The organism is Salmonella sp. SG203 (genome assembly GCF_013350575.1).
GTDB classification, from domain to species: domain Bacteria; phylum Pseudomonadota; class Gammaproteobacteria; order Enterobacterales; family Enterobacteriaceae; genus Salmonella; species Salmonella enterica.
This window is the reverse complement of record NZ_SNMT01000018.1, coordinates 1-56,946: the sequence shown is the minus strand read 5'-3', so window position 1 is coordinate 56,946 and position 56,946 is coordinate 1. Positions and strand designations below refer to the sequence as shown.

Below are 56,946 nucleotides of genomic sequence, written 5' to 3'. Positions count from 1 at the left end.
TATTACCAGGTAAGGACGGTAATACCGTTAAGCTAGATGTTACCTCACTCAAAAATGATTTAAACAGTTTAGTCAATAAATATAATCAAATAAACAGTAATACCGTTTTATTTCCAGCGCAGTCAGGCAGCGGCGTTAAAGTAGCCACTGAAGCGGAAGCGAGACAGTGGCTCAGTGAATTGAATTTACCGAATAGCTGCCTGAAATCTTATGGATCCGGTTATGTCGTCACCGTTGATCTGACGCCATTACAAAAAATGGTTCAGGATATTGATGGTTTAGGCGCGCCGGGAAAAGACTCAAAACTCGAAATGGATAACGCCAAATATCAAGCCTGGCAGTCGGGTTTTAAAGCGCAGGAAGAAAATATGAAAACCACATTACAGACGCTGACACAAAAATATAGCAATGCCAATTCATTGTACGACAACCTGGTAAAAGTGCTGAGCAGTACGATAAGTAGCAGCCTGGAAACCGCCAAAAGCTTCCTGCAAGGATAACAGAAGAGGATATTAATAATGGTTACAAGTGTAAGGACTCAGCCCCCCGTCATAATGCCAGGTATGCAGACCGAGATCAAAACGCAGGCCACGAATCTTGCGGCGAATCTTTCCGCAGTCAGAGAAAGTGCCACAACGACGCTGTCAGGGGAAATTAAAGGCCCGCAACTGGAAGATTTTCCCGCGCTGATCAAACAGGCGAGTCTGGATGCATTGTTTAAATGCGGGAAAGATGCTGAGGCGTTAAAAGAAGTTTTTACCAATTCAAATAATGTCGCCGGTAAGAAAGCGATAATGGAGTTTGCCGGGCTCTTTCGTTCAGCGCTCAACGCCACCAGTGATTCTCCTGCGGCGAAGACGCTACTGATGAAGGTGGGGGCAGAGTATACCGCGCAAATCATAAAAGATGGCCTGAAAGAAAAGTCAGCTTTTGGACCATGGATGCCAGAAACAAAGAAAGCGGAAGCGAAGCTGGAAAACCTGGAAAAGCAGCTGTTAGATATCATCAAAAATAATACTGGTGGTGAATTAAGTAAATTATCGACGAATCTTGTTATGCAGGAGGTGATGCCCTATATTGCCAGCTGCATTGAACATAACTTTGGCTGTACGTTGGATCCGTTAACCCGCAGCAGTCTTACGCAGCTTGTTGACAAAGCGGCGGCGAAGGCGGTTGAGGCGCTTGATATGTGCCACCAAAAATTAACGCAAGAGCAGGGTACCAGCGTAGGACGGGAAGCCCGGCACCTTGAAACGCAAACGTTGATACCCCTGCTGCTACGTAATGTTTTTGCACAAATTCCTGCAGATAAACTGCCTGACCCTAAAATTCCGGAGCCTGCGGCTGGACCAGTACCTGATGGTGGGAAAAAAGCAGAACCTACGGGTATTAATATCAATATTAATATTGATAGCAGTAACCATAGCGTGGATAACAGTAAGCATATTAACAATAGCCGAAGCCATGTCGATAATAGCCAGCGCCATATCGATAATAGCAACCATGATAATAGCCGGAAGACGATTGATAATAGCCGAACATTTATTGATAACAGCCAACGCAATGGCGAGTCACACCATTCGACTAACAGCAGCAACGTAAGTCATAGTCATTCGCGTGTGGATTCGACTACGCATCAAACGGAGACGGCACACAGCGCCAGCACAGGGGCAATTGACCATGGCATCGCGGGTAAAATTGACGTCACGGCTCATGCGACGGCAGAGGCTGTGACCAACGCTTCATCCGAAAGTAAAAATGGAAAGGTGGTCACGTCAGAAAAAGGCACTACGGGTGAAACACCCTCTTTTGATGAAGTCGATGGCGTAACCAGCAAGAGCATTATCGGCAAGCCGGTACAGGCCACGGTGCACGGCGTTGATGATAATAAACAGCAAAGCCAGACGGCAGAGATTGTGAATGTGAAGCCGCTTGCCAGTCAACTGGCTGGCGTCGAGAATGTTAAAATCGATACCTTACAATCAGACTCGACGGTAATTACAGGTAATAAAGCCGGTACGACCGATAATGATAATAGCCAGACAGATAAGACTGGCCCATTTTCTGGTTTGAAGTTTAAGCAAAATAGTTTCCTCTCAACAGTACCGAGCGTTACGAATATGCATTCAATGCATTTCGACGCCCGTGAGACGTTTTTGGGTGTGATACGTAAAGCCCTGGAGCCAGATACCTCCACACCGTTCCCTGTACGCAGAGCGTTTGACGGCTTGCGTGCGGAAATATTACCCAATGACACGATAAAGAGTGCAGCGTTGAAAGCGCAATGTAGCGATATTGACAAGCACCCAGAATTGAAAGCGAAAATGGAGACTCTCAAAGAGGTCATTACTCATCATCCACAAAAAGAAAAACTGGCTGAGATTGCACTGCAGTTTGCCAGAGAGGCGGGGTTGACCAGGCAAAAAGGGGAAACTGACTATGTGTTAAGTAATGTGCTGGACGGCCTTATCGGAGACGGTAGCTGGCGAGCTGGCCCGGCTTACGAGTCATACCTGAATAAACCTGGTGTGGATCGGGTTATTACTACCGTTGATGGCTTGCACATGCAGCGTTAATTAACCGGGAAAGATGCGATGAATATGGATATTGAAGCAAGAGTCAAAAAAGTGATCACCTCCTGTATTGCCGTTGATGTTGATAGTATCAATGGTCAGACCCATCTGGTTGAGGATCTTTACGCTGACTCATTGGATTTAATTGATATTGTATTTGGTCTTAGTGAGGAGTTTGACATTAGTTGTAATGAAAACGATCTTCCTGATATGACGACCTTTGCGGATATATGCCGTGTTGTTAAAAAAAGTCTTGAGTCCAGGGTGTAGTATTTTTCTCTCGCTCGACAACAATTGAACAAGATTAATTGTTATGAAAATCATCACACATGTAGTACCCGGTTCAGGTATGGCTGCAATATATGATGATATTGCTGACAGTCCGCGTTTTGTTATTAAAGGCAAGTTACGTCATGTTGAAAATGATCCGAAGGAACTGCTGATATGTGTTCCGATGCGTAGTGAATGGTTATTCTACTGGATTAAAGGAGAGAAATATTGCGCCCGGCGATGGGCGCGAAAATGCATCAAAACATCATGTAACCAGATTAAATTTGAAGAAGCAATCTTATAAAAGATATAATTAAAGAGGAAAGTAAATTGCAAGCACACCAGGATATTATCGCTAATATTGGTGAGAAATTGGGTTTACCGCTCACTTTTGACGACAACAATCAGTGCTTATTACTACTCGATAGCGATATTTTTACGTCTATTGAAGCTAAAGATGATATCTGGTTATTGAACGGTATGATTATACCGTTATCGCCTTTTTGTGGCGATTCTATCTGGCGGCAGATTATGGTGATTAATGGTGAACTGGCTGCGAATAATGAAGGTACGTTAGCGTATATTGATGCCGCAGAGACGTTGTTGTTTATACATGCAATTACCGATCTGACAAATACTTACCATATTATATCGCAGCTTGAGTCATTTGTGAATCAGCAGGAAGCGCTCAAAAACATACTGCAGGAATATGCTAAAGTATGAGGAGAGAAAATTGAATAATTTAACGTTGTCTTCGTTTTCAAAAGTTAGTGTGTCGAATGATGCCCGACTTTATATTGCTAAGGAAAATACTGATAAGGCATATGTTGCGCCTGAAAAATTTTCGTCAAAAGTATTAACCTGGCTTGGAAAAATGCCGTTATTTAAAAACACTGAAGTGGTGCAAAAACATACGGAAAATATCAGAGTACAGGACCAAAAGATTTTACAGACATTTCTCCATGCACTAACGGAAAAATATGGGGAAACAGCGGTTAATGACGCACTGTTAATGTCCCGTATAAATATGAACAAACCCCTTACCCAACGTTTAGCAGTGCAGATCACGGAGTGTGTAAAAGCTGCTGACGAAGGGTTTATAAACCTTATTAAGAGCAAGGATAATGTTGGTGTCAGGAATGCCGCTTTAGTCATAAAAGGCGGCGATACAAAAGTGGCAGAAAAAAATAACGATGTTGGAGCAGAAAGTAAGCAACCTTTACTCGATATCGCGCTAAAGGGACTTAAAAGAACATTACCGCAACTGGAACAAATGGATGGAAATAGCCTGCGAGAAAACTTCCAGGAGATGGCTTCAGGTAACGGCCCGCTGCGTTCATTAATGACGAATTTACAGAATTTAAATAAAATTCCAGAGGCTAAACAACTTAATGATTATGTTACAACGTTAACAAATATTCAGGTCGGTGTAGCCCGGTTCTCACAATGGGGAACCTGTGGAGGAGAGGTTGAGAGGTGGGTTGATAAAGCCTCTACTCATGAATTAACCCAGGCTGTAAAAAAAATTCACGTTATTGCTAAAGAACTGAAAAATGTTACAGCTGAACTTGAGAAAATAGAAGCCGGCGCGCCAATGCCACAGACGATGAGCGGACCGACACTGGGCCTGGCACGATTTGCGGTCAGCAGCATTCCAATTAATCAGCAAACCCAGGTGAAACTGAGCGATGGAATGCCTGTGCCAGTGAATACGTTAACTTTTGACGGTAAGCCTGTGGCATTAGCCGGTTCGTACCCAAAAAATACGCCGGATGCGCTGGAAGCGCATATGAAAATGCTTCTTGAAAAAGAATGCTCGTGCCTGGTGGTGTTAACGTCGGAAGATCAGATGCAGGCAAAACAATTACCACCCTATTTCAGAGGGAGCTACACCTTTGGCGAGGTGCATACCAACAGCCAAAAAGTGAGCTCAGCCAGTCAGGGAGAAGCGATAGACCAATACAATATGCAACTGTCCTGCGGGGAAAAGCGGTATACAATCCCGGTATTGCATGTGAAAAATTGGCCAGATCACCAGCCGTTACCGTCTACGGATCAGTTAGAATACCTGGCGGATAGGGTGAAAAATAGTAACCAAAATGGCGCGCCGGGGCGTAGTTCATCAGATAAGCATTTACCGATGATTCATTGTCTGGGCGGAGTGGGGAGAACCGGAACGATGGCGGCGGCCCTTGTACTTAAGGATAATCCTCATAGTAATCTGGAGCAGGTACGTGCAGATTTCCGGGATTCACGGAACAATAGAATGCTGGAAGACGCCTCACAGTTTGTACAACTAAAAGCAATGCAAGCCCAGTTGCTTATGACGACGGCAAGCTGATAAAAACATAGCTTACTTTTAGAACTATCTGAAAGTAAGCTATTTCTGTATAATTATTTGTTTGCCGCGATAGAAAGTCTTTTGTTTTTCTCTTCTGCTGACATTCCTTTTAATTTTCTGTAATTCTCCCAAATTTTTTTAGCATAACGTTTCCTTATATCCGATCGTTTCGGCGACGTCCCGGCATTATAAGCGCCAACGGCCTCCCAGCTATAACCGTAGATTTTCATCATATCTGATAAAATGGAGGCGCCCACAATGACAGAAATGCAGGGGTCCTGTAACAACTGTTTTTCACTAATCCCCATTTTTTTCAGCCTTTTCATATGGAAGCTGTTAATTTGCATCAGGCCAAGATCGGTTGAACCATCTCGGTTATGACCAATGGCGCCAGGTTTCATCGCCGATTCCTGCTGGGCGATAGCGTAAAGTAGTTCGGATTCAATATTGAACATTTTTTCAGCCTGAAGCCAGCAATCAGCCCATGCCGTATTTATGCTAAGCAACCAGATTACGATAATAAAAAAATAATGCATATCTCCTCTCTCAGATTTTACCGTAATTTAATCAAGCGGGGATCCTGTTTCCATCTTTTGAACCAAATATTGTCTTCGTTTTTAAATTTATTCCACATTTTCTCGGCAATAGCTTCGCCGTGGGCAACCAGCACTAACGGTAATAATCCCGGATTATTATCTATACGCTGTTCACTTTCCAGAAATTCTCTTATCGTCGGTAAGGCACGCTCACTATTCTGACAATATTCAGCGTAAAGAAGATTAACAGCAATAAGTCCTGTTATTTCCTGCGTGGATATTTCTTTAGTTAATTTTCGTGCCAGTTCATGTTTACCTTTAAGCGAAAGAAACATAACCTGCATACTTAATAATATTGGATTATCCTGCAGGTGTTGTGAGCGTAATTCATCGCCTAAACGTATAGCATCATCAATACCGGTATGATAATAGGTAATCCACAGCTTAGTGATCCCTGCGGCTGCGCGCGTTGGGTCCAATTTTAAACACTCGTTAATCGTTTGTAAGGCCTCCTCCAACTGACCAGCCATGAAGAGATTCCAGCCATAATAATATTTAATATCTGCAGAGATGGGCGAAAGTAAGTTAGCTTGTTTGAATAGCAAACTCCCGACGATGTATTCTGAGTGAATCGTATTAATTAGCCCCAGTAATCCTAAAGCTTGTGGATTATTGTGGTCCAGCTCTGTCGCCTTAATCGCATGTTCTTTAGCTTTGATCATAGCGTTTTGTTTATCAAAAATCCCCATTTGCGCCATGCTGAGGTAGCATTCTGCCAGCGCACAGTAAGGCGCAATGCTGTTTGGCGACATGTTAACGCATTGAGTCAGCAATTTAAGCGCTTGCTGTAAGCTATAGGGGGTGTATTGATTTAACTCATGCTTACCGCGTAAGTAAACCATAGTACTGTCAATCGAATTTAGCTCGCTAATCTGCTTTGTGTCCCAGCGAAGTCCGGGAATACATCTGAGCAAAAGATTCGCAATTTTGTTTTGCAAGAGAGAAGCGGGTTGGTGTTCTATCAACTTAATGCTTTCCTGGTGCAGCAGGTGATAACCTTTAACCCGAACTATCTCAATCTGTACAATATTATCATTACCATCGGGTATCATCTGCCCGGAGATATAATAATCGGGGCGTAATTGATCCATGAGCTCAAGAATATCCTTAACACTGCGGCAGTTCTTCGTAATGGTCACCGGCAGCACGCTCAGGCCAAAGGGCGCATACTGCGATAATCCCTTCACGATAGAGTAATGCAGACTCTCGGATTGAACCTGATCCTGCATCTGAAAAGGAAGTATCGCCAATGTATGAGTCGTAGGTTGCGGCGCTGGCGGAGACACCACTACGACCGGACGATTAAACCGATAGCCCTGTCCGTACAGTGTTTCAATGTAACGATGCTCTTTATCTTCCGACAGAATACGTCGTAAGGCATAAATACAGCGGGTAAGAGATTCTTCGTTAACTTCCGCGTCGCCCCATACCTGGTCCAGTAAGGTGTTTTTACTCACAATCTCGCCGGCGGCTTCGAGCAGGATGACCAGAACGGCATATTCTTTTGGCGGAATATTGACTTTCTTTTCTGAGCGTAGCAGGGAGCCGTCCATGTTGAGTATGAAATCATCAAAGACGAATTTTTTATTCGATACAGGAACAGGATTAAAATGTGGCATGATAATAGTGTATTCTCTTACAGGGTGAAAAGTTATAATAACTAATACAAGTCGTTAGGATAGAATCTACTGTTTCAGTAATTCTGCTGTTAGTACTAACGGTCAGGTTGAGCTTTTATTATGAGCTTAATGTCATATTCTACGGGCTCGGGTTTATATGTTTTTAACATTTGATTATTTAGCTTATGCCTGTGCTTTAAATAACTGACATGTTGGTAATAATATTGTTATAACTAACCGTGATTATCGAATGGACGCTGCCGTATATCCTGGTGCAGAGAGAGTCAGCGCCTGGCATCTAAATATTTACATATTTAACTTGGCCTCATTGCAATAGAGATTAGTTTTGTAGCTATCTTACTGCATTTTTTTGGGGTGTAAATGCTGCTTATTATATCTTCATGGTTAATGGTCTGATAATTACACCATCAGAACCATTTTTCTCGAAGATTTCCACTAAATGACCATTCGTTGAAAGTTTAAGAGTGTAATTTGTCTTAGGTTCCAAAATATAAATGAAAGACTGTTTTTAATGGTGCGCTTATTTTTATATTTTTTTGCAAAATAATGATATCGTCTTTTCTTTACTCCCTTCAGTTATAGCGTCAAAAAGGCAGGGGGTTTATGAGCAGTATCATCCTCAGGCTGGCCCCAGGCATTATATCGATATCAGGAGGAAGAGAGGAGGTATGCCTGGCAGAAAGCTAACAAGCGTGACTGTTTCGGTATAAACCGTTCAGGCAAATAGTTCTCAGAGGGAACGGATGATGTATAAATATGAATAAAATGCCGGCCTTAATCCACAGGGTTAAAGCCGGAAGGAGATAGTGTCATCTGGACGAATTCTTACGCTGTGAATAAGGCAATATCGTTTTACCAGTCATCATAGCGATGACAAGTTCACAAAAATCGTGTCATATAATCAGCCTTACTTTAAATTACCAGAGATATCAGTATAAGCTGTCTTCCGGACAGAACAATGATATTGAATAGCCTCCCATCCTGATAGAGCGTGTTAATGCGCAGTCTGAATTTTAAATTATTACAATTTTAATAAAAATCTTTACTTAAGTGACAGATACAAAAAATGTTAATGGTTCGCCATTTTTATGAATGTCGATGGCGTAGTTTTAAAATATTTTTTGAAACATTGAATGAAGTAGGACGTGCTATCATAACCACATTTTAATGCTACAGCATTAACATTATGGTTGCCTATGCGTAAAAGTTTTGCTGCCTGATTCATTCTTGCCGATAAGTAGATGTCGCTAAAGCTGGTACCTTCTTCTGCAAGTTTCCGTTTGAGCGTTGACGTACTCATAAATATATGATCGGCAACATCCGTAAGCTTCCACTGTCTACTGGGTGACGAAGATATAATGTTGTAAACGCGCTCCTTTAACGTTATCTGAGCCGAGCTAAGGATGATCTCATAACTCTCCGGGAGTCGGAGAAAAGCAGTAAGCAGGAACAGCAGAAAATAAGGAATTAACTCTTCATTTTCAATACAACTTTTGTTGTTACAGTTACTGCAACCTTTGCTTGTATCCTTCGTACAGGAGAACGCCGTTTTCAGATGTTCAAATACCTCTCTTCTGGCAGGAAAGTCAGGCGTATAGAAGATTTTCTGCGCTTTCTCTGTGGGTACCGCCATTTTGGTTTGCTGCTCGTTTGGGATAAGTGCATAGAGAGCGCCAAGTCGTTGCGTCGGTATCTCGAGTATATCGAAATCCATGTGGCCATTGACCTCTTCAAGCGTCACGTTAACTACCTGCTCTTTTTTGAGCACCAACATCCCAGGTTCGTCACAGTAAATCGTATCGTGATTATTGCTAATCGTCAGTTTACCGCTCCGAAAGCAAACTAAAGTGAAACTGCTTACATAAAGATTTTTGATGGTAACCTGCTGAGTCTGACTTTTAATTTGCTGCTGGGTATTTGTCAAAAGTGATTTTAATTTCTGTAAGTTATCTGCGGCAGGACGCTGATGACTATTACTTACAAAGGTTACATTTTCCATATTATCCCTTTGTTGATGTTATTTTAATGTTCCTTACTGGTATCCTACTGAAAAAATCTGAGTTGTAAATGCTCTTTATTAGCGTGTGTTGGCAATGGTCTGATTGTTACACCAAAAGAACCCAAATTTGGGTAATTTATCTACAGTAGTTTAAGCCCCAATGGGGATGATGGTTCTTTTAATATGTGTTGAGACGCATTATACAGAATAAATTGATTTTATTTCTCACTTTTCATTCTATTTTCATCAGGAATCCCTGTGTCCTGTGCGGTAATCTGCTGCTATCGAGAACGACAGACATCGCTAACAGTATATATGGAAACATCAAAAGAGAAGACGATAACAAGCCCTGGGCCATACATAGTTCGATTACTTAACAGCTCACTGAACGGCTGTGAGTTTCCATTGCTGACAGGCCGAACACTCTTTGTGGTAGGTCAGAGTGATGCGCTCACTGCTTCAGGCCAACTCCCTGATATACCTGCCGATAGCTTTTTTATCCCGCTGGACCATGGCGGAGTAAATTTTGAAATCCAGGTGGATACGGATACGACCGAAATTATACTCCATGAGCTGAAAGAAGGAAATTCTGAATCTCGTTCGGTGCAATTAAATACGCCAATACAGGTCGGTGAATTGCTTATCCTGATTCGCCCGGAAAGCGAGCCGTGGGTGCCCGAGCAGCCTGAGAAGTTAGAAACGTCTGCAAAAAAGAACGAGCCGCGTTTTAAAAACGGAATTGTAGCAGCACTGGCCGGGTTTTTTATATTGGGAATTGGGACGGTGGGGACGTTATGGATACTTAACTCGCCGCAGCGGCAGGCCGCAGAGCTCGATTCGTTATTGGGGCAGGAGAAGGAGCGCTTTCAGGTGTTGCCAGGATGGGACAAAATGCTCTATGTCGCTGCGCAAAATGAAAGAGATACGCTGTGGGCTCGTCAGGTTTTAGCGAGGGGCGATTATGATAAAAATGCACGAGTGATTAACGAAAACGAAGAAAATAAGCGTATCTCTACCTGGCTGGATACCTATTATCCGCAGCTGGCTTATTATCGGCTTCATTTCGATGAGCCGCGTAAACCCGTTTTCTGGCTAAGCCGCCAGCGAAACACGATGAGCAAGAAAGAGCTCGAGGTGTTAAGTCAAAAGCTGAGAGCGCTAATGCCTTACGCGGATTCGGTTAACATCACGTTGATGGACGATGTTACCGCAGCAGGCCAGGCGGAAGCGGGGCTAAAACAGCAGGCGTTACCTTATTCCCGCAGGAATCATAAGGGGGGCGTAACGTTTGTTATTCAGGGGGCGCTCGATGATGTAGAAATACTCAGAGCCCGTCAATTTGTCGATAGCTATTACCGCACATGGGGAGGACGCTATGTGCAGTTTGCGATCGAATTAAAAGATGACTGGCTCAAGGGGCGCTCATTTCAGTACGGGGCGGAAGGTTATATCAAAATGAGCCCAGGCCATTGGTATTTCCCAAGCCCACTTTAATTTAACGTAAATAAGGAAGTCATTATGGCAACACCTTGGTCAGGCTATCTGGATGACGTCTCAGCAAAATTTGATACGGGCGTTGATAATCTACAAACGCAGGTAACAGAGGCGCTGGATAAATTAGCAGCAAAACCCTCCGATCCGGCGCTACTGGCGGCGTATCAGAGTAAGCTCTCGGAATATAACTTGTACCGTAACGCGCAATCGAACACGGTAAAAGTCTTTAAGGATATTGATGCTGCCATTATTCAGAACTTCCGTTAATCAGTTATAAGGTGGATTATGTCGATTGCAACTATTGTCCCTGAGAATGCCGTTATAGGGCAGGCGGTCAATATCAGGTCTATGGAAACGGACATTGTCTCGCTGGATGACCGGCTACTCCAGGCTTTTTCTGGTTCGGCGATTGCCACGGCTGTGGATAAACAGACGATTACCAACAGGATTGAGGACCCTAATCTGGTGACGGATCCTAAAGAGCTGGCTATTTCGCAAGAGATGATTTCAGATTATAACCTGTATGTTTCTATGGTCAGTACCCTTACTCGTAAAGGAGTCGGGGCTGTTGAAACGCTATTACGCTCATGATTCGTCGATATCTATATACTTTTCTGCTGGTAATGACCCTTGCCGGCTGTAAGGATAAGGATCTTTTAAAAGGACTGGACCAGGAACAGGCTAATGAGGTCATTGCCGTTCTGCAAATGCACAATATAGAGGCGAATAAAATTGATAGCGGAAAATTGGGCTATAGCATTACCGTTGCTGAGCCTGATTTTACCGCTGCGGTGTACTGGATTAAAACTTATCAGCTTCCTCCCCGGCCACGGGTGGAAATAGCGCAGATGTTCCCGGCGGATTCGCTGGTATCGTCTCCGCGAGCTGAAAAGGCCAGGTTATATTCGGCTATTGAACAGCGACTGGAACAGTCATTACAGACGATGGAGGGCGTGCTCTCCGCCAGGGTCCATATTAGTTATGATATTGATGCTGGTGAAAATGGCCGCCCGCCAAAACCTGTTCATCTGTCGGCATTAGCCGTATATGAACGAGGTTCGCCGCTTGCGCATCAGATCAGCGATATCAAGCGTTTCTTAAAGAATAGTTTTGCCGATGTGGATTATGACAACATTTCTGTTGTGTTGTCAGAACGTTCTGATGCCCAATTACAGGCTCCCGGCACACCAGTAAAACGTAATTCTTTTGCAACCAGTTGGATTGTGTTGATTATTTTGTTATCCGTGATGTCAGCAGGCTTTGGCGTCTGGTATTACAAAAACCATTATGCCCGCAATAAGAAAGGCATAACGGCTGATGATAAGGCGAAATCGTCAAATGAATAGGCAGCCATTACCCATTATCTGGCAAAGAATCATTTTTGATCCGTTATCGTATATCCATCCTCAGCGGTTGCAGATAGCGCCGGAAATGATTGTCAGACCCGCCGCCAGGGCGGCGGCAAATGAGTTAATACTGGCGGCATGGCGGCTTAAGAACGGAGAAAAGGAGTGTATTCAAAACTCACTGACGCAGCTGTGGCTGCGTCAGTGGCGCCGACTGCCGCAAGTAGCGTATTTACTCGGTTGCCATAAACTGAGAGCCGATCTGGCAAGGCAGGGAGCCTTGCTTGGCCTGCCGGATTGGGCGCAAGCATTTTTGGCAATGCATCAGGGAACAAGTTTATCTGTCTGCAATAAGGCGCCGAATCACCGGTTTTTACTTAGCGTCGGGTATGCACAGTTAAATGCCCTAAATGAATTTTTACCTGAATCTTTAGCACAGCGTTTTCCTTTGCTTTTTCCTCCATTTATTGAGGAGGCATTGAAGCAGGATGCTGTAGAAATGTCAATTTTGCTACTGGCCTTACAATATGCTCAAAAATATCCCAATACCGTCCCCGCTTTCGCCTGTTGAGGGGATACTGATAAAGCGTAAAACGCTGGAACGTTATTTCTCTATTGAAAGATTAGAACAGCAGGCGCATCAACGGGCTAAGCGTATTTTGCGAGAGGCGGAAGAAGAGGCAAAGACCTTGCGGATGTACGCCTATCAGGAAGGTTACGAGCAGGGAATGATAGACGCGTTACAGCAGGTCGCCGCTTATCTTACTGATAATCAGACAATGGCCTGGAAGTGGATGGAAAAAATACAGATTTATGCCCGCGAGTTATTTTCAGCTGCGGTCGACCATCCCGAAACGCTTTTAACCGTCCTGGATGAGTGGCTAAGGGATTTCGATAAGCCTGAGGGGCAACTTTTTTTAACACTGCCAGTTAATGCGAAAAAAGATCACCAAAAACTGATGGTGTTGCTTATGGAGAACTGGCCAGGCACTTTTAATCTTAAATATCATCAGGAACAGCGCTTTATCATGAGTTGCGGCGATCAGATCGCAGAATTTTCACCTGAACAATTTGTTGAAACGGCAGTAGGCGTCATTAAGCATCATCTTGATGAACTTCCACAAGACTGCCGGACAATTTCTGATAACGCCATTAACGCACTTATTGATGAATGGAAGACAAAAACGCAAGCGGAGGTTATAAGGTGATACCAGGTACGATTCCGACTTCTTATTTGGTCCCGACAGCAGATACTGAAGCGACGGGTGTGGTTTCGTTGAGTGCCAGGGCCGCTATGCTGAATAATGTGGATAGCGCGCCTTTAAGCAATGGCGGCGACGTTGATCTTTATGATGCATTCTACCAACGACTTTTGGCGCTTCCTGAGTCAGCCTCTTCTGAAACGCTTAAAGATAGCATTTATCAAGAGATGAATGCCTTCAAAGATCCTAACAGTGGTGATTCGGCTTTTGTTTCTTTTGAGCAGCAAACGGCTATGCTACAAAACATGTTAGCAAAAGTTGAACCGGGCACCCATTTATATGAGGCTTTAAACGGGGTATTAGTTGGTACAATGAACGCACAGTCACAAATGACCTCCTGGATGCAGGAGATTATTTTATCGGGCGGGGAAAACAAAGAGGCAATTGACTGGTGAACCCCCATTGCTGGCGATTTGTGATAAGGTATGGTGTATATATCAGCAAATAATGCAGAAAATGCACCATGCCAGTGTGTCTATCTTATTGATGTATATGGATTATTAAGATGTCTGCCAGCCGTTTTATTCTGAAATGATTATATTAATATTGTAAGCTTTCATTACAAAATTGTGCATAAAGTTTGTAAGGGTATCTTTTTGTGACGAAATGAACGCGCGTTGGAATGTAATTATTGGCTATAATAATAAAAAAATCGGATTTAAATCATCTCTGTGAGTTTTAATTATTTGTTTATAAGAATATAACGATTTTGAGTTCCTTATAGCACACAGGATAAAATATGGTATTGCCTTCAATGAATAAATCAGTTGAGGCCATTAGCAATAATCACCTTCAACAGCCGAACAAATTTCCATTAATAAATGGATTAGCTGACGTAAGAGACTATTATGTCGCAAACTGCTTATTGTTTAAACTTAATAAAGGCAGTTTGCGAATTGAAAACGAATTTGGGGAGTTCATCGAACAATCTGCGCCGTGTTTATTTTTATTGGAAAAAGATCAAACAATCACGCTTAGTATGAGCGAAATAGAAGGGCATATTGATTTTTCTTCACTGGAAGTTTCCTATGACTTAATGCAAAAATTCTACAAAGTTTTTTACAGTACAAGAAACTATAATGATCGAGAGCTATCATTAAAAACGAAACCAAAGTATTTTTTTCATGCGGACTTGTTGCCAGGGATGAGTGATACTTTTGACTCTATTTTGCATGGTGTGGCATGTCCACGGGTTTGTAGTAATGTGAGTATTGATGATCATGATTATTCATATTTCTCATTGATGTATCTTATATCGGCATTTGTACGTAAGCCCGGTGGGTTTGATTTCCTTGAGCGAGCAATAAAAATTACGACAAAAGAGAAAGTTTATAACATTATTATCAGCGATCTCACCCGCAAATGGTCACAGGCTGAGGTGGCAGGAAAGCTGTTTATGAGCGTATCAAGTCTGAAGCGAAAACTGGCCGCTGAAGAGGTGAGTTTTAGCAAAATATACCTGGATGCTCGTATGAATCAGGCTATAAAATTATTACGTATGGGGGCTGGAAATATTTCACAAGTCGCGACGATGTGTGGCTATGATACGCCTTCTTATTTTATCGCTATTTTTAAACGGCATTTTAAGATTACACCGCTTAGCTTTATGCGTACAATGAACCATTGATTTGTGAAATTATTTTAAACGTTACTATCTGTTTGCGTTACAGATACCAAATATTTTTTTAATCGTAGTGTATATTTCAGTATCGCTACACCAGTGATATGTAGTTAATGAAAGGGAATCGAAAGCGTTCATTGTCAGACATACATGGCCACCAGGCGCCGGGCAATCGTTGTACTCTAAGAGATTACAGTAAAGTAAAACAGCAAATTTAATCATTATCAGATTTGTAAAAGGAATTCATTTCGGTAACGACATTGCGCATGTAATAACGTATCTGGTCTTATTACCTTTGTAGTAAGAAGGCGTTATCTACTTGCGCAGTAGTCGCCAGGAAGAAAAATCATTACCGAAGCTGTGGTCAGTTTTCAAAAAAGGATAAGTAAATGAGAAATGTAATTATATACGGTATTAACTGGACTAATTGTTATGCCCTTCAGTCTATTTTTAAGCAAAAATATCCGGAAAAGTGCGTTAAAACGTGTAACTCATTAACTGCACTTTTGCATTCTCTATCCGATATGCCGGATGCCGGGCTGATTTTAGCTTTGAACCCGCATGAGCATGTTTATCTTTTTCATGCGTTGCTGACGCGGTTGCAGAACCGTAAAGTTTTGGTAGTGGCAGATCGCTTGTATTATATCGATCGCTGTGTGCTGCAATATTTTGGCGTTATGGATTATGTTTTAAAAGACGAACTATCCTGCGCTATCCGCTCGGATCGAGAGAAGCTCCGTCTTCCGGAAGCCTGGCTGCGTTTCTGCCACAGGCCACAAAAGAAAACCGTGGCTGCTACGTATGCTTTTAATGCCGGCGAGACGCCGGAAGAGGTATTGTTTAATATCAATCAATACGCCTGGTGGAATCTACCTCCCGGTGTCACGCAGGCGAAATATGCGCTGCTGATATTATTATCCTCCGGACATCCGGCAATTGAACTGGCGAAAAAATTTGGTCTGGGAACAAAAACCGTCAGTATTTATCGTAAGAAGGTTATGTATCGTTTGGGGATGGACTCTTCACCGCTATCGCTGTTCCGGGGACTGAAACTAGACGCGCATTTACAGCGCACTGCTTTTGCACATAACCCTGCTGTACCTGACGATAATTGCGCGTTACCGATTGCGGTAGGAATGAATTAAAATATTTTTTATCATTTATGACCATGTGTTGAGCTTTTATTATAAAAAAGATTTTTTGAGTAGTAATTCTTATATATAATCATCCGGAGGTGGTTGGTAGCCTGGCTCAATCATTGAGGCATATTTTTGCAGGCAATATATTGAATCTGAAAAGTTAAAGATGATATTTTCGGTGCAGGAGCTATCATGTGGAGGGAAAAGTATGCTAAGTCCTACGACTCGTAATATGGGGGCGAGTTTATCGCCTCAGCCTGACGTCAGCGGGGAGCTAAACACCGAAGCATTGACCTGTATTGTTGAGCGTCTGGAAAGTGAAATTATAGATGGCAGCTGGATTCATATCAGTTACGAGGAAACCGATCTCGAAATGATGCCTTTTCTTGTTGCACAGGCCAATAAGAAGTATCCAGAGTTAAATCTTAAATTTGTTATGTCAGTCCATGAGCTTGTTTCCTCTATAAAGGAGACCAGAATGGAAGGCGTTGAATCTGCCCGATTTCTCGTAAATATGGGAAGTTCAGGTATCCATATTTCAGTCGTCGATTTTAGAGTTATGGACGGAAAGACATCGGTGATTTTGTTCGAACCAGCAGCGTGTAGCGCTTTTGGACCTGCTTTACTGGCGTTGAGGACCAAAGCAGCTCTTGAACGTGAACAACTGCCTGATTGTTATTTTGCTATGGTCGAGCTGGACATTCAACGAAGCTCTTCTGAATGCGGTATTTTTAGCCTGGCGCTCGCCAAAAAACTTCAGCTTGAATTTATGAACTTAGTAAAAATTCATGAAGATAATATTTGTGAACGTCTGTGTGGTGAAGAACCTTTTCTCCCGTCCGATAAAGCAGACCGCTATCTGCCGGTGAGTTTTTACAAACATACTCAAGGCGTACAACGATTAAATGAATATGTGGAGGCCAATCCGGCGGCGGGAAGCAGTATAGTAAACAAAAAGAATGAAACGCTTTATGAGCGATTCGATAACAATGCCGTTATGCTAAACGATAAAAAACTCTCTATATCCGCTCATAAAAAAAGGATAGCTGAATATAAGTCTTTACTTAAACCGTAATGAAATTATAAGGTTGCCTGCCAGAGGAAATCCTTCCAGCGCCATAAGACTACTCTATATTATGACCGTATGTTTCCTGAATAGCAGGCAAAAAAGTGTTAACCTTGCGCCTCTGGTACTATTTCATTACGCCTGTCGCGCCATGTTGCGTAAATAAATACCGCAATAAATACGATGGCAAATAATACCACGATGGTCGGCGCTGGCGCGCTATCAAGATAAAAAGACAGATAGACGCCCGCAAAAGCGGTAATAACTGACAGACTCACCGCTAATCCCAGCGCGCGCGCAAAGCGTCGCGTCAGCAAAATGGCAATTGCGCCGGGGGCGATAAGCAGTGAGATCGACAGAATAATGCCCACCGATTTCAGCGTGGCGACGATAGTCAGCGCAATCATACATAGCAGGCCATAATGCAGTAGCGTGGTATTCAGCCCGCTGGCTTTCGCCTGGTGCGGGTCAAAAGCGTGTAGCAGGAGATCTTTCCATTTCAGCCCAATGATTAACGCAATACCCAGTGCAATAACTGACGTTTGTACGATATCCCCCAGCGATACGCCCAGCATATCCCCAAACAGGATGTGATCCAGATGCACTTCCGATTGAATAGAAACATAGAGCACCAGACCTGCGCCAAACATCCCGGAAAAGACGATGCCCATCACCGTATCACGTTTGATGCGGCTGTTATCGTCCAGATAGCCGGTGGCGATAGCGCAAAATAATCCGGCAATGAAAGCGCCAATCGCTAGGGGGATCCCCACAATATATGCCAGCACGACCCCGGGGAATACCGCATGACTCATTGCGTCGCCCATTAACGCCCAGCCTTTTAACACTAAAAACACGGACAGCAAGGCGCAGGGAATCGCCACAATGACCGAAACCATAAGGGCGTTCACCATAAAATCAAACTGAAAGGGTTCCAGTAACGTTGTTAAGAACATGTCGGCTCCTTCTGCAGGCGGGCGCGTCGACGGTTGGCTAACAGACCGTGTTTCGGGGCGAAAATAAAGGCCGTGATGAACAGTAAGGTTTGCATGACGACAATAATTCCGCCAGTGGCGCCATCCAGCCAGTAGCTAAGCCATGCGCCCAGAAAACTGGTCAGGCTGCCAATCACGACGGCAATCATGAGCAGACGTGGAAAACGGTCGGTGAGTAACCAGGCCGTCGCGCCCGGCGTGACGACGAGACAGATCACCAGGAACGCCCCAACGGTTTGCAGGGCCGCCACGGTAGAGACGGACAATAGAGTGAAAAACAACAGCTTTAGTCGACCCGGATTAAGCCCGATAGAACGCGCATGGGTCTCATCGAAAAAGACGACCATCAGATCTTTCCACTTTAACAGCAGAATCGTCAGCGAGACTGCGCCGATAATCGCCAGTTGCGCAATATCCGCTGGCGCGATCGCCAGCACGTTGCCGAGAATAATCGTCTGGATATTCACCGACATCGGATTGAGCGACACCATAAAAAGGCCGACGCCAAAAAAAGAGGAGAAGATAAGCCCGATAATCGCGTCTTCTTTCAGGCGTGAGCGTTGGTTAAGAAAGAGCATACTGCCTGCCGCCAGTCCGCCGGAAAGAAACGCGCCGAGCGAGAAGGGCAGCCCTAACATCCAGGCGCCAGCGACGCCAGGCACAATAGAGTGAGATAGCGCATCGCCAATGAGCGACCAGCCTTTGAGCATCAAATAGCAGGAGAGAAACGCGCACAAACCGCCCACCATCGCGGAGACCCACATCGCGTTGAGCATATACTGGTAGCCAAACGGCTCAACAAGCCAGTTCATGACGATTTTCCTCCGCTGGCCACGCGCCGGGAAATAAAGGGGCGCTCGTCATCGGTGATGATGTGCTCTTCACCTCCGCTTAGCGCGATATGACGTAGAACGCCGCTAAACGCCTGTTCCAGATTCGCGGCGGTAAACGTGGTTTCGGTAGGGCCGCTGGCCAGTACGGTTCCTTTAATCATTACCGTATAGTCGCAAAACTCGGTGACGGAGCCGAGATTATGCGTTGAGACCAGCATCGTGCGGCCTTCATCGCGCAGTTCCCGCAGTAGATCGATGATTCGCGCTTCGGTTTTTACATCCACGCCGGTAAAAGGTTCATCCAGCAGGATTACCTGTCCATCCTGAGCGATGGCCCTGGCAAGAAACACACGTTTTTTCTGCCCGCCGGACAGCTCGCCAATCTGCCTGTGACGATATTCCTGCATATCCACCCGCGCCAGCGCGGCGTCAACACAGGCGTGATCATGCGCAGTGGGACGGCGTAGCCAGCCCATATGGCCGTAGCGTCCCATCATCACCACATCTTCTACCAACACCGGAAATGACCAGTCCACTTCTTCCGATTGCGGAACATAAGCAATGAGGTTTTTTTTCAGCGCCTGGTTGACTGACTGTTGCAGGATAGTGATATCGCCCCGCGCAAGATGCACAAAGCCCATTAACGCTTTAAATAACGTAGACTTACCGGAACCATTTACGCCTACCAGCGCGGCGATTGAACCGCCTGGCACCTGAAAAGTGGCGTCCCGTAGGGCGGTATGACCGTTGCGATACGTCACCGTGACTTGATCAACGGTAATCGCAGATTGACTCATTGTTGACTCCTCAGTCCGTCGTTAATGCCGTTGACGATGGTTTCGGTCGTGACGCGCAGCAGATCCAGATAGGTTGGCACAGGGCCGTCAGCGGCGCTCAGAGAATCGACATACAGTACGCCGCCATAATGCGCGCCGGATTCACGCGCGACCTGACGGGCCGGTTTATCGGAAACCGTACTCTCGCTAAAGATGGCGGGAATATGGTGCTTTTTAATGGTATCAATCACTTTACGCACCTGTTTTGGCGTCCCCTGTTGATCGGCGTTAATTGGCCAGAGATAAAGCTCTTTCATGTCGTTATCGCGCGCCAGGTAAGAGAACGCGCCTTCACTGGTGACCAGCCAGCGCTGATCGGCGGGAATTTTTTCCAGTTCGGCACGCAACGGATCGGCCATCTGGCGAATTTTCGCTTTATAGCGTTCGGCATTTTGCTTATAGATCTGCGCATTATCCGGATCGTACTTCACCAGGGCGTCGCGAATGTTATCGACATAAATCAGCGCGTTTTCTGCCGACATCCAGGCGTGCGGGTTCGGTTTACCGTTATACGGGCCTTCGGTAATGCCCATCGGTTTGACACCGGTGGAGACGACGACTTCCGGCACGCCGGAAAGGTGCTGATAAAAGCGGGCGAACCATCGCTCCAGGTTCAGACCATTCGCGAGGATAAGCTGTGCCCCCTGCGCTCGTTTAATATCGCCGGGCGTTGGCTGATACTCATGGATTTCAGCGCCGGGCTTGGTAATTGAGCTGACTTCCGCTGCGTCGCCCGCCACGTTTTTCGCCATGTCGGCAATAACGGTAAACGTGGTGATGACTTTAAATTTCTCTTTTGCATAGGCTGGCGATAGCGCGAGTATCGCAACAATACCGGCAATCAGGAGTGTTTTCAGACGATGTAGATTCGTCATAGTATCCCTCGCAACAATGTGGTTAATTAATCATCGAATATAGCCTTTGCTATGTTATATAGCACAAGGCATGAATAAATGAAAATAATTCTTATTTGCGAAATGGCGACGATATGCAGTGATAGTGCTAAAGAGGGATAAGGTGTAAAATAAATACACCTTAATGTTCGGAGAGAGCACGATGCCTGGTAAACGTATCGCTCGTGAAAAACTGACGATCAAAAAAATGATCGCGCTGTATGAAAGCCAGTGCCCACAGGCGTCAGCGGTGCAGGGGCATTACGAGGCGCTGTTCGCCTACGCGCAAAAACGTCTTGATAAATGCGTATTTGGCGAGGAAAAACCCGCCTGTAAGCAGTGCCCGGTGCACTGCTATCAGCCGGCTAAACGCGAGGAGATGAAGCAGATTATGCGTTGGGCAGGTCCGCGAATGCTTTGGCGGCATCCTGTCCTGACCGTGCGGCACCTTATCGACGATAAGCGCCCCGTTCCGGAATTGCCGGAAAAATATCAGCGCAAGAAGTGAAGGGGAAGCGCCAGGCCTACGGCGCGCATCATCTCCAGGCCGGATCAGATCCGGCAACCCGTTACGCTAACGCGTCTTTATCAATACCCAATCGCTTCATACGCGACAGCAGGGTGGTTCGTTTAAGCCCCAGACGCTGCGCCGCGCCTTTTGGTCCAGCCACTACGCCATTGGTCTCTTTCAGCACGCGTATAATAAGCTGATATTCATCTTCGCCTTCTTTGGCGCTTTCAGTCGCAACAGGCGAGGTATCGGGTGTTACGGCGGTAATATCCGGCAGCGACAGTTGTAGCACATTGCCGCGCGTCAGCAGCACGGCGCGCTCGACGACATTCTCCAGCTCGCGAACGTTCCCCGGCCATTCCATGCTGCTGAGCGTGCGCAGTGTTTCGGCGGGAATGCTGTCGATATTACGCCCCATTCGGCGGGCGATTTTGAAGGTGAACGCTTTGACCAGTAGTGGTATATCTTCCGGACGTTCGCGTAACGGAGGAAGCTGGATCGGAAAAACATTCAGCCGATAGTAGAGATCGTTACGGAATTCGCGATCGGCGACCATTTTTTTCAGATCGCGGTTAGTCGCGGCGATCAGCCGCACGTCGGTCTGGATCAGTTTATTGCTGCCGAGACGTTCAAACTCTTGCTCCTGAAGGACGCGCAGCAGCTTAGGCTGTAGCTCCAGCGGCATGTCGCCCACTTCATCCAGAAACAGCGAGCTTTTATCCGCCAGCTCGAAACGGCCAATCCGTTGCGCGCTGGCGCCGGTAAACGCGCCGCGCTCATGACCAAACAAATCGCTTTCCAGCAGCCCCGCCGGCATCGCGGCGCAGTTCATCTTTACCATTCTGCGCCCGCTACGTCCGCTCAGGTTGTGAATGGCGCGGGCAATCAACTCTTTACCGGTTCCCGTTTCGCCCAGAATCAGCACGGTACTGTCGCTCTGCGCCACCATCTCAACCTGCTTTAGCACGTTGTACATCGCTTCGCTGCGTCCGATGATCTCGCCAAACTCGCTGTCGACGTTATTAAGCTGCTCCGTGAGCGCCAGGTTTTCGTCGACCAGGCGTTCCTTCAGACGGTGGATTTCCTGATAGGCCAGCGCATTATCCACGGCAATGGCTACCCGTTCGGCAATCTGACGCAGCAGCTTGAGGTTGGCGGTGGTAAACACTTTTTCTTCGCACTGGGCCAGTTTGAGCACGCCAAGCATCGTCTTGCCGGACATCAACGGCAGCAGGCAAAGCGTCTGGATCTGATTGCCCCAGGTATCGAACAGCATTCGTTCGTAGGGGGCAAGCGGATCGCGTTCGTTGAGGTTGATAAGCAGCATCTCTTTACTTTTAAAGACGCGCTCCGTGAGCGTGCCGGCTTCGTCGACTTCGCTCTGTTCGTGCGCCGGATGATGCTCATCAAGGTAGTGGGTGGAGTAGATATTCAGCTTATTTTTGCGATGGCTGCGCAACACGATGCTGATCGCGTCGATATTGAAATAGTGGTGGATCTCTTTTGCGACTTCGCTTACCAGCTCATCAATATCCAGACGCGACAGGACGGCGTTGGTAATCGCAACCAGAATACGGAAGTTATCGCGTTCGCGGCACAACAGATCATAATCGACGTTATTGTTTACCCGGTTTTGAATTTGCTCGGCGACCACGCCGACAATTTGGGTAAACGTATGCAGACGGTCATATTCCTTTTCACTCCAGGGGCGATCTTCCTGACGGATGAATTCGCAGCCGCCGAAAATACGGCCCTCCGCGGCTAAAGGAAGCAGACAGTAATGACCAAATTCAGGGTAGAGGCCGCTCGCGGCAAGCTGCGGCCAGGTTTCGGTAAACTCATGGAAATTACAGTGCAATGCATCGGGGCGAGAAAGGATGCGACGTACCGGGCCGTGCGCCAGTACGGTTTCATCTTCATATTCAACAGGACGGCCATTTTCTCGCGTCGCATAATATTGTGCGCGTTGCGACTGCGCCTGCCATAGCACAATGCCGGCGCTGTCGGCGAGCGCTGAACGCTTTACCAGTTGCGAAAGCGCTTCACTGAGCGACGCCAAATCGGGCTGCTGCAATAAGGTACGAGTGATATCGAACAAGCCTTGCTGTCCAAGATCGCTCATGGGTGTATACGACATGTTGCTTTTCCAGGAAAATACCGCAAAACGGTGCGAAAACGGTAAATGAATTATAGGTATAAGTCGTAAGTTATTGCCGGATGGCTGACCGCAAACTCGCTGGTTACACAATCCGTAGGCCTGATAAGCAAAGCGCCATCAGGCGTTCATGCAGCGTTAATGCCGGATGTCGACGCAAATGCGTCTTATCCGGCCTACAGTATGCTGCCAACAGGCTGCTAGCATATACGAGGTAATGGTTCGGCGTGTGGCAAATCAAGGGTTCGCTTCACGCCATAGAGTCCGGCTAAGCGAACGCCTTTGCGTTCCACGACTTCGCCAATCAGCGCTGCATCACGTCCCAGCGGATGCGCGCGTAATGCCGCCAACGCCCGATCTGCGGCCTGCCGTTCAACGGCAATCACCAGTTTTCCTTCGTTGGCAAAGTTCAGGGCATCCAGCCCCAACAGCTCGCAGACGCCGCGCACGGCAGGTTTGAGCGGCAGTGCGGATTCGGACAATTCAATACCGTAACCGCAGGACGCCGCAAACTCATGGGCGACCGCATTCACGCCGCCGCGCGTGGCGTCACGCAATGCCTTCACTCCGTCAATATGACGCAGCGTCTGAATAAGCGACGTTAATACTGCGCAGTCGCTCGCCAGCTCGCCATCCAGTCCCAGTTGCTCACGCAGGTTGAGAATAGTGGCACCGTGATCGCCAAGCGTACCGCTGACTAACAGCACATCGCCAACGCTCAGCGTTTGCGCGCCCCAGTGAATATCGGCGGGAATCGCCCCCATGCCGGCAGTGTTGATAAACAATTTGTCCGCCGCGCCGCGCTGCACAACTTTGGTGTCGCCGGTTACTATGGCGATACCCGCTTCCCGCGCGGTCGCCGCCATGCTATTGACCACGCTTTTTAACGTCTCCATCGGCAGCCCTTCTTCAAGGATAAAGCCGCAGGAGAGATAGCGGGGGATCGCGCCGCTCACCGCAACGTCGTTCGCCGTACCGCAAATCGCCAGTTTGCCGATATTGCCGCCGGGGAAAAAGAGCGGATCGATCACATAGCTATCGGTAGAAAACGCCAGACGGTCGCCCTCCGCCGTCAGCTGCGCCAGCTCCAGACGCGCCTGATCTTCTTGTTCCGCCAGCCACGGGTTGGCAAAGGCCTCCATAAACAGGCTATTAATCAACTGTTGCATAGCCTGGCCGCCGCTGCCGTGGGCGAGTTGTATATTGTTCAAACTTCACACTCCTGCTGACGATACTGATACCAGGCGGCGCATGCGCCTTCGGAAGAGACCATCAGCGCGCCGAACGCGGTCTCTGGATTACATGTTTTACCAAATAGCGGGCACTGATGCGGCTTGCATCTGCCGGTCAGCACTTCGCCGCAGCGGGCGCGCGGATCGTCATAGACCTGCTGTGGCGCTGGGCGGAAATGCGCTTCGGCGTCAAAGCGCTGATACTCCGGCGTCAGGTGGACGCCGGAGGATTCAATTACGCCCAGACCGCGCCACTCGCTGTCGCCATTAACGCAGAACACATCGGCGATGGCCTGCTGCGCCAGCATGTTTCCGGCATCCGGCACCACGCGACGGTATTGGTTTTCAACCTGGCTTAGGGCCGCTATTTTCTGCTCAACCAGCATGACCACGCCTTGCAGTAGATCAAGCGGTTCGAATCCAGCCACCACCAACGGGCGATTAAAATCGGCGGCGATAAACTGGTACGCCTCGGTGCCGATGACCATGCTGACGTGGCCTGGCGCAAGAAAGGCGTCAATGCCGTTGTCCGGCTGCTCCAGTAGGCTACGCAGCGTCGGGATCAGCGTAATGTGCTGGCAGAAAAAGTAGAAGTTTCGCACGTCACGCTGTTTTGCCTGCTGCAGCGTGATGGCGGTGGTCGGCATGGTGGTTTCAAAGCCCAGACCGAAAAATACCACTTTGCGGGTCGGGTTATCCTGCGCCAGCTTCAGCGCGTCCATCGGAGAATAAACAATACGCACATCCGCGCCGCGCGCTTTAGCCTGCAACAGAGAACCCTGTTTCCCCGGCACGCGCATGGCATCGCCAAAGGTGCAGAAAATCACCTCCGGATGGCTGGCGATTTCCACGCAACTGTCGATGCGTCCCATTGGCAGCACGCAGACCGGACAACCGGGGCCGTGAATAAACTCCACGTTTTCGGGCAGTAACTGATCGAGACCAAATTTAAAAATCGCGTGGGTATGACCCCCGCAGACTTCCATAATGCGCAGCGGTCGTTCGGCAGTGTAAGGAAGAAGGGCGGCGCGTTCACGCAGGTGTTCAATGAGCTGCATTACCTGTTCCGGCGCACGGTACTCGTCAACAAAACGCATTATCTCTCCTCACCATACAGCAGTGCGCCGACGTCCGGCTCAACATCAAACATATTTTGTAGCGCGTCGAGCGTGTCGCGCGCTTCCGCTTCGTTAATGACGCTCATGGCGAATCCGACATGGACCAGCACCCACTGACCCAGACGCGGCTGACCGTTTTCATCACAACTGCCGACTAATGTGAGATCGACGTCGCGCTGAATGCCGCAGACGTCAACTTTTGCCTGATTGCCGTCAATGGCGCGGATTTGACCCGGAACGCCTATGCACATCGCTGCGCCTCCAGCCAGGCCAGCCACTGATCCATGCCTTCGCCGCTGGTGGCGGAAATCAGGATAATTTCAATCTCCGGGTTCACTTCACGCGCGCTGGCGATGCACTTCTCAACGTCAAAATTGAGGTAGGGCAGCAGATCGACTTTATTGAGCAGCATGAGCGACGCAGCGGCAAACATATGGGGATACTTCAGCGGCTTATCTTCACCTTCGGTCACGGAAAGCACTGCGACTTTATGCTTTTCGCCCAGATCGAAGCTGGCCGGGCAGACGAGATTACCGACGTTTTCGATAAACAGAATACCGTGGTCATCCAGCGGCAGGCGCGGCGCGGCGTCGGCGATCATTTGCGCGTCAAGATGGCAGCCTTTACCGGTGTTGACCTGAATGGCGGGCGTGCCGGTAGCGCGGATGCGGGCGGCGTCGTTCACTGTCTGCTGGTCGCCTTCAATCACCGCGCACGGTACACGGTCTTTCAATTTCATCAGCGTTTCGGTCAGCAGGGTGGTTTTACCGGACCCGGGGCTGGACACCAGGTTGAGCACCAGTTGCTGGCGGGCGGCAAAACGGGCGCGGTTGCGCTCAGCCAGACGATTATTTTTGTCCAGCACGTCGATTTCAACCTCAAGCATCCGCCGCTGACTCATACCAGGCGCGTGGGTTCCGGCTTCGCCGTGGCCGTAATGCAGATCGCCTTCTGCGGTCTGACTTGGGGCAAAGTCAGGCGTTTTAATGCCGGTAATATTCAGCGCCGGGCGGGCCGCTGGGGCAAAGGGCGCGCTACGAAACGCTGAGTGCGGATTATGTTCATCGCCTTCTATATAAAGGTTGCCTTCAGCGCAACCGCAAGTCGTACACATCGCTTACTCCTGATCTTTTTCTTGTTACAGGCTTTCTGCCGGATGGCGACGCGAGCGTCTATCCGGCATTAATCTTCAGTTTCATCAATCTCTATGCGCCGAATTTGTAAGCCGTCATCGGCCACAATTCGCAGTGTATCGCTATGACATTGCGGACAACGACGTACACGGTGGGTTAACAACGTGACATATTGTTGACAATGCTCACACCAGCATTCGGCTTCCTGTTCTTCGAGGTGCAGTTTACAACCTTCTGCTATCGTGCCGCGGCATACCAGATCAAAACAAAAGGAAAGAGCGCTGGTTTCCACGCAAGAAAATGCGCCAATTTTGATCCAGACGGCTGTCACACGTTTTGCACCGTATGCTGAAGCCTGTTGTTCAATCAATTCCAGTGCCCGTTGGCAGAGGGTGATTTCGTGCATATCGCCTCCCGTAGTGGTTGCCCCTGTAAAGCAATATTTATGCCAATATTTTTATCCCCTGGCAGGTTAATGTCGACGATGACGAAATGACATGTCGTCACCGCGTCGAAACGGCAGTAACTGTGCTCGTCTTCCATTAAAAACAATAAGTTAAAAATTGGCATGGAAAATGCTTAACGCAGGCATCTCTGTTAAACGGGTAACCTGACATGACTATTTGGGAAATAAGCGAAAAGGCCGATTACATCGCGCAACGGCATCGTCGCCTACAGGACCAGTGGCATATTTACTGCAACTCGCTGGTTCAGGGGATCACCCTCTCGAAAGCGCGCCTGCATCACGCAATGAGCTGCGCGCCGGAAAGGGATCTTTGCTTTGTCCTGTTTGAGCACTTTCGTATTTACGTCGCGTTGGCGGATGGTTTTAACAGCCACACCATTGAGTACTACGTTGAAACCAAAGATGGCGAAGATAAGCAATTGATTGCACAGGCGCAGCTCGATATCGACGGCAAGGTTGATGAACGGGTTAACAACCGCGATCGCGAGCAGGTGCTGGAGCACTATCTGGAAAAAATCGCCAGCGTTTACGACAGCCTCTATACCGCTGTAGAAACCAACTCGCCGGTTAATTTGCGTCAATTGGTAAAGGGAAACAGCCCGGCGGTATAAGCCTGAGGCGTTGCCCGCTTTGATTCGCGATGTGGCGTTGCGCCATGTCATGAATGTTTTGGGGATGGGCGTGTCGATAAGTGTCGAAAATGACATTTCAACGGCATGTTTTCGTCAAAAATGACAATCACCTGAGGAATGCCTGGTGAATCGTTTTGTAATTGCTGACTCCACTCTCTGTATCGGCTGCCACACCTGTGAGGCCGCCTGTTCAGAGACGCATCGCCAGCATGGCCTGCAGTCAATGCCGCGCCTGAAAGTGATGCTGAATGAAAAAGAATCTGCGCCGCAGCTCTGTCACCACTGTGAAGATGCGCCATGCGCCACGGTATGCCCGGTTAACGCGATTAATCGCGTTGACGGCGCTGTCCAGCTTAATGAAAGCCTGTGCGTGAGCTGCAAACTGTGCGGTATTGCCTGTCCGTTTGGCGCTATTGAGTTTTCCGGCAGCCGTCCGCTGCATATTCCGGCGAACGCCAATACGCCGAAAGCGCCGCCCGCGCCGCCAGCGCCTGCGCGCGTCAGTACGTTGCTCGACTGGGTGCCGGGCGTACGCGCTATCGCGGTGAAATGCGACCTGTGCAGCTTTGACGAGCAAGGCCCGGCCTGCGTGCGGATGTGCCCGACTAAAGCGCTACACCTGGTGGAGAACACGGATATCGCCCGCGCCAGCAAACGTAAACGTGAGCTGACGTTTAATACCGATTTTGGCGATCTCACCTTGTTTCAGCAGGCTCAGAGTGGGGATGCATAATGAGTTCACTTTCACTGATTACTAGCGGCGTCGCGTGGTTTGCCGCCGCCGCCGTTCTGGCGTTTCTGTTTTCGTTTCATAAAGCGCTGAGCGGCTGGATTGCCGGTATCGGCGGCGCGGTCGGCAGCCTGTGTACGGCAGGCGCGGGGTTCACCGCGCTGACCAGCGCCGTTACGGTGAGCGGCGTGATGCCGTTTACCGGTCACATGCTGCAAATAACGCCGCTGAATGCTATCTGGCTGATTACGCTGGGGCTGTGCGGCCTGTTCGTCAGCCTGTTCAATATCGACTGGCATCGCCATCCACAGGTAAAAGCCAACGGACTGTTGATCAACCTGCTGATGGCGGCAGCCGTCTGCGCCGTGGTCGCCAGTAATCTGGGGACGATGGTGGTGATGGCGGAAATCATGGCGCTCTGCGCCGTGTTCCTCACCGGCGGTAGCAAAGAGGGCAAACTGTGGTTTGCGCTGGGCCGTCTCGGTACGCTGCTGCTGGCAATCGCCTGCTGGCTGGTGTGGCAGCGCTACGGCACGCTGGATCTGGGGCTGCTGGATCAACGCGCTCAGCAACTGCCGCTGGGCTCCGATATCTGGCTGCTCGGCGTTATCGGCTTTGGTCTGCTGGCCGGGATTATCCCGCTACACGGTTGGGTGCCGCAGGCGCACGCCAACGCCAGCGCTCCCGCCGCCGCGCTGTTCTCGACCGTGGTGATGAAAATCGGGCTGCTGGGCATTCTCACGCTATCTCTGCTTGGCGGCAATGCGCCGCTGTGGTGGGGCGTGGCGCTGTTGGTGCTTGGGATGATCACCGCCTTTGTCGGTGGTCTGTACGCGCTGATGGAGCATAACATTCAGCGCCTGCTGGCCTATCACACGCTGGAAAATATCGGCATCATTTTGCTCGGTCTGGGCGCAGGCGTTACCGGGATTGCTCTCAATCAGCCGGTACTGATCGCGCTGGGTCTGACCGGCGGGCTCTATCACCTGCTGAACCATAGCCTGTTCAAAAGCGTGCTGTTTCTGGGCGCGGGCAGCATCTGGTTCCGTACCGGTCATCGCGATATCGAAAAACTGGGCGGTATTGGTAAACGGATGCCGGTTATTTCTATCGCCATGCTGGTCGGTCTGATGGCGATGGCGGCGCTGCCGCCTCTGAACGGCTTTGCCGGCGAGTGGGTGATTTACCAGTCCTTCTTCAAACTGGGCAACAGCGGCGCGTTTGTTGGTCGTCTGTTAGGACCGCTGCTGGCGGTTGGCCTGGCGATTACCGGCGCGCTGGCGGTGATGTGTATGGCGAAAGTGTATGGCGTGACGTTCCTTGGCGCGCCGCGCACGAAGGAAGCTGAAAATGCCAGCTGCGCGCCGATCCTGATAGGCGTCAGCGTGGTGGCATTGGCGGTTTGCTGCGTACTGGGCGGGGTTGCCGCGCCGTGGCTGCTGCCGATGATTTCCACTGCGGTACCGTTGCCGCTGGAAACCGCGCACACCACCGTATCGCAGCCGATGATCACGCTGCTGTTGGTCGCCTGTCCGCTACTGCCATTCATCATTATGGCGATGTTCAAAGGCAACCGTCTGCCGTCGCGTTCTCGCGGCGCGGCCTGGGTGTGCGGCTACGACCATGAGCAGTCGATGGTGATTACCGCGCACGGTTTCGCCATGCCGGTGAAAGAGGCCTTTGCCCCGGTACTCAAATTGCGTAAATGGCTTAACCCGGTATCGCTGGTACCGGGCTGGCAGAACGCGGCGGCCGCGGTGCTGTTCCGTCGTCTGGCGCTGATTGAGCTGGCGGTGCTGGTGGTGATTGTGGTTTCACGAGGAGCCTGAAAATGAGTGTGTTTTATCCGTTAATTCAGGCGCTGGTGCTATTTGCCGTTGCGCCATTGCTGTCCGGTATTACTCGCGTGGCGCGCGCCCGTCTACACAATCGCCGTGGGCCGGGCGTGTTGCAGGAGTACCGCGACATTATCAAACTGCTCGGTCGTCAGAGTATTGCGCCCGCTGATTCTGGCTGGGTTTTTCGCCTGATGCCGTTTGTGATGGTCGGCGTGATGCTGACTATCGCCACCGCGCTGCCGGTTGTCACCGTTGGATCTCCGTTGCCGCAACTGGGTGATTTAATCACCCTGATTTACCTGTTCGCCATCGCCCGTTTCTTCTTCTCTATTGCAGGCCTGGATACCGGCAGTCCGTTCACTGCGATCGGCGCCAGCCGTGAAGCGATGCTCGGCGTGCTGGTGGAGCCGATTCTGCTGCTGGGTCTGTGGGTCGCCGCGCAGGTGGCGGGTTCAACTCATATCAGCAATATCGCCGATACCATTTATCACTGGCCTGTCGCGCGCAGTATTCCGCTGATTCTGGCGCTGTGCGCCTGCGCCTTCGCCACCTTTATCGAAATGGGCAAGCTGCCGTTCGACCTGGCGGAAGCGGAGCAGGAGTTGCAGGAAGGGCCGTTGACCGAATACAGCGGTAGCGGCTTTGCGGTGCTGAAATGGGGCATCAGCCTTAAGCAACTGGTGGTGCTGCAAATGTTCGTCGGCGTGTTTCTGCCGTGGGGACAGATGGAAACCTTCAGCGCAGGCGGACTGTTGCTGGCGCTGGTGATTGCCGTCGTCAAGCTGATTGTCGGCGTACTGGTGATCGCCCTGTTTGAAAACAGCATGGCGCGACTGCGTTTTTGCGCCACTTCACGCGTGACCTGGGCCGGTTTTGGGTTTGCGTTTTTAGCCTTCGTCTCCTTGCTGGCGGCGTGATTTAAGAGAGTTTGAGCATGTCTGAAGAAAAATTAGGTCAACAATACCTTGCGGCGCTGCACCAGGCGTTTCCGGGCGTCGTGCTGGACGAAGCCTGGCAGACCAAAGATCAGCTGACTATTACGGTAAAAGTGAACTATCTGCCGGAAGTGGTGGAGTTTCTTTACTACCAGCAGGGTGGGTGGTTGTCGGTGCTGTTCGGTAATGACGAACGCCAGTTGTGCGGCCACTATGCCGTTTATTACGTGCTGTCGATGGAGCAGGGCACGAAGTGCTGGATTACCGTCCGCGTTGAAGTGGATGCCAATAAGCTGGAATTCCCATCCGTTACGCCGCGCGTGCCGGCTGCCGTGTGGGGTGAGCGCGAAGTACGCGACATGTATGGTTTAATCCCGGTCGGTCTGCCGGACGAGCGCCGTCTGGTGCTGCCGGACGACTGGCCGGATGAACTCTATCCGCTGCGTAAAGACAGCATGGATTATCGTCAGCGCCCGGCGCCGACCACCGATGCGGAAACCTACGAGTTCATTAACGAGCTGGGTGACAAGAAAAATAACGTGGTGCCGATTGGCCCGCTGCATGTCACTTCCGATGAACCGGGCCACTTCCGTCTGTTCGTCGATGGTGAAAACATTATCGACGCCGACTACCGCCTGTTCTACGTCCACCGTGGTATGGAAAAACTGGCGGAAACCCGCATGGGTTATAACGAAGTCACCTTCCTGTCGGATCGCGTGTGTGGTATCTGCGGCTTCGCCCACAGCACTGCCTACACCACTTCCGTGGAAAACGCGATGGGCATTCAGGTGCCGGAGCGTGCGCAGATGATCCGCGCCATTCTGCTGGAAGTGGAGCGTCTGCACTCGCATCTGCTGAACCTAGGCCTCGCCTGCCACTTTACCGGTTTTGACTCCGGCTTTATGCAGTTCTTCCGCGTGCGTGAAACCTCCATGAAAATGGCAGAGATCCTTACCGGCGCGCGTAAAACCTACGGCCTGAACCTGATCGGCGGGATTCGCCGCGATCTGCTCAAAGAGGACATGATCCAGACCCGTCAACTGGCGCAGCAGATGCGTCGTGACGTGCAGGAGCTGGTGGACATGCTGCTGAGCACGCCGAATATGGAACAGCGTACCGTGGGTATCGGCCGTCTGGACCCGGAAATTGCCCGTGACTTCAGTAATGTCGGCCCGATGGTGCGCGCCAGCGGTCACGCCCGCGACACCCGCGCCGACCACCCGTTTGTCGGCTACGGTCTGCTGCCGATGGAAGTGCACAGCGAGCAGGGCTGCGATGTGATTTCTCGTCTGAAAGTCCGTATCAACGAAGTTTACACCTCGCTGAATATGATCGATTTCGGTCTGGATAATCTGCCGGGCGGCCCGCTGATGGTGGAAGGCTTTACCTATATTCCGCACCGTTTTGCGCTCGGCTTCGCTGAAGCGCCGCGTGGTGACGATATCCACTGGAGCATGACCGGCGACAACCAGAAGCTGTACCGCTGGCGCTGCCGTGCGGCGACCTACGCCAACTGGCCGACGCTGCGCTATATGCTGCGCGGCAACACCGTCTCCGACGCGCCGCTGATTATCGGCAGCCTCGACCCGTGCTACTCCTGTACCGACCGGATGACCGTGGTCGATGTGCGTAAGAAGAAGAGCAAAGTCGTGCCGTACAAAGAACTTGAGCGCTACAGCATTGAGCGTAAAAACTCGCCGCTGAAATAAGGAATCGCCATGTTTACCTTTATCAAAAAAGTTATCAAAACCGGCACGGCGACCTCGTCTTATCCGCTGGAGCCGATTGCGGTTGATAAAAACTTCCGCGGCAAGCCGGAACATAATCCGCAGCAGTGCATCGGCTGCGCCGCCTGCGTTAATGCCTGCCCGTCGAACGCGCTGACGGTGGAAACCGATCTTGCGACCAATGAGCTGGCGTGGCAGTTCAATCTTGGCCGCTGCATCTTCTGCGGCCGCTGCGAAGAAGTTTGCCCGACGGCGGCGATCAAACTGTCGCAAGAGTACGAACTGGCAGTGTGGAAGAAAGAAGACTTCCTGCAACAGTCCCGCTTTGCGCTGTGCAATTGCCGCGTGTGCAATCGTCCTTTCGCCGTACAGAAAGAGATTGACTACGCCATTGCGCTGCTTGCGCACAACGGCGACAGCCGCGCGGAAAACCACCGCGAAAGCTTTGAGACCTGCCCGGACTGTAAGCGTCAGAAATGCCTGGTGCCGTCCGACCGTATTGAACTGACTCGCCATATGAAAGAGGTCAGCTAATGAGCAATTTATTAGGCCCGCGTGACGCCAACGGCATTCCGGTACCGATGACGGTGGATGAATCCATCGCCAGCATGAAGGCGTCTCTACTGAAAAATATTAAGCGTTCGGCATACGTTTACCGCGTGGACTGCGGCGGCTGTAACGGCTGTGAAATCGAAATCTTTGCGACGCTTTCGCCGCTGTTTGATGCCGAGCGTTTCGGCATCAAAGTAGTACCGTCGCCGCGTCATGCCGATATTCTGCTGTTTACCGGCGCGGTGACCCGCGCCATGCGCTCTCCGGCGCTGCGCGCCTGGCAGTCGGCGCCGGACCCGAAAATTTGTATCTCTTACGGCGCCTGCGGCAACAGCGGCGGCATCTTCCATGATCTGTACTGCGTCTGGGGCGGTACCGACAAAATCGTCCCGGTGGATGTGTACATTCCAGGCTGCCCGCCAACGCCTGCCGCCACGCTGTATGGCTTTGCAATGGCGCTTGGCCTGCTGGAGCAGAAAATCCACGCCCGCGCGCCGGGTGAGCTGGACGATCAGCCCGCAGAGATCCTGCATCCGGATATGGTGCAGCCGCTGCGCGTGAAGGTGGATCGCGCGGCGCGCCGGCTGGCGGGTTATCGCTATGGTCGTCAGATCGCCGATGATTACCTGACACAGTTGGGGCAGGGCGAGCAGCAAGTGGCGCGTTGGCTGGAAGCGGAAAACGATCCGCGTTTAACCGAAATTGTCACCCATCTCAATCATGTTGTTGAAGAGGCGCGTATCCGATGAGCGAACAGGTGGTGTTCAGTCAACTGAGCCGTAAGTTTATTGATGAGAACGATGCGACGCCTGCCGAGGCGCAGCAGGTTGTCTATTACAGCCTGGCGATTGGTCACCACCTGGGGGTCATCGATTGTCTGGAGGCCGCGCTCACCTGCCCATGGGATGAGTATCTGGCGTGGATCGCCACCCTGGAAGCCGGTAGCGATGCCCGGCGTAAAATGGAAGGCGTGCCGAAGTATGGCGAGATCGTTATCGATTTCAACCATGTGCAAATGCTGGCGCGCGCGTTTGATGAGGCGCGCGCTGCGCAGACCCCGCAGCAGCAAGAATGGAGCAAACTGATGCTCAGTATGCTGCATGACATTCATCAGGAAAGCGCCATCTATCTGATGGTGAGGAGGCTTCGTGACTGACGTTTTACTCTGTGTCGGCAACAGCATGATGGGCGACGACGGCGCAGGCCCGTTACTGGCGGGAATGTGCGCGGCGCAGCCGAAGGGCAACTGGGTTGTCATCGATGGCGGCAGCGCGCCGGAAAACGACATTGTGGCGATTCGCGAACTGCGCCCGCAGCGTCTGTTGATTGTCGACGCCACCGATATGGGACTTAATCCGGGCGAGATCCGCATCATCGATCCGGATGATATCGCCGAAATGTTTATGATGACCACCCACAATATGCCGCTCAACTACCTTATCGATCAGCTGAAAGAGGATGTCGGCGAGGTGATTTTTGTTGGTATCCAGCCGGATATCGTCGGGTTTTATTATCCGATGACTCAACCGATTAAGGACGCGGTAAATATCGTCTATCAGCGCCTGGAAGGCTGGCAGGGAAACGGCGGATTTGCCGCGCTGGAAGCGCCGGAGGCGTAAAATGCGCACATATTTAGGGAGAATTTGTGTTACACGGCAAAGGTTGTAAGAAGGACGTGAAGATTATCGTATGGAGCGGACTGCTATTTCTCTGCCTCGCCGCACGCGCACTGGCCACCGGTGTTGTCGGTTACCTGCCGATGAGCGACGGTGAATATGCGCAAAAGCGTGCGCTGAAGCCGCTGTTGACCCTGCCTTATTCTGTATCGCCCGACCAGACCTGGCATTTTCGCCAGGTCGGAGTCAGTGGCGTGACGCTACTGCCGGAGCCGAAAAAAGATAACGAATGGCGGATTAGCGGAAAAGACAGAGCCGGTAATTCGTGGGTTGTCCCGGTTGGAAGGCTGATTAATTTGGCGGGTAATGCGCAATTTTATCGCGCTGACCTCGATCGTAACGGCATTCAGGATCTGGTTATCTGGTTGGGCAATCCTGGGTTGGGCCTGGCGCCGAGCGCGCAATACATCATTTTCACCTTTCTCAAGAATGGCCGCCCCTGCGTCTTTGAACCGTGGGGGTTTTATACCGCGACCAATACTGGCGTTGATGATTTGCTTGATTTACAGGGCAATGGGCGCACTCAACTGTTGGATATGCAATTTGACTCAGGCTACTGGATAACCAATTTATATCAGGTGAAGGACGCCCGCTGGCAGCGCGTACACGGCTGGTTTGGCCGGTTGAGTTATCCGGCGCTGACCCGTTTTAATCACTATCCTGGCCGTAAATTAATTATCAAACCTATTGCCGGAAGGAATCCGCAAACGGACGATCTTTCCCTTACGCAGCGCTGTTTAATACGCGGTAACGTATTGCCAGGCGTTAATCAGGATTGATGCCAGTTGCGGTGCAGAGTTGGCTGGCTATCACTGCAAATCTTGACCACCACTGGCGACATTACGTGTCATCGACACTTGTGACGATGACACGTAAATGCTCACGAAAATAGAAATAATATTCTTAAATAACAATGAAATAAAAATTGGCACGATTCGTGTATATATCGGCACATCATCTGTTATTGCTGGAGAATTTGATGAACCGTTTCATCATTGCAGACGCGAGTAAGTGCATTGGTTGCCGTACCTGTGAAGTGGCTTGCGTCGTATCCCATCAGGAAAATCAGGATTGCGCATCGCTGACCCCTGAAACCTTTTTACCTCGTATCCATGTCATCAAAGGCGTGAACGTTTCCACGGCAACGCTGTGTCGCCAGTGTGAAGACGCGCCGTGCGCCAACGTTTGCCCGAATGGCGCCATCAGCCGTGACAAAGGCTTTGTTCATGTGATGCAGGAACGCTGCATTGGCTGTAAAACTTGCGTAGTGGCATGTCCTTACGGCGCCATGGAAGTGGTGGTACGTCCGGTGGTTCGCAATAGCGGCGCGGGGCTGAACGTGCGTGCCGAAAAAGCCGAAGCCAACAAGTGCGATCTGTGTCACCACCGTGAAGCCGGTCCGGCCTGTATGGCCGCTTGCCCAACGCACGCCCTCATCTGCGTGGACCGCAATAAGCTTGAACAGTTGAGCGCGGAAAAACGCCGTCGTGCGGCGCTGGATTCAACGGCATCGCTGCTTTTCTGATTTCTGCGATTGCGCGTAGAATACGCCACAAAGCATTGCCGGATGGCGGCATCAATGCCTTATCCGGTCTACGGTCCGTGCGGTTGTAGGCCTGATAAGCGTCGCGCCATCAGGCATCCGGGTTCGATGATGCGGGAAAATAAGATGGCGATAGACACACCTTCCGGCGTACAGCTACGCATTCGGGGCAAAGTACAGGGCGTCGGTTTTCGTCCTTTTGTCTGGCAGCTGGCGCAGCAGTTGCGATTACACGGCGACGTGTGTAATGACGGCGACGGCGTCGTCGTTCGGCTGCTGGAAGAACCGTCGCAATTTATTGCCGCGCTCTATCAGGATTGCCCGCCGCTGGCGCGCATTGACAGCGTTGAACACGCGTCGTTGGTATGGGAGCGCGCGCCGACGGATTTCGCTATTCGTCAGAGCGCAGGCGGTGCGATGAACACGCAAATCGTGCCGGATGCGGCGACCTGTCCGGCATGTCTTGCTGAGATGAATACCCCAGGCGAGCGGCGCTACCGTTATCCTTTCATCAATTGCACCCACTGCGGACCACGCTTCACCATTATTCGCGCTATGCCCTATGACCGGCCATTTACGGTGATGGCGGCGTTTCCCTTGTGTCCGGAATGCGACAGCGAATACCGCGATCCGTACGATCGCCGTTTTCATGCCCAGCCCGTTGCCTGTCCGTCATGCGGGCCGCATCTTGAGTGGCGGAGCCAACATGAGCGAGCGGAAAAAGAGGCGGCTTTGCAGGCGGCGGTCGCCCAACTGAACGCCGGAGGCATTATTGCCGTTAAAGGGCTGGGTGGTTTTCATCTGGCCTGCGACGCGCGCAACGATGACGCAGTGGCGATGCTGCGGGCGCGTAAACATCGCCCGGCGAAACCATTGGCGGTGATGTTGCCCACGGCGCAAACGCTGCCGAGCGCGGCGCGTTCGCTGCTGACCACGCCAGCGGCCCCGATTGTGCTGGTGGATAAGCAGTATGTACCTTCGCTGAGTGAGGGCATCGCGCCAGGACTTACGGAAGTGGGTGTGATGCTGCCAGCCAACCCATTGCAACATCTCTTGTTGCAGGCGCTCAATTACCCGCTGGTGATGACATCCGGCAACCTGAGCGGCAAACCGCCCGCCATCACCAACGAACAGGCGCTGGACGATTTACACGATATTGCCGATGGTTTTCTGTTGCACAATCGCGACATTGTACAGCGCATGGACGACTCTGTCGTGCGCGACAGCGGCGAAATGCTGCGTCGTTCGCGGGGATACGTGCCGGACGCGATTGCGTTGCCGCCCGGATTTCGCGATGTGCCGCCGATACTTTGTCTGGGCGCGGATCTGAAAAACACGTTCTGTCTGGTACGCGGCGAACAGGCAGTTGTCAGCCAGCATTTAGGCGATCTCAGCGATGACGGTATCCAGGCGCAGTGGCGCGAGGCATTGCGTTTGATCCAGTCAATCTACGATTTTACCCCAGAGCGTATCGTCTGTGATGCGCATCCGGGCTATGTTTCCAGTCAGTGGGCCAGTGAGATGCGTCTGCCGACAGAGACGGTGTTACACCATCATGCCCATGCGGCGGCTTGCCTGGCCGAGCATGGTTGGCCGCTGGACGGTGGAGAGGTGATTGCCCTGACGGTAGACGGTATCGGCATGGGTGAGAATGGCGCGCTATGGGGCGGAGAATGTTTGCGGGTCAATTATCGCGAGTGCGAACATTTAGGCGGTTTACCCGCCGTGGCGCTGCCGGGAGGCGATCTGGCTGCCAAACATCCGTGGCGTAATCTGTTGGCGCAGTGCCTGCGCTTTGTGCCGGACTGGCAGGATTATCCGGAGACAGCGGGGCTGCAACAGCAAAACTGGAATGTCCTGGCGCGCGCCATTGAGCGCGGCGTCAATGCCCCATTGGCGTCTTCCTGCGGGCGGTTGTTTGACGCGGTGGCTGCCGCGCTTCGCTGCGCGCCAGCATCGCTTAGCTATGAGGGCGAGGCCGCCTGCGCGCTGGAGGCGCTGGCCTCTCAATGCGCTAACGTTGAGCATCCGGTAACGATGCCGCTTAACGGCGCTCAACTGGACGTCGCTGTTTTCTGGCGGCAATGGTTGAACTGGCAGGCCACGCCCGCGCAACGCGCCTGGGCTTTTCATGATGCGCTGGCGTGCGGGTTTGCCACGCTAATGCGCCAGCAGGCTACGGCGCGGGGGATAACCACTCTGGTCTTCAGCGGCGGGGTGATACACAACCGCTTACTTCGCGCGCGTCTTGCCTTTTATCTTTCTGATTTTAAATTGTTATTTCCGCAGCGGTTACCAGCGGGCGACGGCGGGCTGTCGTTTGGACAGGGCGTGATTGCCGCAGCGCGAGCGTTAAGTGAAGTGTAGGGTACCGTATGGCGGCTGCGCCTTATCCGGCCCAGATGCTCACTCGTAGGCCGGATAAGACGCGAAGCGGCGCCATCCGGCATCACAGGCTTATACCGACAACGTTTTCAGCAGTGCAAAGGCCTCTTTCATGCGGTCTTCACTCACCACAAAGGCGCGTAGTTGGCCTTCTCCGCTCATGCCTTTGGCAATCATACCGTCAGATTCTGCGGTAATATGCCAGCTCAAATCGCGGCGCTGAGTTTCTCCCGCCAGATGCAGCGGCAGTTCCGGCGTTTTGACTTTGACCAGCATCGCCGGTAGCTTCAGCGGCGCGTTGCCGCCGAGCAGATTTTTCGCCAGGTACATCGCGCTTAACTGGATCGGTTGCAGGAAGGGCAGCACCTGACCGTTGATCTCCGCGCAATCGCCGATCGCATAAATATCCGGGTGACTGGTCTGTAGATAGCTATCCACGCAGACGCCGCGGTTGACGGCTACTCCGGCGCGGCGCGCCAGAGCGGTTTCCGGGCGTAAGCCGGTGGCGGCAATCACCGCATCGACCTCAATACTATGCTGGCTTACCAGCGTAGCGCGGATACCGGCTTCGGTTTTCTCCAGTTTTTGCAACTGCGATTTCAGCAGCAGATGCACCCCCATATCGGTCAGGTGATGCTGTAAGCGACTGCTCACTTCCGGTGGCATCAGTGAGGCGAGAAGGCTGGCGGCGTTATCCATCAGCGTTACCGTTTTCCCGGCGCGGCAGAAATCCATCGCTAATTCACTGCCAATGAGACCGCCGCCGACAATCAGCACTCGCTGCGCGTCGCGCAGTTGTGTCTCACAGGCGCGGTACTCCTGCTGGCTATTCAAAGTAAGCATTAACTCACGTCCTGCAATCGGCGGCACAAAGGCTGTCGCTCCGGTCGCCAGTACCAGCTTGTCGTACTGCCACTGCTTATCCTGACTTTTCACCACATGGGCATCGGCATCAATGTCAGCAACCCAGGTATGCGGGAACAGTCGCAGATTAAACTGTTCAGCAAATTCCCCCGCTAACTGGCGGGTGAGATCATCGGCGCGCTGCGACTGGCTGATAACGTGGCTGAGATCGGGCTTGTTGTACTCATCCATGCTGTCCGCCGCAATCAGGGTTAACGGCACATGCGCATCTTGTTTACGAATATTTTTGACGAGCTGGCGGGCGGCGAAGCCCGACCCAATAATGATGATCCCCCGACTCATTTTGCCTCCGTCGCCAGTACGTCGAACACGTCTTTACCTAATGAACATTCCGGGCACAGGAAGTTATCCAGCACGTCGCTCCACGGCGTACCCGGCGCGACATCCTGCAACGGCTCGCCCAGCGCAGGGTCGTAAATCCACTGGCATACGCTGCATTGCATTTTGGGGCCGAGGTCTGCGGCGGCGCAGGTTGTGGTTTCTTCGACTGGCGCGGTTTTCTGTGTGGTTTCCGGCAGCGGAGCAAGCGCCCACTGACGCGCGATGTCGCGACCATGCTGACGGCACAACTCCAGCGCATCCAGATCCGGACGCCATTTCGCTTTCAGACTCAGGGACATTTCAAAACCGGCATCCTGTAAGCGCGTGGACAGTCGATCCACCGCGCCGCCGCTCCAGCCATGAGAACCGAAGGCGCTGGCGCGTTTGTTGCGAAAGCGCAGGCCGGTCATCTCTTCCACCAGACCAGCGATTTTCGGCATCATCACGTTGTTCATGGTAGAAGTGCCGACCAGCACGCCTTTCGAACGGAAGACGTTGGTCAATATTTCATTTTTATCGCTGCGGGCGACGTTAAAGATTTTGACCGCCACGTTGGGGTCCACTTCATTGATACCCTGTGCGATGGCATCCGCCATCATGCGAGTATTGTTCGACATGGTATCGTAGAAAATAGTGATACGATCTTCCTGATAATCTGCCGCCCATTTCAGATACAGTTCCACGATTTGCGTTGGGTTGTCGCGCCATACCACGCCGTGTGAGGTGGCAATCATATCCACCGGCAGGTTGAAGCCGAGGATTTCGGTAATTTTTGGCGTTACCAGACGGCTGAACGGCGTCAGGATATTGGCGTAGTAGCGCTGGCATTGTTCAAACAGTTCGGTTTGGTCCACTTCATCATTGAACAGGCGCTCGTCGCAGTAGTGCTGACCAAAGGCGTCGTTGCTGAATAACACCGCGTCGCCGGTCATATAGGTCATCATGCTGTCCGGCCAGTGCAGCATCGGCGTTTCCACGAAGATCAACTGCTTGCCGTTGCCGATATCCAGCGTATCGCCGGTTTTCACCACCTTAAAATTCCATTCCGGGTGATGGTGATGGCCGTTGATAGAGTCAATGGCGTTGGCGGTACAGTAGATAGGCGTGTCCGGGATCTGCGCCATCAGTTCGGTCAGCGCGCCTGCATGGTCTTCTTCGGCATGGTTAATGATGATGTAGTCGATATCCGCGAGGTCGATTTCACTGCGCAGATTTTGCACAAACTCACGGCTAAACTTATGATCGACGGTATCGATCAGCACATTCTTTTCTTCACGAATGAGATAGCTGTTATAGCTGCTGCCGCGCAGCGTTTTGTATTCGGTTCCGTGAAAATCACGTACTTCCCAGTCGCGCTGGCCAACCCAATGAATATTATTTTTAACCAGAATAGACATAACCACCTCAATTCATTCAACGTTTACAAAAAGTTGTTTTGCTTATTGCAGCTAGTGTGCCAACTTTTCATCTTATTGATTTGTATTGAGTTATATTTGTTTTGTGTTTTTGATGTAGTCAAAAAGACTATAAATGATGCTGTCAATATGACACTATAGGTTGTCAAAATGACAATGAGGTAACCATGAGTTTTTCCGTGGAGGTATTGGCGGGCATCGCCATTGAGTTACAACGCGGCATTGGGCATCAGGATCGTTTTCAGCGACTGATTACTACGCTGCGTCAGGTGCTGGCGTGCGACGCCTCGGCGCTGTTGCGTTATGAATCACGACAATTTATTCCACTGGCGATTGATGGCCTGGCGCAGGACGTCCTCGGCAGACGTTTTACCCTGGAAGGGCATCCGCGCCTGGAAGCCATCGCCCGCGCGGGGGACGTGGTGCGTTTTCCGGCCGATAGCGATTTACCCGATCCGTATGACGGGTTAATTCCCGGACAGGAAAGCCTGAAAGTCCACGCCTGTGTTGGTCTGCCGCTGTTTGCCGGACAGAACCTCATCGGTGCGCTGACCCTTGATGCTATGACGCCGGAGCAGTTCGAGGTATTTAGCGATGAAGAGCTGCGGCTTGTCGCCGCGCTGGCCGCCGGGGCATTGAGCAATGCGCTGTTAATTGAACAACTGGAAAGCCAGAACATACTGCCCGGGTCGTCAGGCGTGTTTGAACCGATAAAAGAGACGCACATGATCGGCCTGTCGCCGGCGATGACGCAGTTGAAAAAAGAGATCGAGATTGTGGCGGGCTCCGATCTTAACGTGCTGATCGGCGGTGAAACGGGGACTGGTAAAGAGCTGGTGGCGAAAGCCATTCACCAGGGCTCTCCCAGAGCGGTCAATCCGCTGGTCTATCTCAACTGCGCCGCGCTGCCGGAAAGCGTGGCGGAGAGCGAGTTGTTTGGTCATGTAAAAGGGGCTTTTACCGGGGCTATCAGTAATCGTAGCGGTAAGTTTGAAATGGCGGATAACGGCACGCTGTTTCTGGATGAGATTGGCGAACTGTCGCTGGCGCTACAGGCCAAGCTACTTCGCGTGTTGCAGTATGGCGATATTCAGCGCGTCGGCGACGATCGTAGCCTGCGCGTGGATGTGCGGGTGTTGGCGGCGACCAACCGTGACCTGCGTGAAGAGGTGCTGACGGGGCGTTTTCGCGCCGATCTGTTCCATCGCCTGAGCGTTTTCCCGCTCTTTGTGCCGCCGCTGCGCGAGCGCGGCGATGATGTGGTGCTGCTGGCGGGCTATTTTTGCGAGCAGTGCCGGCTGCGGCTGGGGCTGTCCCGCGTGGTACTGAGTCCCGGCGCACGTCGCCATTTACTCAACTATGGCTGGCCGGGCAATGTCCGGGAGCTGGAACATGCCATTCACCGTGCGGTTGTGCTGGCGAGAGCGACCCGGGCAGGGGATGAGGTGGTACTGGAGGAGCAGCATTTTGCCTTGTCAGAGGACGTTTTACCCGCGCCGTCTGCGGAAAGCTTTCTGGCGTTGCCGGCCTGCCGCAATTTGCGCGAATCGACGGAGAACTTCCAGCGAGAGATGATTCGCCAGGCGCTGGCGCAAAATAATCACAACTGGGCGGCCAGTGCGCGGGCGCTGGAAACCGACGTCGCCAACCTGCATCGGCTGGCGAAGCGTCTGGGACTGAAGGATTAGATAATCCCCGCCTGGTAGAAATCCTGCAGGTTAATGGCGCCGGTGAGTTTGCCGTTTTCATCGACCACCGGCGCGGCGGTAATTTTGCGTTTCATCAGGAGCTCTTTGGCGTCAATGGCGCGGCTTTGCGCCTGGAGCGTAATACCGTTGGGCGTCATGGCTTCGCTTACCGGCGTGGTGAGCGCGCCGCCGCCCACCAGCCAGCGACGCAGGTCGCCGTCGGTAAAGACGCCTTTCACAACATGTTGCTCATCGCAAACCGCCACCAGCCCCAGCCCGGTACGGCTAAGTTCCAGCATGGCATCCATCACGCTGGTGGCGAGCATTACCTGCGGTATTGCATCGCCCTGGCGCATCAGGTGATGCACATTATTGAGCAAACGCGCGCCCAGTGCGCCAGCCGGATGCGAACGGGCGAAATCTTCTTCGTTAAAACCGCGCGCCTGCATGACCGCCATCGCCAGCGCATCGCCCATCATCAGCGTATTGACGGTACTGGACGTCGGCGCCAGATGCATCGGGCAGGCTTCACGCTCGACGGAAATATCCAGAACGGCTTTTGCCGCTCGCCCCAGCGGAGAGTGAGGTTTACCGGTCATCGCCAGCAGCGCGACGGATTTATCTTCCAGACGCGGGATGATGAGGTCGAGTTCTTTTGCACCGCCGGAATAGGAGATAAATAACATCACGTCGCGGCTTTCAATCATCCCCAGATCGCCATGCAGTGCTTCCGCCGGATGAACAAAAAAAGCGGGAGTACCGGTACTGGCAAGCGTCGCGGCGATTTTTTTACCAATATGACCTGATTTACCAATACCGGAAACGATCACTTTGCCTTCACAGTGAATAATGATATTGGCGGCGCGGACAAAATCATCGCCCAGACGCTCCGGCAGACGGCTGGCTTCCTGTAGCTCCAGCATTAAGGTCTGACGGCCCGCGTTTAGTAGTGCATCACTCATTGCTTTCTCCGGTTATGATTACTTCAATCCCTTTTGCTTCCAGCGCCTGACGAAATGCCGGATCGATCCCCGCGTCCGTGATCAGTTTGTCGACGGTTTCCAGACTGCACACCACATTGGGGCTTTTACGACCAAATTTTGAGGAGTCCGCCATCAGAATCACCTCGCGTGCTGCATTGCACATTGCGTTACTGACGGTGTAAACCTCATTGAACGTGGTCACACCGACATTCAGGTCAATACCGTCAGTTCCCATGAATAGTTTATCAAAGCTGAATTGCTCAAAGGCGTTTTCCGCCAGTTGACCGTGAAACGACGCCGATTTTTTACGGAAGGTGCCGCCGGGCATCAGGATAGTTTGCTCGTTGTCCAGTTCCGATAGCGCGTTAACAATATGGAGGCTGTTGGTCATCACCGTGATGTTGCTAAAACGCGAAAGCAACGGCACCATCTGTAACACGGTACTTCCGGCGTCCAGAATAATGGAATCGCCATCATGGATATATTTCACAGCGGCTGCGGCTATCAGCGCTTTTTTGTGGGTGTTGATAAGCGTTTTGTGATCAATAGGCGGATCGGACTCTTCTTTATTCAACACCACGCCGCCATAGGTGCGGATGACGGTTCCGGCATTTTCCAGAATGACCAGATCTTTACGGATAGTGGTGCCTGTCGTGTCAAAGTACTGGGCCAGTTCTTCAACCGAGCATTTTCCCTGTTTTTGCAGGTGCTCCAGAATCGCGGCCTGACGCTGACGAGGTTTCATAGGCGTGATTACCCTGACTTATGTATTTACCCGTCATACTTCACGCTGCATGTGCGTTGGCTTTCCTCGCTTACCCCGGTCACGTACTGATGTACGCTCCTGGGATTCACTGCGTCGCCGCCTTCCTGCAACTCGAATTATTTAGGGTATTGGTTGCAAAATGATAATTTCGCAAGCTATACGCATTCACAACGAAATTACCCATGTTTCAGTTTAAGCGCCAATGATAGTGCATTCTGCGCGAGCGAATCATGGGGAAAGATCACATCAGGCTGTAATTCATGCAAATGTTTTCCTTGCATTGCGGCAATTTTAACCGGTCTGGCGAATACCGTAAGGCCTTTCATCAATAAAGTGTCCGTCACCCGCTGCTGTTCGTCCAGCGCCACGGCAACCACCACCCGGGGCTTAAAACGCCCGCCGGAGCGCCCGACGCCGACCCGCCCCTGTTGGCTAAGTTTATCGAAGGCCCGATTAAAGCGGGAAATCTGCCAGCCGCCCAGCGCCAGCTGCGCACACCAGGCGATAACGGCGACGGTAATCAGAGTGGAAACCATAATGTGCTCCTGTTGTTTTGCCTGATGGCGGCGTAACCGTCTTATCCGGCTTACGGCGCCATCCGGCAATTCACGGTCAGAACATCACTTGACCGCCGGTTACGTTGATCGACTGCCCGGTGCAATAAGACGCTTTCGGGCTGGCATAAAATAGCAGCATGTTCAGCACATCCTGATAATCACACCCGCGTTTGAGCGGTACCTTATCAATGTAATACTGCTCCACCTCGTCGGGCTTAATGCCCAGTTTAGTGGCGTATTGCGGCAGCAGTGACTGGAACATCGGCGATTTCAACAGGTTGCCGAGCATCAACGAGTGTACGGTAATGCCGTATTCCGCCAGATCCAGCGCCAGAGACTGGGTTAACCCCACGCCGCCGAATTTCGCCGCGCTGTAGCCGGAGTTGTGTTTACTGCCCACTTTGCCGGATTTAGAGTTAATCTGAATAATGCGCCCCTGAATGCCGTCGCGGATCATCAGGCGGGAAAACTCACGGGCGCAGAGGAAATAGCCCACCAGATTCACCTGTAGCGAGCGGTCAAAATCGCCCAACTGGAAATCGCTGATAAACGCCGCTTTGGCGATACCCGCGCTGTAAACCAGCAGATCGACGCGCCCGAAAATCTCGTCTACGCCGCGGGAAAGCGCCAGCACGCTCTGCTCGCTGGTGGCGTCGGCGCCAAAACCGTAGGCCATACCTTCGCCAAAATCGGCGTTAATTTCCTGGGCGACATTCGCGGCTTTATCGCTTTGAATATCAACGACCGCCACGCGGTATCCTTCTTCTGCAAGCCCACGGCAAAGGAATGCCCCCAGGGTCTGGCCTCCGCCAATGACAACGGCAACTTGATTCATGTTTTTTCTCCTTAAGCGACAAACGTCAAAATACAGCCCGGCGCGATATCGTCCGGTACAGGCCCCGCAACGTGTACGGTGCCGGGAAATTCTGCTTCGCGCAGACCATCGAAGCGCAAAGTGATATGCCCCAGTTCACGCAGGTTTTGCTCGGCTACGCTGCCGACCGCCGTGACCGGATAGCAATGTTGGCCCAGTTCACACCGCGCGCCAGGCTGCAGCGCGCCGGTCAGTTCGCCATGACAATGGATGAAGCAAAATTCTTCGATATCCGCCGGCGCGCCTTCCCGAAACGTAATCAGCATCTGTTCGCCGAGCGCCTCCTTCGCGCTCTGGCCGATACGGGTGATGGTGGTTTGATAAATCACGCTCATGTCTGAACCTCTTATTGATAGATAAAGCCGGAAACAAACCAGGCGATAAGTACCGTGGGCGCGCCAGTCAGGAAGCGTCCGACCAGCACGGAAGGTACGCCGACGCGAACGGTGTCTTGTTTCGCTTCCGCCAGTGACAGGCCGACCGGGATAAAGTCGCAGGCCGCCTGCGCGTTAATCGCGAACAGGGCGGGAAGCGCCAGATGCGGGGGGATATTGCCCAGGCCTATCTGAACGCCGATCAGGACGCCAATGACCTGAGCGATAACCGCGCCAGGGCCGAGAAAGGGCGACAGCAGCGGGAAAGAGCAGATCAATGCCAGCGTCACCAGCCCCAGTGGATGGCTGGCTAATGGCGCCAGGCCGTGGGCGATCCAGTCGCCAAGACCTGAGGCCATAATGATGCCGATCAGCGCCGAAACGAACGCCATAAACGGCAGGATTGTTTTCAGGACCGTATCAATGGTGTCGCGACCGGACTGGAACAGTACCGCCACGGCGGAGCCCATTCCCATACCGACTTTTGCCAGCAGCCCGTCGCTCTGCTCGGTGATTTTTTTGCTGGTGTCGTAGTCACGTCCTAATGTCGTTTTGGCAGGCTGGGGACTGGCAGGCGTTTCGCCGACAAGAGTAATGTTTTCTTCTTTTACGCCGGAGACATAAATATCCTCAACAATATACTGCGCCAGTGGGCCGGACTTACCCGTCGAGTGAATATTAATGGTTGGAATCCGGCGTTTCGGATAGATACCGCAGCGCAGCGTACCGCCGCAGTCGATAATGGCCGCGCCGATTTCCGCTTCCGGCGGTTCGCCTTCTTTAAAGCCGTCCACCGCTTGCCAGCCTGTTAGTTGCGCCAGTTTGTCGACGATCGCCGGGCGCGTACCGGCTGTGATATAGACGATCTTTTTGCCTGGCGTAACGTCCAGTTCAAGCGGGCCGCCCCAGCCGCCGGCGCCTTTCTCAATACGAACCCGTGTCATGATACCGCTCCTGTCAGATGAACTTTCTGCTCAAGTTGAATCCCCATTTTTTTCTCAAAAATAGCGGTGGTGAGATCGGTGACCCAACCGCGGAAGAAGTTCGTCACCAGACCTACCAGCAGATAGCTCACCGCGAGCGGGCCGAGAGGAAGCCCTAACGTGGTGAGTCCGCTGGCGATACCCAGATAAACAAACAGTTCGCCGGGATTGATATGCGGAAACAGACCGTTCATGGAGTGACAGCTATAGGAGGCCGCCGCGTAATAGCTCGGCTTGTACTTCTCCGGCATAAAGCGTCCCAGGCTCAGGGTCATCGGATTACAAAAAACAAATGTCCCGATAAACGGTAAAAGCAGGTAGCGGGATAGCGGATTTCCGGCGCAGCGTTGGGCAAAACGCTCAATACGCTGCTGGCCGATAAAATTGATGAGCGCATTCATGATAACCAGCAGGCTTATCAGTAGCGGAAGAATACCTGTCACCATACCGGTAAACACCTCACCGCCTTTCTGGAATAACCCGATGAACCACTCCGCACCATGTGTAATGGTTTCGATCATTGTTCTCTCCTGTAGGGTTTTTAGTTTTCTTGCTAACTTCCTGCTCATTGTAATCATGTTGAAAGATATAAAAGTGTTATTGTGATCGCAAAATAAAAGAAAAATATTTTAAATTGAAAGATTGAGGGAGTGGAGGAGCAGATACAAACTGGAGAGAGGGGAAAGGTGATTTATTCTCTTGTGCCGCTTCCTTGTGCGGCGGGGGATGCTTTACCATACTTCTCCCTGGCTGAATTTGTTTAATGGATGTCTCATGTTCAAGCGTCGTTATGTAGCGTTACTTCCACTTTGCGTATTGCTTGCTGCCTGTAGCAGCACGCCAAAATCTTCCGAGACTCAAGCGACGACGGGCACGCCTTCCGGCGGCTTCCTGCTTGAGCCGCAGCATAACGTCATGCAAATGGGCGGCGACTTCGCCAACAACCCTAATGCGCAGCAGTTCATTGATAAAATGGTCAGTAAACACGGTTTCGACCGTCAGCAGTTGCAAGAGATCCTCTCGCAGTCTAAAAGACTGGATTACGTTCTGCGTCTGATGGACAGACAAGCGCCGACCACTCAGCCGCCCGCCGGACCAAATGGCGCCTGGTTGCGCTACCGCAAACAATTTATTACGCCGGATAATGTGCAAAACGGCGTCGCGTTCTGGAATCAGTATGAAGACGCGCTGAACCGCGCCTGGCAGGTATACGGTGTACCGCCGGAAATCATCGTGGGGATTATCGGCGTGGAAACCCGCTGGGGACGTATCATGGGGAAAACGCGGATTCTGGACGCGCTGGCGACGCTGTCATTTAACTATCCGCGCCGGGCGGAATATTTCTCCGGCGAGCTGGAAACCTTCCTGCTCATGGCGCGCGATGAGCAAGACGATCCGCTCAATCTGAAAGGTTCCTTTGCCGGCGCGATGGGCTACGGCCAGTTTATGCCATCTTCCTATAAAGAATATGCGGTCGATTTCAATGGCGATGGGCACATTAACTTGTGGGATCCGGTAGATGCCATCGGCAGTGTAGCGAACTACTTCAAGGCGCATGGTTGGGTGAAAGGCGATACGGTTGCGGTGCCGGCGAATGGTCAGGCGCCGGGACTGGCGAATGGTTTCAAAACAAAATACAGCCTCTCTCAGCTTGCCGCCGCAGGCTTAACGCCGCAGCAATCGTTGGGCAATCATCAGGAAGCCAGCCTGCTGCGTCTGGATATCGGTACGGGCTACCAGTACTGGTACGGCCTGCCGAACTTCTACACAATTACCCGATATAACCACAGCACACATTATGCGATGGCGGTTTGGCAACTGGGCCAGGCGGTAGCGCTGGCGCGGGTGCGCTAATTTACGCTTAGGGAGGGGAGCCCCCCTCCGCTATTATTATGGCTTTTTGGGCTGATTCTCTGCCTGCAAGTGGGATATCTTCTTTGATAGTGCCAGACTATATCCCAGACATCCCAGGCCTAAGATAATTTGACCGCCGTCATACGGTTCAAAATAGCCTGACGACAATATATTCAGTACTCCCATTCCTAATGAACATACTCCACCCACAATTAACCACAGCCGTAGTTGACAGGTTTGTTTCAGTTTGTGCTGTGTGCTTTCCGTTTTTTTGAGTGACATCCTTGCTTTCTCTCCGTACGTGTAAATTTAGCGACATGGAACTGCTATTTAGTCATGTGCTACCTCTTTCATTCTGCATAAATAACCTGCTGGCATTTTTTCGGAATCCGACTCGTAAAATCGACAGCTCGTCCCCATCTCTGGTGAGAAAGTGCTATCTTGTGCGGCAGGATTTCTAACTGACAGAGGTCATGATGACTGACAGTGAACTGATGCGGCTTAGCGAACAGGTCGGGCTGGCGTTAAAAGCTCGCGGGGCGACCGTAACGACAGCGGAGTCCTGTACCGGCGGCTGGCTGGCGAAAGCCATTACCGACATCGCCGGAAGTTCCGCCTGGTTTGAACGCGGCTTTGTCACCTATAGTAATGAAGCCAAAGCGCAGATGATTGGCGTGTGTGAAGAGACTCTGGCGCAGCATGGCGCGGTCAGCGAACCCGTAGTGGTCGAAATGGCGATCGGGGCGCTGAAGGCCGCCCGCGCCGATTTTGCTGTCGCTATTAGCGGGATTGCCGGGCCGGATGGCGGCAGTGAAGAAAAGCCGGTTGGTACGGTGTGGTTTGCTTTCGCCAGCGTCAGCGGAGAAGGGATTACGCGTCGGGAATGCTTCAGCGGCGACCGTGAATCGGTGCGTCGACAGGCGACGACGTACGCGCTACAAACCCTGTGGCAACAATTTCTACAAAACACTTGATACTGTATGAGCATACAGTATAATTGCTTCAACAGTACGAATTCACTATCCGGTTCAATACCAAGTTGCATGACAGGAGTAATAATGGCTATCGACGAAAACAAACAGAAAGCGTTGGCGGCAGCACTGGGCCAAATTGAAAAGCAATTTGGTAAAGGCTCCATCATGCGTCTGGGTGAAGACCGTTCTATGGATGTGGAAACTATCTCCACCGGTTCGCTTTCACTGGACATCGCACTCGGTGCGGGCGGTCTGCCGATGGGGCGTATCGTCGAAATTTACGGGCCGGAATCTTCCGGTAAAACGACCCTGACGCTGCAGGTGATTGCCGCTGCGCAGCGTGAAGGTAAAACCTGTGCGTTTATCGATGCGGAACACGCGCTTGACCCTGTTTACGCACGCAAGCTGGGCGTCGATATCGATAACCTGCTCTGCTCTCAGCCGGATACCGGCGAGCAGGCGCTGGAAATCTGTGACGCGCTGGCGCGTTCAGGCGCGGTGGACGTCATTGTGGTCGACTCCGTAGCGGCGCTAACGCCGAAAGCGGAAATCGAAGGCGAAATTGGCGACTCTCACATGGGCCTCGCGGCGCGTATGATGAGCCAGGCGATGCGTAAGCTGGCGGGGAACCTGAAACAGTCCAACACGCTGTTGATTTTCATCAACCAGATCCGTATGAAGATTGGCGTGATGTTCGGTAACCCGGAAACCACCACCGGCGGTAACGCGCTGAAATTCTACGCCTCTGTTCGTCTTGATATCCGTCGTATTGGCGCGGTGAAAGAGGGCGATAATGTCGTGGGTAGCGAAACGCGTGTGAAAGTGGTGAAAAACAAAATCGCCGCGCCGTTTAAGCAGGCCGAGTTCCAGATCCTCTACGGCGAAGGCATCAACTTCTATGGCGAACTGGTTGACCTGGGCGTGAAAGAGAAGCTGATCGAGAAAGCGGGCGCATGGTACAGCTACAACGGCGAGAAGATTGGCCAGGGGAAAGCGAACGCGACTACCTGGCTGAAAGAGAACCCGGCGACAGCGAAAGAGATCGAGAAAAGGGTTCGTGAATTACTGTTGAGTAATCAGAATGCCACGCCCGATTTCGCCGTTGACGATAGCGAAGGCGTTGCAGAAACCAACGAAGATTTTTAATCATCAGGTGATTGTGGGTCGGGCAAAACGAAGCCGCCATTCAGCAAAACGTTAAATTACCATCAAGGGCTGCATTTATGCGGCCCTTTTGGCATTTCTCCCTGTTAAGGTTTTTTATGAGTGAACCCACATCGCGCCGTCCCGCTTATGCTCGTCTCCTTGATCGTGCGGTACGTATTCTTGCTGTCCGCGATCACAGCGAGCAGGAATTACGGCGTAAACTCTCCGCGCCGGTGATGGGCAAAAATGGGCCGGAAGAGATTGATGCGACGGCAGACGATTATGAACGCGTGATCGCCTGGTGCCACGAACATCACTATCTTGATGACGAGCGTTTCGTGATGCGCTTTATCGCCAGTCGTAGCCGCAAAGGCTATGGCCCGGCGCGTATTCGCCAGGAGTTGAATCAGAAAGGCATTTCCCGTGAATCGACTGAAAAAGCGATGCGAGAATGTGAAATTGACTGGAGTGAAATGGCACGTGAACAGGCCGTTCGCAAATATGGCGAGCCGCTCCCTTCAAACTTTTCAGAAAAGGTTAAGGTACAGCGCTTTTTGCTCTATCGCGGGTATCTGATGGACGATATCCAGCAAATATGGCGAAATTTTGCAGATTGAGCGCATACGGGATTTTACTTCCCGGTAAAGAAAACTTATCTTATTCCCACTTTTTCCGTCTGGACGCGGGTTGCTTAACGGCGAACAGCGTCTGCGACGAATATTCCTTAAATACACAAAATCATTCAAGCCGCATCAAAGCGGCAAGTGAGCCTCGGGAACGCGTGACCGGGAAACTCGCAGCCAACGCAGAGGCGGCCTGAAGGATGAAGTGTAGCTTGATTTCAGGATAATTATGAGCAAGAGCACCGCTGAGATCCGTCAGGCGTTTCTCGACTTTTTCCATAGTAAAGGGCATCAGGTAGTTGCCAGCAGTTCCCTGGTGCCTAACAATGACCCCACTCTGTTGTTTACCAATGCCGGGATGAACCAGTTCAAGGATGTTTTCCTTGGGCTCGATAAACGTAATTATTCCCGTGCAACCACTTCCCAGCGTTGCGTACGCGCGGGGGGGAAACACAACGATCTGGAAAACGTCGGATACACTGCACGTCACCATACTTTCTTCGAAATGCTGGGCAACTTCAGCTTCGGCGATTACTTCAAACACGACGCCATTCAGTTCGCATGGGAATTACTGACCGGTGAAAACTGGTTTGCTCTGCCAAAAGAGCGCTTATGGGTCACCGTCTATGAAACCGACGACGAAGCCTATGAGATCTGGGAAAAAGAAGTCGGCATCCCGCGCGAGCGTATCATCCGTATCGGCGACAATAAAGGCGCGCCATACGCATCGGATAACTTCTGGCAGATGGGCGATACCGGTCCCTGCGGTCCGTGCACCGAAATCTTCTACGATCATGGCGACCACATCTGGGGCGGCCCTCCGGGAAGCCCGGAAGAAGACGGCGATCGCTATATTGAGATCTGGAACATCGTCTTTATGCAGTTCAACCGTCAGGCTGACGGGACGATGGAACCATTGCCGAAACCGTCTGTAGATACCGGTATGGGGCTGGAGCGTATTGCCGCGGTACTGCAACACGTTAACTCTAACTATGACATCGACCTGTTCCGCACGTTGATTGAAGCGGTAGCGAAAGTCACCGGCGCCACCGATCTGGGTAATAAATCGCTGCGCGTTATCGCCGACCACATCCGTTCTTGCGCATTCCTGGTTGCCGATGGCGTGCTGCCGTCGAATGAAAACCGTGGCTATGTGCTGCGTCGCATTATTCGTCGCGCGGTTCGTCACGGCAACATGCTGGGCGCGAAAGAGACCTTCTTCTACAAGCTGGTTGGGCCGCTGATTGAGGTAATGGGCTCCGCAGGCGAAGAGTTGAAACGTCAGCAGGCGCAGGTCGAGCAGGTTCTGAAAACGGAAGAAGAGCAGTTCGCCCGTACGCTGGAGCGCGGTCTGGCGCTGCTGGATGAAGAACTGGCGAAATTGCAGGGCGACACCCTGGATGGCGAAACCGCTTTCCGTCTGTATGATACTTATGGTTTCCCGGTCGATCTAACGGCGGACGTCTGCCGTGAGCGCAACATCAAAGTCGATGAAGCCGGTTTTGAAGCCGCTATGGAAGAGCAACGCCGTCGCGCGCGCGAAGCTAGCGGTTTTGGCGCGGACTACAACGCGATGATCCGCGTTGATAGCGCTTCTGAATTTAAAGGTTATGACCATCTGGAACTGAACGGCAAAGTGACCGCGCTGTTTGTCGATGGTAAAGCGGTTGAAGCGATTAACGCGGGACAGGAAGCGGTTGTCGTGCTGGATCAGACCCCATTCTATGCGGAATCAGGCGGTCAGGTTGGCGATAAAGGCGAGCTGAAAGGCGCTGGATTTACTTTCGCTGTGGACGACACGCAAAAATATGGTCAGGCGATTGGTCACCTCGGCAAATTGTCTGCGGGCGCTCTGAAAGTGGGCGATGCGGTACAGGCTGACGTAGATGAAGCGCGCCGCGCGCGTATCCGTTTGAACCACTCCGCCACGCACCTGATGCACGCGGCGTTGCGCCAGGTGCTTGGGACACACGTTGCGCAGAAAGGTTCGCTGGTTAGCGATAAAGTGCTGCGCTTCGACTTCTCGCACAATGAAGCGATGAAGCCGTCGGAGATTCGTGAGGTTGAAGATTTGGTGAATGCGCAAATTCGCCGCAACCTGCCGATTGAAACGAACATCATGGATCTCGACGCGGCGAAGGCGAAAGGGGCCATGGCGCTGTTTGGCGAGAAATACGACGAACGTGTACGCGTTCTGAGCATGGGCGATTTCTCTACCGAACTGTGCGGCGGTACTCACGCCAGTCGTACCGGTGATATCGGTCTATTCCGTATTATCTCTGAGTCCGGCACCGCAGCGGGCATTCGTCGTATTGAGGCGGTAACCGGTGAAGGCGCTATGGCCACCGTTCATGCGCAAAGCGATCGCTTAAACGATATTGCGCATCTGCTGAAGGGCGACAGCCAGAATCTGGGCGACAAAGTGCGTGCCGTGCTGGAACGTACGCGTCAGCTGGAAAAAGAGTTGCAGCAGTTGAAGGACCAGGCCGCAGCGCAGGAGAGTGCAAATCTTTCCAGTAAAGCGGTTGATCTCAACGGCGTGAAGCTCCTGGTCAGCGAGCTTGCTGGTATTGAGCCGAAAATGCTGCGAACCATGGTTGATGATCTGAAAAATCAACTGGGGTCTACCGTTATCGTACTGGCAACGGTTGTTGAAGGTAAGGTTTCTCTGATTGCGGGCGTGTCGAAGGATGTGACCGACCGGGTTAAAGCAGGGGAATTGATTGGTATGGTCGCTCAGCAGGTGGGCGGTAAGGGTGGCGGTCGTCCGGACATGGCGCAAGCCGGTGGTACGGATGCGGCAGCTCTGCCTGCAGCGTTAGCCAGTGTACAAGGCTGGGTCAGCGCAAAATTGCAATAATTATAAGCGTTCGTTGGCGCCGCAGCCCATGCTGCGGCGTTTACGTCAACGCTATCGACAACGATAAAGTCAGGTTGAAGTTTTGTATATCGGCTAAACTTAGGTTTAACAGAATGTAATGCCATGACTGCTTACACCTAAGGTGTTTGTCATCGCTTACTTTTTGGCGTTATATGATGGATAATGCCGGGATACAGAGAGACCCGACTCTTTTAATCTTTCAAGGAGCAAAGAATGCTGATTCTGACTCGTCGAGTTGGTGAGACCCTCATGATTGGCGATGAGGTCACCGTGACAGTTTTAGGGGTGAAGGGCAACCAGGTGCGTATTGGCGTGAACGCCCCGAAAGAAGTTTCTGTCCATCGTGAAGAGATCTACCAGCGTATCCAGGCTGAAAAATCCCAGCAGTCCAGTTACTAAGGTTTTCGCGTCTCACTTTTCGGGTGAGACGCAGCCTCTCTTCTCGCTCGCCCGCGTTGTCCCTTCATGACTTTTTTCAACCTCACTGTTGATATGGTGCGCTTTTGGCGGCCAGCGTGTCATCAAATTATCTGTTGATAAAACACTCTTTTTGGCTTTTTTACAGACTAATTGAGCGTGAAGTGTGCAAACGATAAAAGCTCTGGAAAAATTGTTTGACTTATAAGTCCCAGAAAGTAATATGTGCGCCACGCAGCGACGATGAGCAGAACAAGTTCTTCGAAGCACTCGTAAGAGGCGTGTGGTGAGGTGGCCGAGAGGCTGAAGGCGCTCCCCTGCTAAGGGAGTATGCGGTCAAAAGCTGCATCCGGGGTTCGAATCCCCGCCTCACCGCCATTTGCATCCGTAGCTCAGCTGGATAGAGTACTCGGCTACGAACCGAGCGGTCGGAGGTTCGAATCCTCCCGGATGCACCATCTCTTACTTGATACGGCTTTCCCGCGGTATCAAAATCTGCAGTAAAGTAAGTTTCCCGATGCATCCGTAGCTCAGCTGGATAGAGTACTCGGCTACGAACCGAGCGGTCGGAGGTTCGAATCCTCCCGGATGCACCATCTCTTACTTGATACGGCTTTCACCGCGGTATC

The 56,946-nt window shown here is 51.5% G+C and carries 59 protein-coding genes and 3 tRNA genes (1 of these 62 only partly in view); 39 read left to right on the top strand and 23 right to left on the bottom strand.

Features of this window, described 5'->3' with window-relative positions:
* The 6 genes in view from sipD to sptP are tightly spaced (at most 43 nt apart) and all read left to right on the top strand, a layout consistent with a single transcriptional unit that may run on beyond the window.
* A protein-coding gene (sipD, locus tag HV477_RS20745) for an SPI-1 type III secretion system needle tip complex protein SipD (protein ID WP_000932249.1) crosses the window boundary here: on the top strand, positions 1-500 show its final stretch. Its footprint begins 532 nt before the window's first position; the window shows 500 of its 1,032 coding nt (coding positions 533-1,032); its start codon lies off the left edge, out of view; it ends in the stop codon at positions 498-500.
* 18 nt (positions 501-518) lie between these two features.
* A complete protein-coding gene (gene sipA / locus HV477_RS20740) occupies positions 519-2,576 on the top strand; it encodes an SPI-1 type III secretion system effector SipA (protein ID WP_079899027.1) in 2,058 nt (685 codons plus the stop codon).
* Between the two features lie 18 nt (positions 2,577-2,594).
* On the top strand, positions 2,595-2,843 hold the full coding sequence (locus HV477_RS20735; RefSeq protein WP_001055579.1) for an acyl carrier protein: 249 nt from the start codon (positions 2,595-2,597) through the stop codon (positions 2,841-2,843).
* A 43-nt stretch (positions 2,844-2,886) separates the two neighbouring features.
* Complete coding sequence (locus tag HV477_RS20730) at positions 2,887-3,147, top strand: hypothetical protein (protein WP_000692249.1); 261 nt, start codon at positions 2,887-2,889, stop codon at positions 3,145-3,147.
* 26 nt (positions 3,148-3,173) lie between these two features.
* Positions 3,174-3,566: a chaperone SicP gene (gene sicP / locus HV477_RS20725; protein WP_001748715.1), complete on the top strand. Its 393-nt coding sequence runs from the start codon at positions 3,174-3,176 to the stop codon at positions 3,564-3,566.
* Positions 3,553-5,184 (top strand): SPI-1 type III secretion system effector GTPase-activating protein SptP, encoded by a 1,632-nt coding sequence (sptP, locus tag HV477_RS20720; protein ID WP_001748716.1) that lies wholly within the window; start codon positions 3,553-3,555, stop codon positions 5,182-5,184. The genes sicP and sptP overlap by 14 nt, the downstream gene beginning before the upstream one ends.
* 53 nt (positions 5,185-5,237) lie before the next feature.
* Here sptP and iagB read toward each other — a convergent pair whose 3' ends face one another.
* The 3 genes from iagB to hilD all read right to left on the bottom strand — a co-directional run bounded on the left by iagB (position 5,238) and on the right by hilD (position 9,419).
* Positions 5,238-5,720, bottom strand: a complete 483-nt coding sequence (iagB, locus tag HV477_RS20715; protein WP_000558928.1) for an SPI-1 type III secretion system invasion protein IagB — start codon at positions 5,718-5,720, stop codon at positions 5,238-5,240.
* A 17-nt stretch (positions 5,721-5,737) separates the two neighbouring features.
* Entirely contained in the window at positions 5,738-7,399 is a 1,662-nt protein-coding gene (gene hilA / locus HV477_RS20710; RefSeq protein ID WP_001120085.1) for a transcriptional regulator HilA, read from the bottom strand.
* 1,090 nt (positions 7,400-8,489) lie between these two features.
* The gene (gene hilD, locus HV477_RS20705) at positions 8,490-9,419 is read right to left on the bottom strand and encodes a transcriptional regulator HilD (RefSeq protein WP_000432695.1); all 930 of its coding nucleotides are present in this window, start codon (positions 9,417-9,419) and stop codon (positions 8,490-8,492) included.
* A 315-nt stretch (positions 9,420-9,734) separates the two neighbouring features.
* Here hilD and prgH point away from each other — a divergent pair, with 315 nt between their 5' ends.
* The 10 genes from prgH to avrA all read left to right on the top strand — a co-directional run bounded on the left by prgH (position 9,735) and on the right by avrA (position 17,356).
* Positions 9,735-10,913, top strand: a complete 1,179-nt coding sequence (gene prgH / locus HV477_RS20700) for a type III secretion system inner membrane ring protein PrgH (protein ID WP_079899028.1) — start codon at positions 9,735-9,737, stop codon at positions 10,911-10,913.
* Between the two features lie 24 nt (positions 10,914-10,937).
* A complete protein-coding gene (gene prgI / locus HV477_RS20695) occupies positions 10,938-11,180 on the top strand; it encodes a type III secretion system needle filament protein PrgI (RefSeq protein WP_000235228.1) in 243 nt (80 codons plus the stop codon).
* 18 nt (positions 11,181-11,198) lie between these two features.
* A complete protein-coding gene (gene prgJ / locus HV477_RS20690; RefSeq protein ID WP_000020431.1) occupies positions 11,199-11,504 on the top strand; it encodes a type III secretion system inner rod protein PrgJ in 306 nt (101 codons plus the stop codon).
* Positions 11,501-12,259, top strand: coding sequence for a type III secretion system inner membrane ring lipoprotein PrgK (gene prgK, locus HV477_RS20685; protein ID WP_000621238.1), 759 nt, complete (start codon positions 11,501-11,503; stop codon positions 12,257-12,259). Before prgJ ends, prgK begins: the two co-directional genes overlap by 4 nt.
* On the top strand, positions 12,231-12,830 hold the full coding sequence (gene orgA, locus HV477_RS20680; protein WP_001574876.1) for an oxygen-regulated invasion protein OrgA: 600 nt from the start codon (positions 12,231-12,233) through the stop codon (positions 12,828-12,830). Before prgK ends, orgA begins: the two co-directional genes overlap by 29 nt.
* Entirely contained in the window at positions 12,787-13,467 is a 681-nt protein-coding gene (gene orgB, locus HV477_RS20675) for a type III secretion system linker protein OrgB (protein ID WP_000916654.1), read from the top strand. The genes orgA and orgB overlap by 44 nt, the downstream gene beginning before the upstream one ends.
* Positions 13,464-13,916 carry a type III secretion system effector protein OrgC gene (locus HV477_RS20670; protein ID WP_000612179.1) on the top strand — a complete coding sequence of 151 codons (453 nt, stop codon included), beginning with the start codon at positions 13,464-13,466 and terminating at the stop codon, positions 13,914-13,916. The genes orgB and HV477_RS20670 overlap by 4 nt, the downstream gene beginning before the upstream one ends.
* Before the next feature lie 344 nt (positions 13,917-14,260).
* Positions 14,261-15,148, top strand: a complete 888-nt coding sequence (hilC, locus tag HV477_RS20665) for an invasion transcriptional regulator HilC (RefSeq protein WP_000243998.1) — start codon at positions 14,261-14,263, stop codon at positions 15,146-15,148.
* 383 nt (positions 15,149-15,531) lie between these two features.
* On the top strand, positions 15,532-16,287 hold the full coding sequence (sprB, locus tag HV477_RS20660) for a transcriptional regulator SprB (protein WP_001246656.1): 756 nt from the start codon (positions 15,532-15,534) through the stop codon (positions 16,285-16,287).
* Positions 16,288-16,447: 160 nt separating this feature from the next.
* Entirely contained in the window at positions 16,448-17,356 is a 909-nt protein-coding gene (gene avrA / locus HV477_RS20655) for a type III secretion system YopJ family effector AvrA (protein ID WP_077905364.1), read from the top strand.
* Positions 17,357-17,454: 98 nt separating this feature from the next.
* Here the strand turns inward: avrA and sitD are convergent, their stop codons facing one another.
* From sitD to sitA, 4 genes are read right to left on the bottom strand one after another with little or no spacing between them, the layout of a single operon-like run.
* A complete protein-coding gene (gene sitD / locus HV477_RS20650) occupies positions 17,455-18,303 on the bottom strand; it encodes an iron/manganese ABC transporter permease subunit SitD (RefSeq protein ID WP_000480209.1) in 849 nt (282 codons plus the stop codon).
* Complete coding sequence (gene sitC / locus HV477_RS20645; RefSeq protein ID WP_001104336.1) at positions 18,294-19,154, bottom strand: iron/manganese ABC transporter permease subunit SitC; 861 nt, start codon at positions 19,152-19,154, stop codon at positions 18,294-18,296. The genes sitD and sitC overlap by 10 nt, the downstream gene beginning before the upstream one ends.
* Positions 19,151-19,972: an iron/manganese ABC transporter ATP-binding protein SitB gene (gene sitB, locus HV477_RS20640; RefSeq protein WP_000083164.1), complete on the bottom strand. Its 822-nt coding sequence runs from the start codon at positions 19,970-19,972 to the stop codon at positions 19,151-19,153. Before sitB ends, sitC begins: the two co-directional genes overlap by 4 nt.
* Positions 19,969-20,886 carry an iron/manganese ABC transporter substrate-binding protein SitA gene (sitA, locus tag HV477_RS20635; RefSeq protein WP_000182930.1) on the bottom strand — a complete coding sequence of 306 codons (918 nt, stop codon included), beginning with the start codon at positions 20,884-20,886 and terminating at the stop codon, positions 19,969-19,971. Before sitA ends, sitB begins: the two co-directional genes overlap by 4 nt.
* Before the next feature lie 181 nt (positions 20,887-21,067).
* Here sitA and HV477_RS20630 point away from each other — a divergent pair, with 181 nt between their 5' ends.
* Entirely contained in the window at positions 21,068-21,412 is a 345-nt protein-coding gene (locus HV477_RS20630; RefSeq protein WP_001117944.1) for a nitrous oxide-stimulated promoter family protein, read from the top strand.
* 61 nt (positions 21,413-21,473) lie between these two features.
* On the opposite strand, the gene flhA is transcribed toward HV477_RS20630, so the two are convergent.
* The 6 genes from flhA to hypA all read right to left on the bottom strand — a co-directional run bounded on the left by flhA (position 21,474) and on the right by hypA (position 27,459).
* Entirely contained in the window at positions 21,474-23,552 is a 2,079-nt protein-coding gene (gene flhA / locus HV477_RS20625; RefSeq protein WP_000122692.1) for a formate hydrogenlyase transcriptional activator FlhA, read from the bottom strand.
* 218 nt (positions 23,553-23,770) lie between these two features.
* The gene (gene hypE / locus HV477_RS20620; RefSeq protein ID WP_079899029.1) at positions 23,771-24,781 is read right to left on the bottom strand and encodes a hydrogenase expression/formation protein HypE; all 1,011 of its coding nucleotides are present in this window, start codon (positions 24,779-24,781) and stop codon (positions 23,771-23,773) included.
* A complete protein-coding gene (gene hypD, locus HV477_RS20615; protein WP_001212962.1) occupies positions 24,778-25,899 on the bottom strand; it encodes a hydrogenase formation protein HypD in 1,122 nt (373 codons plus the stop codon). The genes hypE and hypD overlap by 4 nt, the downstream gene beginning before the upstream one ends.
* Entirely contained in the window at positions 25,899-26,171 is a 273-nt protein-coding gene (gene hypC, locus HV477_RS20610) for a hydrogenase 3 maturation protein HypC (protein ID WP_000334871.1), read from the bottom strand. Before hypC ends, hypD begins: the two co-directional genes overlap by 1 nt.
* Positions 26,162-27,034: a hydrogenase nickel incorporation protein HypB gene (gene hypB / locus HV477_RS20605; protein ID WP_000337636.1), complete on the bottom strand. Its 873-nt coding sequence runs from the start codon at positions 27,032-27,034 to the stop codon at positions 26,162-26,164. Before hypB ends, hypC begins: the two co-directional genes overlap by 10 nt.
* Before the next feature lie 68 nt (positions 27,035-27,102).
* Positions 27,103-27,459 (bottom strand): hydrogenase maturation nickel metallochaperone HypA, encoded by a 357-nt coding sequence (gene hypA, locus HV477_RS20600; RefSeq protein WP_000544461.1) that lies wholly within the window; start codon positions 27,457-27,459, stop codon positions 27,103-27,105.
* 209 nt (positions 27,460-27,668) lie between these two features.
* On the opposite strand from hypA, the gene hycA reads away from it, so the two are divergent.
* From hycA to hypF, 12 genes are all read left to right on the top strand, one after another.
* Positions 27,669-28,130, top strand: coding sequence for a formate hydrogenlyase regulator HycA (gene hycA, locus HV477_RS20595; protein WP_000158075.1), 462 nt, complete (start codon positions 27,669-27,671; stop codon positions 28,128-28,130).
* Between the two features lie 145 nt (positions 28,131-28,275).
* Positions 28,276-28,884: a formate hydrogenlyase subunit HycB gene (hycB, locus tag HV477_RS20590; protein ID WP_001079164.1), complete on the top strand. Its 609-nt coding sequence runs from the start codon at positions 28,276-28,278 to the stop codon at positions 28,882-28,884.
* A complete protein-coding gene (hycC, locus tag HV477_RS20585; protein WP_079899030.1) occupies positions 28,884-30,710 on the top strand; it encodes a formate hydrogenlyase subunit 3 in 1,827 nt (608 codons plus the stop codon). Before hycB ends, hycC begins: the two co-directional genes overlap by 1 nt.
* A 2-nt stretch (positions 30,711-30,712) precedes the next feature.
* Entirely contained in the window at positions 30,713-31,636 is a 924-nt protein-coding gene (locus HV477_RS20580) for a respiratory chain complex I subunit 1 family protein (RefSeq protein ID WP_079899031.1), read from the top strand.
* A 17-nt stretch (positions 31,637-31,653) separates the two neighbouring features.
* Positions 31,654-33,363 carry a formate hydrogenlyase subunit HycE gene (gene hycE / locus HV477_RS20575; RefSeq protein WP_001288155.1) on the top strand — a complete coding sequence of 570 codons (1,710 nt, stop codon included), beginning with the start codon at positions 31,654-31,656 and terminating at the stop codon, positions 33,361-33,363.
* A gap of 9 nt (positions 33,364-33,372) precedes the next feature.
* Complete coding sequence (gene hycF, locus HV477_RS20570) at positions 33,373-33,915, top strand: formate hydrogenlyase subunit HycF (protein WP_000493767.1); 543 nt, start codon at positions 33,373-33,375, stop codon at positions 33,913-33,915.
* The gene (gene hycG / locus HV477_RS20565) at positions 33,915-34,682 is read left to right on the top strand and encodes a formate hydrogenlyase subunit HycG (protein ID WP_000067419.1); all 768 of its coding nucleotides are present in this window, start codon (positions 33,915-33,917) and stop codon (positions 34,680-34,682) included. The genes hycF and hycG overlap by 1 nt, the downstream gene beginning before the upstream one ends.
* Positions 34,679-35,089, top strand: coding sequence for a formate hydrogenlyase maturation HycH family protein (locus tag HV477_RS20560; RefSeq protein WP_000003725.1), 411 nt, complete (start codon positions 34,679-34,681; stop codon positions 35,087-35,089). Before hycG ends, HV477_RS20560 begins: the two co-directional genes overlap by 4 nt.
* Positions 35,082-35,552, top strand: coding sequence for a hydrogenase maturation peptidase HycI (hycI, locus tag HV477_RS20555; protein WP_000132996.1), 471 nt, complete (start codon positions 35,082-35,084; stop codon positions 35,550-35,552). Before HV477_RS20560 ends, hycI begins: the two co-directional genes overlap by 8 nt.
* A gap of 26 nt (positions 35,553-35,578) precedes the next feature.
* Positions 35,579-36,388, top strand: coding sequence for a hypothetical protein (locus HV477_RS20550; RefSeq protein WP_079899032.1), 810 nt, complete (start codon positions 35,579-35,581; stop codon positions 36,386-36,388).
* 200 nt (positions 36,389-36,588) lie between these two features.
* Positions 36,589-37,134, top strand: a complete 546-nt coding sequence (gene hydN, locus HV477_RS20545) for an electron transport protein HydN (protein WP_001078791.1) — start codon at positions 36,589-36,591, stop codon at positions 37,132-37,134.
* Positions 37,135-37,278: 144 nt separating this feature from the next.
* Positions 37,279-39,519, top strand: a complete 2,241-nt coding sequence (gene hypF, locus HV477_RS20540; RefSeq protein WP_079899047.1) for a carbamoyltransferase HypF — start codon at positions 37,279-37,281, stop codon at positions 39,517-39,519.
* Between the two features lie 90 nt (positions 39,520-39,609).
* Here the strand turns inward: hypF and norW are convergent, their stop codons facing one another.
* Together norW and norV are read right to left on the bottom strand one after the other, a co-directional pair.
* Positions 39,610-40,743, bottom strand: a complete 1,134-nt coding sequence (norW, locus tag HV477_RS20535; RefSeq protein WP_058107533.1) for an NADH:flavorubredoxin reductase NorW — start codon at positions 40,741-40,743, stop codon at positions 39,610-39,612.
* Positions 40,740-42,179: an anaerobic nitric oxide reductase flavorubredoxin gene (gene norV / locus HV477_RS20530; RefSeq protein WP_058107534.1), complete on the bottom strand. Its 1,440-nt coding sequence runs from the start codon at positions 42,177-42,179 to the stop codon at positions 40,740-40,742. Before norV ends, norW begins: the two co-directional genes overlap by 4 nt.
* A 185-nt stretch (positions 42,180-42,364) precedes the next feature.
* Here norV and norR point away from each other — a divergent pair, with 185 nt between their 5' ends.
* Positions 42,365-43,885, top strand: coding sequence for a nitric oxide reductase transcriptional regulator NorR (norR, locus tag HV477_RS20525; protein ID WP_079899033.1), 1,521 nt, complete (start codon positions 42,365-42,367; stop codon positions 43,883-43,885).
* Here the strand turns inward: norR and gutQ are convergent.
* The 7 genes from gutQ to srlA form a co-directional block, all read right to left on the bottom strand.
* Positions 43,882-44,847: an arabinose-5-phosphate isomerase GutQ gene (gutQ, locus tag HV477_RS20520; RefSeq protein ID WP_001278206.1), complete on the bottom strand. Its 966-nt coding sequence runs from the start codon at positions 44,845-44,847 to the stop codon at positions 43,882-43,884. The two genes, norR and gutQ, sit on opposite strands and share 4 nt — an antisense overlap.
* Positions 44,840-45,613 (bottom strand): glucitol operon DNA-binding transcriptional repressor SrlR, encoded by a 774-nt coding sequence (srlR, locus tag HV477_RS20515; protein ID WP_000804536.1) that lies wholly within the window; start codon positions 45,611-45,613, stop codon positions 44,840-44,842. The genes gutQ and srlR overlap by 8 nt, the downstream gene beginning before the upstream one ends.
* A 197-nt stretch (positions 45,614-45,810) precedes the next feature.
* The gene (gene gutM, locus HV477_RS20510) at positions 45,811-46,170 is read right to left on the bottom strand and encodes a transcriptional regulator GutM (protein WP_000255198.1); all 360 of its coding nucleotides are present in this window, start codon (positions 46,168-46,170) and stop codon (positions 45,811-45,813) included.
* Positions 46,171-46,246: 76 nt separating this feature from the next.
* On the bottom strand, positions 46,247-47,026 hold the full coding sequence (gene srlD / locus HV477_RS20505; protein ID WP_001077372.1) for a sorbitol-6-phosphate dehydrogenase: 780 nt from the start codon (positions 47,024-47,026) through the stop codon (positions 46,247-46,249).
* An 11-nt stretch (positions 47,027-47,037) separates the two neighbouring features.
* Positions 47,038-47,400: a PTS glucitol/sorbitol transporter subunit IIA gene (gene srlB / locus HV477_RS20500; RefSeq protein WP_000111553.1), complete on the bottom strand. Its 363-nt coding sequence runs from the start codon at positions 47,398-47,400 to the stop codon at positions 47,038-47,040.
* An 11-nt stretch (positions 47,401-47,411) separates the two neighbouring features.
* Positions 47,412-48,383 carry a PTS glucitol/sorbitol transporter subunit IIB gene (locus tag HV477_RS20495; protein WP_000199039.1) on the bottom strand — a complete coding sequence of 324 codons (972 nt, stop codon included), beginning with the start codon at positions 48,381-48,383 and terminating at the stop codon, positions 47,412-47,414.
* Complete coding sequence (gene srlA / locus HV477_RS20490; RefSeq protein WP_000573335.1) at positions 48,380-48,943, bottom strand: PTS glucitol/sorbitol transporter subunit IIC; 564 nt, start codon at positions 48,941-48,943, stop codon at positions 48,380-48,382. The genes HV477_RS20495 and srlA overlap by 4 nt, the downstream gene beginning before the upstream one ends.
* 253 nt (positions 48,944-49,196) lie before the next feature.
* Here srlA and mltB point away from each other — a divergent pair, with 253 nt between their 5' ends.
* A complete protein-coding gene (gene mltB / locus HV477_RS20485; protein ID WP_000476822.1) occupies positions 49,197-50,276 on the top strand; it encodes a lytic murein transglycosylase B in 1,080 nt (359 codons plus the stop codon).
* A 36-nt stretch (positions 50,277-50,312) separates the two neighbouring features.
* On the opposite strand, the gene HV477_RS28520 is transcribed toward mltB, so the two are convergent.
* The gene (locus HV477_RS28520) at positions 50,313-50,558 is read right to left on the bottom strand and encodes a hypothetical protein (protein WP_001519391.1); all 246 of its coding nucleotides are present in this window, start codon (positions 50,556-50,558) and stop codon (positions 50,313-50,315) included.
* 194 nt (positions 50,559-50,752) lie between these two features.
* On the opposite strand from HV477_RS28520, the gene pncC reads away from it, so the two are divergent.
* From pncC to HV477_RS20445, 8 genes are all read left to right on the top strand, one after another.
* Entirely contained in the window at positions 50,753-51,250 is a 498-nt protein-coding gene (gene pncC / locus HV477_RS20480; RefSeq protein ID WP_023257195.1) for a nicotinamide-nucleotide amidase, read from the top strand.
* An 84-nt stretch (positions 51,251-51,334) separates the two neighbouring features.
* The gene (recA, locus tag HV477_RS20475) at positions 51,335-52,396 is read left to right on the top strand and encodes a recombinase RecA (protein ID WP_000963150.1); all 1,062 of its coding nucleotides are present in this window, start codon (positions 51,335-51,337) and stop codon (positions 52,394-52,396) included.
* Between the two features lie 116 nt (positions 52,397-52,512).
* Positions 52,513-53,013 carry a recombination regulator RecX gene (gene recX, locus HV477_RS20470; protein ID WP_001294863.1) on the top strand — a complete coding sequence of 167 codons (501 nt, stop codon included), beginning with the start codon at positions 52,513-52,515 and terminating at the stop codon, positions 53,011-53,013.
* A 235-nt stretch (positions 53,014-53,248) separates the two neighbouring features.
* The gene (alaS, locus tag HV477_RS20465; RefSeq protein ID WP_000047224.1) at positions 53,249-55,879 is read left to right on the top strand and encodes an alanine--tRNA ligase; all 2,631 of its coding nucleotides are present in this window, start codon (positions 53,249-53,251) and stop codon (positions 55,877-55,879) included.
* Positions 55,880-56,113: 234 nt separating this feature from the next.
* Complete coding sequence (gene csrA, locus HV477_RS20460; RefSeq protein WP_000906486.1) at positions 56,114-56,299, top strand: carbon storage regulator CsrA; 186 nt, start codon at positions 56,114-56,116, stop codon at positions 56,297-56,299.
* 303 nt (positions 56,300-56,602) lie between these two features.
* Positions 56,603-56,695, top strand: a tRNA-Ser gene (locus HV477_RS20455).
* Between the two features lie 3 nt (positions 56,696-56,698).
* A tRNA-Arg gene (locus tag HV477_RS20450) sits at positions 56,699-56,775 on the top strand.
* Positions 56,776-56,836: 61 nt separating this feature from the next.
* Positions 56,837-56,913: transfer RNA gene (locus HV477_RS20445), tRNA-Arg, on the top strand.
* The last annotated feature ends 33 nt before the right edge of the window (positions 56,914-56,946 follow it).

Bases quoted from the DNA above. Each gene is read 5' to 3' on its own strand.
- sipA (WP_079899027.1), top strand. From the start codon at position 519: ATGGTTACAAGTGTAAGGACTCAGCCCCCCGTCATAATGCCAGGTATG.
- HV477_RS20735 (WP_001055579.1), top strand. From the start codon at position 2,595: ATGAATATGGATATTGAAGCAAGAGTCAAAAAAGTGATCACCTCCTGT.
- HV477_RS20730 (WP_000692249.1), top strand. From the start codon at position 2,887: ATGAAAATCATCACACATGTAGTACCCGGTTCAGGTATGGCTGCAATA.
- sptP (WP_001748716.1), top strand. From the start codon at position 3,553: ATGCTAAAGTATGAGGAGAGAAAATTGAATAATTTAACGTTGTCTTCG.
- iagB (WP_000558928.1), bottom strand. From the start codon at position 5,720: ATGCATTATTTTTTTATTATCGTAATCTGGTTGCTTAGCATAAATACG.
- hilA (WP_001120085.1), bottom strand. From the start codon at position 7,399: ATGCCACATTTTAATCCTGTTCCTGTATCGAATAAAAAATTCGTCTTT.
- hilD (WP_000432695.1), bottom strand. From the start codon at position 9,419: ATGGAAAATGTAACCTTTGTAAGTAATAGTCATCAGCGTCCTGCCGCA.
- prgH (WP_079899028.1), top strand. From the start codon at position 9,735: ATGGAAACATCAAAAGAGAAGACGATAACAAGCCCTGGGCCATACATA.
- prgI (WP_000235228.1), top strand. From the start codon at position 10,938: ATGGCAACACCTTGGTCAGGCTATCTGGATGACGTCTCAGCAAAATTT.
- prgJ (WP_000020431.1), top strand. From the start codon at position 11,199: ATGTCGATTGCAACTATTGTCCCTGAGAATGCCGTTATAGGGCAGGCG.
- prgK (WP_000621238.1), top strand. From the start codon at position 11,501: ATGATTCGTCGATATCTATATACTTTTCTGCTGGTAATGACCCTTGCC.
- orgA (WP_001574876.1), top strand. From the start codon at position 12,231: ATGATAAGGCGAAATCGTCAAATGAATAGGCAGCCATTACCCATTATC.
- orgB (WP_000916654.1), top strand. From the start codon at position 12,787: ATGCTCAAAAATATCCCAATACCGTCCCCGCTTTCGCCTGTTGAGGGG.
- hilC (WP_000243998.1), top strand. From the start codon at position 14,261: ATGGTATTGCCTTCAATGAATAAATCAGTTGAGGCCATTAGCAATAAT.
- sprB (WP_001246656.1), top strand. From the start codon at position 15,532: ATGAGAAATGTAATTATATACGGTATTAACTGGACTAATTGTTATGCC.
- avrA (WP_077905364.1), top strand. From the start codon at position 16,448: ATGATATTTTCGGTGCAGGAGCTATCATGTGGAGGGAAAAGTATGCTA.
- sitD (WP_000480209.1), bottom strand. From the start codon at position 18,303: ATGTTCTTAACAACGTTACTGGAACCCTTTCAGTTTGATTTTATGGTG.
- sitC (WP_001104336.1), bottom strand. From the start codon at position 19,154: ATGAACTGGCTTGTTGAGCCGTTTGGCTACCAGTATATGCTCAACGCG.
- sitB (WP_000083164.1), bottom strand. From the start codon at position 19,972: ATGAGTCAATCTGCGATTACCGTTGATCAAGTCACGGTGACGTATCGC.
- sitA (WP_000182930.1), bottom strand. From the start codon at position 20,886: ATGACGAATCTACATCGTCTGAAAACACTCCTGATTGCCGGTATTGTT.
- HV477_RS20630 (WP_001117944.1), top strand. From the start codon at position 21,068: ATGCCTGGTAAACGTATCGCTCGTGAAAAACTGACGATCAAAAAAATG.
- flhA (WP_000122692.1), bottom strand. From the start codon at position 23,552: ATGTCGTATACACCCATGAGCGATCTTGGACAGCAAGGCTTGTTCGAT.
- hypD (WP_001212962.1), bottom strand. From the start codon at position 25,899: ATGCGTTTTGTTGACGAGTACCGTGCGCCGGAACAGGTAATGCAGCTC.
- hypC (WP_000334871.1), bottom strand. From the start codon at position 26,171: ATGTGCATAGGCGTTCCGGGTCAAATCCGCGCCATTGACGGCAATCAG.
- hypB (WP_000337636.1), bottom strand. From the start codon at position 27,034: ATGTGTACGACTTGCGGTTGCGCTGAAGGCAACCTTTATATAGAAGGC.
- hypA (WP_000544461.1), bottom strand. From the start codon at position 27,459: ATGCACGAAATCACCCTCTGCCAACGGGCACTGGAATTGATTGAACAA.
- hycA (WP_000158075.1), top strand. From the start codon at position 27,669: ATGACTATTTGGGAAATAAGCGAAAAGGCCGATTACATCGCGCAACGG.
- hycC (WP_079899030.1), top strand. From the start codon at position 28,884: ATGAGTTCACTTTCACTGATTACTAGCGGCGTCGCGTGGTTTGCCGCC.
- HV477_RS20580 (WP_079899031.1), top strand. From the start codon at position 30,713: ATGAGTGTGTTTTATCCGTTAATTCAGGCGCTGGTGCTATTTGCCGTT.
- hycE (WP_001288155.1), top strand. From the start codon at position 31,654: ATGTCTGAAGAAAAATTAGGTCAACAATACCTTGCGGCGCTGCACCAG.
- hycF (WP_000493767.1), top strand. From the start codon at position 33,373: ATGTTTACCTTTATCAAAAAAGTTATCAAAACCGGCACGGCGACCTCG.
- hycG (WP_000067419.1), top strand. From the start codon at position 33,915: ATGAGCAATTTATTAGGCCCGCGTGACGCCAACGGCATTCCGGTACCG.
- HV477_RS20560 (WP_000003725.1), top strand. From the start codon at position 34,679: ATGAGCGAACAGGTGGTGTTCAGTCAACTGAGCCGTAAGTTTATTGAT.
- hydN (WP_001078791.1), top strand. From the start codon at position 36,589: ATGAACCGTTTCATCATTGCAGACGCGAGTAAGTGCATTGGTTGCCGT.
- hypF (WP_079899047.1), top strand. From the start codon at position 37,279: ATGGCGATAGACACACCTTCCGGCGTACAGCTACGCATTCGGGGCAAA.
- norW (WP_058107533.1), bottom strand. From the start codon at position 40,743: ATGAGTCGGGGGATCATCATTATTGGGTCGGGCTTCGCCGCCCGCCAG.
- norV (WP_058107534.1), bottom strand. From the start codon at position 42,179: ATGTCTATTCTGGTTAAAAATAATATTCATTGGGTTGGCCAGCGCGAC.
- norR (WP_079899033.1), top strand. From the start codon at position 42,365: ATGAGTTTTTCCGTGGAGGTATTGGCGGGCATCGCCATTGAGTTACAA.
- gutQ (WP_001278206.1), bottom strand. From the start codon at position 44,847: ATGAGTGATGCACTACTAAACGCGGGCCGTCAGACCTTAATGCTGGAG.
- srlR (WP_000804536.1), bottom strand. From the start codon at position 45,613: ATGAAACCTCGTCAGCGTCAGGCCGCGATTCTGGAGCACCTGCAAAAA.
- gutM (WP_000255198.1), bottom strand. From the start codon at position 46,170: ATGGTTTCCACTCTGATTACCGTCGCCGTTATCGCCTGGTGTGCGCAG.
- srlD (WP_001077372.1), bottom strand. From the start codon at position 47,026: ATGAATCAAGTTGCCGTTGTCATTGGCGGAGGCCAGACCCTGGGGGCA.
- srlB (WP_000111553.1), bottom strand. From the start codon at position 47,400: ATGAGCGTGATTTATCAAACCACCATCACCCGTATCGGCCAGAGCGCG.
- HV477_RS20495 (WP_000199039.1), bottom strand. From the start codon at position 48,383: ATGACACGGGTTCGTATTGAGAAAGGCGCCGGCGGCTGGGGCGGCCCG.
- srlA (WP_000573335.1), bottom strand. From the start codon at position 48,943: ATGATCGAAACCATTACACATGGTGCGGAGTGGTTCATCGGGTTATTC.
- mltB (WP_000476822.1), top strand. From the start codon at position 49,197: ATGTTCAAGCGTCGTTATGTAGCGTTACTTCCACTTTGCGTATTGCTT.
- HV477_RS28520 (WP_001519391.1), bottom strand. From the start codon at position 50,558: ATGTCACTCAAAAAAACGGAAAGCACACAGCACAAACTGAAACAAACC.
- pncC (WP_023257195.1), top strand. From the start codon at position 50,753: ATGACTGACAGTGAACTGATGCGGCTTAGCGAACAGGTCGGGCTGGCG.
- recA (WP_000963150.1), top strand. From the start codon at position 51,335: ATGGCTATCGACGAAAACAAACAGAAAGCGTTGGCGGCAGCACTGGGC.
- recX (WP_001294863.1), top strand. From the start codon at position 52,513: ATGAGTGAACCCACATCGCGCCGTCCCGCTTATGCTCGTCTCCTTGAT.
- alaS (WP_000047224.1), top strand. From the start codon at position 53,249: ATGAGCAAGAGCACCGCTGAGATCCGTCAGGCGTTTCTCGACTTTTTC.
- csrA (WP_000906486.1), top strand. From the start codon at position 56,114: ATGCTGATTCTGACTCGTCGAGTTGGTGAGACCCTCATGATTGGCGAT.